Below are 57,671 nucleotides of genomic sequence, written 5' to 3'. Positions count from 1 at the left end.
GGCTTGATCGGCAGCGCCGGTGATTCCCAAGAGCTTCAGCGACCCTGCAAGGGATTCGGCGGCCTTCGCGCTCAACGGATTGGACAGCAGAACCGGCCCATCCGTACCTTGCGCAACGCCAATCACAAGTGCGTCGCTGGGGGACTTTTTCAGGTCCTTGGCGATGATGCCCAGGATGATGTCAGTAGTCTTGACCACGAGGATGTGTCCTCACTTCTCTCTGCATTGCATGGCGGGGCCGCATGTTTGGCGGCCTGCCCCGATACGCGCCCGACGTCGTCCGGCGACGGCGGCCTTGGTCTTCTGGTCCGGCATCGCAAAAGGACGAGGACCAGTTTCGATCGTAGTCTCTCTGAGCGCTGAGGACGGCAATTAATGAGAGCTGCGGCACACCAGCGGCAGGAATGACCCTTGGCCGTGCGGCGTTGTAAGAATTAATACCGCTCCGCAGCCGAATGTTGGTGCGGGATCTACCTGACTTTGTCATTGCGAAAGGAACACGCCGTGTTTGAACGGATATCCGGCTCCCTCCTGGACCCCGAATCGCTGTATGCGCGAAACATAGAGACGTTCCACAGCCCTGAGCTTCGCGGGTTGAACATGGTCATGGGATTCACGGGCTTTGCCGATGCCGGTCACGTAGTCCGGCAGATCAACGCGGAACTGTTGGACGAACTCGGCGCGGAGGTGGTGGCCATGTTCGATGCCGACCAACTCATTGACTACCGTTCCAGGCGGCCTCACATCAGCTTCGTGGAGGACCATCTTCAGGACTACCAGGCGCCAAAGCTGGGCTTGTACAAGCTCAATGACGGCCTCGGCCAGCCGTTTCTGCTTTTGGCCGGCTTCGAGCCGGACCTCCAGTGGGAGCGCTTCTCGCGGGCGGTGGTTGGAATCGTGGAAGAACTCGACGTCAACTTGGTGACCTGGATCCATTCCATTCCCATGCCCGTGCCGCACACCAGGCCTGTGGGCGTCACGGTCCACGGCAATATGCCCGAGCTCATTGAGGGAATTTCGAGTTGGAAGCCCACCGTTGACGTTCCCGCCGCCATTGGACACATTCTTGAACTCCGCCTCACCGAAGCCGAACGCAACGTTGCCGGATACGTCATCCATGTCCCGCATTACCTCTCTGAAGCGGAGTACCCGCCTGCCGCTGTAGCCGGTTTGGAATACCTGGGGGCCGCAACGTCGCTCATGCTGCCAACGGACAGGCTTCGTGAAGCCGGACGCGAAGTAGGCCGGCAGATTGCCGAGCAGATCCAGGCTTCCGAGGAAGTCCAGGCAGTAGTGACAAATCTTGAGACGCGGTACGACGAGAAATCAGAAGGTATCGTCCGCCGCTCGCTGTTGGCTGATGAGAATGATGAACTGCCCAACGCAGAAGACATCGGGGCCGCGGTCGAGGCCTATTTGGCGCGTAAAGACTCGCCTCAATAAATCTGCTTTGAGTGGGCGGCAGGCATAATTAGGGGGTGAATGCTTCCCGCTCCTGGCTCATCTGGACGATCGGCGTATTCGCCTACCTGGTGGCGGTGGCGCAGCGGACCTCCTTCGGTGTGGCAGGTCTGGAGGCCACTGACAGATTTCATGCCAGCGCCTCGGCCATCTCTTTCTTCACCGTGCTCCAATTGCTGGTCTACGCAGGTTTGCAGATCCCCGTGGGCGTCCTGGTGGACAGATTTGGTTCCCGGGCCATGATTGCCGGCGGTGCCGTGCTGATGGGTCTGGGGCAGTTGCAATTGGCTTTTGCGGACAGTGTCCCCGGAGGTGTCCTGGGCCGGGTCCTGGTGGGCGCCGGCGATGCGATGACCTTCATCTCGGTGATCCGCCTGGTCCCTTTGTGGTTCGCTCCTGCCAAGGTGCCGCTGGTCACCCAGCTGACCGGCATGTGTGGCCAACTTGGCCAACTCTTCAGTGTTGTTCCGTTCGCGCTGCTTCTTCACACGGCCGGTTGGACGCCAGCCTTCCTGACTCTGGCGGCGATGTCCGTGTTGGCCGTGGTCCTCGTCCTGGCAGTGCTCCGCGATGCCCCGCCGGGGCACCCGCCGCGGGAAACCGGCCAGGGCCTGCGAGCCACCGGCATCTCGTTGTCCCGTGCCTGGAAACAACCCGGAACCCGGCTGGGGCTATGGAGCCATTTCACCGTTCAATTCAGCGGGAATCTTTTTGCGATGACCTGGGGGTACCCCTTCCTGTTGTCTGCCCAGGGACTCGATGCCGGAACCGTCTCCGGCCTCATGGCCCTTTTCGTGGCAACCGCAATTGTTGCCGGGCCCGGCTTCGGGCGATTCGTTTCCAAACATCCCATGCGAAGATCCGCCATGGTGCTGTTGATTGCGTTGGCCACAGCCTTGGCTTGGGCTGCGGTGCTCATCCTTCCCGAGCGTGCCCCCTTGTGGCTCCTGGTGATTTTGGTGGTGGTGCTGGCCGTGGGCGGGCCCGGGTCCATGATCGGCTTCGACTTCGCCAGGACATTCAATCCCTCACACCGAATCGGCACGGCCACCGGTATTGTCAACGTCGGCGGCTTCGTCGCGGCGCTCGTCGCGATCTACCTCATCGGCTTGGTGCTGGACGTCCTGTACGCCAGTGGCTTCTCCGGAGGTGATCTCTATGGCCTCGCACCATTCCGTATTGCCCTCAGCGTGCAGTTCCTGCTGCTGGCCCTTGGAACCGTACTCATCCTTGTAACGCGGCGGAAGGTGCGCCGCCAGATGGCGAATCAGGGTATCCACGTGCAGCCGCTGCTGTCCGCCCTTGCAAGGCAGCGCCGGGAACGTATCGAGCGACGACGCGCGGCACGGGCCGGGTCTGCCGGCGAGGAATAACACCGCCCGCCGCTGGATTTGCCGCGCCGCTTTTCCACATAGGCATGATGGTCTCTGTTTCCTCCGGCCGGAGTTGAGCAGGGTGGAACCATGACTTCCAATACGACGCTCAGCATTCACCAACCCGAAGATATTCTTGGCTACATTCCCCACATGTTGGGTTATTGGCCCGAGGACAGCCTGGTGGCAATCACCATGCAAGGCAAAGTCCTTGGAGCTACGCTGCGCGTGGACCTGCCAAACCTGGGTTCATTGGAGGCGTACGCACATTTTGCAAACCATATCCGCAGTTTCCTGATTGCCGATGAGGACGCCAACGGGGTGGTGCTCGCGGTCTACAGCGACTCCGGGTGGGAAGACGGCAACGTGGTCCGGCAGGCCGTCCCGTTGCTCCAAGCCCTGCAGCTGAGTCTTGATGAGGTGGACTTATCGGTTCGCGACGCATGGCTGGTTGGCTCCGAGTACTGGCGAAGTGCCTACTGCACAGACCTTCAGTGTTGCCCGGTGCCGGGATTGCCGGTTGATCGCATCAAGAACAGCAGAGTCAGCGCAGAACTGGTGTACCGGGGGAGCTCCATTGGCCCTTCGCCCAGGAGCGGGCTTGAAAAACGGCGGCTGCCAAGTCCAAGGGCGGTTGACCCTTTGGTGCTGGCTGCTGAGTCGCGCTACGGCAAGCAGATCCTCGGTAAGTGGCGGAGTGAACGCTGCCTGGACTCCATCCTTGCGGTGTGGCACCACGTGCTGGATCGGGTAGAAGCGGGCGATCCCCTGCAGCCAGGCGCAGATGCACAAGTCATGGGCTTCCTCAGAGCAACCCTCAGGGTTCCTGCGTGGCGGGACGCCGTGGTGGTCATGGCTGCAGCAGGCCTGGACTCTGCCAAGTTCGGGGCCGCAGGGTTCGGATTCTTTCTGGACAAAGACGACGACGGCGACACGCCGTTCGATCTTCAAGAACTGGGAGTAGAGGGCCCGGGAGTTCGCGCTGCCAAGGTATTACCTGAACGAAATACCGATGGAGACGCCTTCACCTATGGCGACGTCTTGCTTGGAATGCGACCGGAAAAGCCTTCCTGGAACACCCTCAATGCACTAGAGGAGGTGCTGGCTGGGCTATGCGTCGACGGCGAAGCCGGCGTCGTGCCGGCAGCGGGACTGACCCTGCAGGGCTGGATTGCCTGGTGCAAGGGGCGCGGGTCCATTGCCCATGCGTGCCTCAGCGAGGCAGAGGCCGCCCAGCCAGGCTATCGACTCGCCGGGTTGCTCATGGATCTCCTGGGGCGCGGGACCATTTGCCCCTGGGCGCGTAATTCAAGCACTGCGTGGCGCGGGTCCCGGGACTCTGTTGTGTAGAGGGTTTGTAGCTTCATCCGGCGTGGGTTTCGCAAAACCGTGAGACAATGGATGCCGAGACCCGGTTGGGTCCGCGTTTGAATGCCTGAATTGGCCCCTTCACCGGGAACAATACAGAGTCGTCGAGAGTTCTCTATAGAGACTCTGCAGACGGCGATCGCATTTGAAATTGATCGCGGACTTGACAGGGTCATAGTGGTGTTGCCCGTATGGTGATTCCACAGACCGCCGCTAGAAAGGTTTTCTGTGACCCCGTCTTCCGTCGAGAAGGAACCCGCCGCCCAGGCCGAATTGTCCGCTGAGGAAAAGAAGGCGGCAACATCGGCAAAGCGCGCAGCGACACGTGCTGCCAACAAGGCCTCAGAGGGCGACTCTGACAAGCCGGCACCCAAGAAGCGTGGACCCAAGCCCGGTGCGAAGGCCGCCGCTGAAGCCGCGAACAAGACCTCAGGCTCCGACGCCGAGGACTCCAGCGGCGAGGATGAAGACTTTGATCCCGCAGCTGCCGAGGAAGTCGAAGTCGGAGATGACGACGTCGAGGACGGCGCCGCGGCCACCAAGGACAAGGCTGCGCCCTCCGGCTCGGGATTCGTTTACTCGGATGCCGACGACGACGACGCACCTGTCCAGCAGGTCATGTCGGCCGGTGCTACGGCCGACCCCGTCAAGGACTACCTCAAGCAGATCGGCAAGGTTGCTCTGCTGAATGCGGAGCAGGAAGTTGATCTTGCCCTTCGGATTGAGGCAGGCCTCTTTGCCGAGGAAAAGATCAACGCCGACGACGGATCCATGGATCCCAAGCTCAAGCGTGAACTTGAATTCGTCATCCATGACGGCAAGCGCGCCAAGAACCACCTGCTCGAGGCCAACCTGCGCCTCGTCGTTTCCCTGGCCAAGCGTTACACCGGCCGTGGCATGCTCTTCCTGGACCTGATTCAGGAAGGCAACCTGGGCCTTATTCGTGCTGTGGAGAAGTTCGACTACACCAAGGGCTTCAAGTTCTCCACGTACGCAACATGGTGGATCCGCCAGGCGATTACCCGCGCCATGGCAGACCAGGCCCGCACCATCCGTATCCCGGTGCACATGGTGGAAGTCATCAACAAGCTGGCCCGCGTACAGCGGCAAATGCTTCAGGACCTCGGCCGTGAACCTACTCCTGAAGAGTTGGCGCTGGAACTGGACATGACGCCTGAGAAGGTTGTTGAGGTCCAGAAGTATGGTCGCGAGCCGATTTCACTGCACACCCCCTTGGGTGAGGACGGCGACTCGGAATTCGGAGACCTCATTGAGGACTCGGAAGCCGTAGTCCCCGCCGACGCCGTCAGCTTCACGCTTTTGCAGGAGCAGCTGCACTCTGTGTTGGACACACTGTCCGAGCGCGAGGCCGGAGTTGTTGCGATGCGCTTCGGTCTGACTGATGGCCAGCCGAAGACTTTAGACGAAATCGGCAAGGTCTACGGCGTTACGCGTGAGCGCATCCGCCAGATCGAAAGCAAGACCATGTCCAAGCTGCGGCACCCGTCCCGCTCGCAGGTCCTGCGGGACTACCTGGACTAAACAAGACTGAACCTGCAGAGTCAGAAGTGAAGTGGCCCGGCCGGTCATCCGGTTGGGCCACTTTTTTCTTGAGTGCGACCCTCCGGGTTTTCTTGAGCGCGGGCCGTTAGGCGCAACCGTTAAACGCAACAAGGCCCCTCCCGGATGGGAGGAGCCTTGTGGTCTGATCAAAAAGGGTTTCCGGATAGCCGGACTGCCTAGTCGACGGGTACGGGAGCCTTCTCATTGAGGCGCTCGGTTTCATCGTGCCAGTCGGAAGTCATGGGCCGAAGCGTAGCTTCAACTGCACGCGCGTGGTGACCGCAGAAGAGCAGCTCACCGCCGGAGGACTCGAGTACAACCCGGACGTACGCTTGGGCTCCGCAACGGTCACAGCGATCAGCTGCGTTCAGCGTGCGGTCTGCAACTGCTGTTGTCATGTCGGCCTCCTTAGTAGTTCTGTACATCCATATAACCAGCATTCGACGCAGATCCATGGCAAGGATGGGTCACTTTCGCTGTCCGCGTATCACATGTGCGTAACGTAACGGGGAAGGCATCGCCCGCGCTGGAGTGGCAGACAGTCCTTCATGCCATCCCCGGCTAGGCTGGTACGGGCAGTGTTTGCCCTGAATTACCAGCCAAACACGGCTGGAAGTACCCTGAGATATACCCTGAAGGAGCACACCGCGAGTGGCACCGAGTTCTGAATACAACGCCCGGCACCTGTCTGTCCTTGAGGGCCTGGAAGCTGTTCGAAAGCGCCCGGGCATGTACATCGGCTCCACGGACTCCCGCGGTCTCATGCACTGCCTCTGGGAAATCATCGACAACGCGGTGGATGAGGCCCTGGCAGGCTTCGGCCATGACATCAAGGTCATCCTGCACGCGGACAATTCCGTGGAAATCCACGACGATGGGCGTGGTATCCCCGTGGACGTCGAACCCAAGACCGGCCTTTCCGGCGTCGAGGTTGTCTTCACCAAACTGCACGCCGGAGGTAAGTTCGGCGGTGGTTCCTACACTGCCTCGGGTGGTTTGCACGGTGTGGGTGCCTCTGTGGTGAACGCCTTGTCCAGCCGCCTGGACGTCCAAGTGGACCGGGGCAGCAAGACGTACCAGATGTCCTTCCGCCGGGGAGAGCCTGGCCGTTTCGTGGATTCCGGGGCAAAGCCAAGCCCCAACTCACCTTTTGAGCCGTTCGTTGAGAAGTCTGTGCTCGATGTTGTGGGTAAAGCCAAGCGTGGTGTCACGGGTACCCGCGTGCGTTACTGGGCGGACCGTCAGATTTTCACCCCGGACGCCAAATTCTCCTACGACGATCTTGCGTCGAGGGCGCGTCAAACGTCCTTCCTTGTGCCCGGCCTGAAGATCACCGTGCGTGACGAGCGCAAGCTCCCTGGCACGCCGGGGGAGTCCGGTGTTCATGAAGAGATCTTCCACCACGACGGCGGCATCTCCGAATTTGTTGAATTCCTCGCGGCTGATTCCGGAGTGACGGACGTTTGGCGGCTTCACGGATCCGGAAAGTTCAAGGAAACCGTCCCCGTCCTCGATGACAACGGGCACAGTCAGATTGCGGAAGTTGAACGTGACTGTGAGGTGGACATAGCCCTGCGCTGGGGCATTGGTTATGAGACCACCATGCGCAGCTTCGTCAACATCATCGCCACACCCAAGGGTGGAACACACCAGTCCGGTTTTGAAGCCGCCCTGCTGAAGACTTTCCGCAAAGCCGTGGAGACGAATGCCCGCAAGCTGAAAGCCGGGAACGACAAGATCGAGAAGGACGATATCCTCGCCGGGCTGACAGCTGTCCTGACCGTTCGCCTTGCAGAACCCCAATTCGAGGGGCAGACCAAGGAAATCCTGGGCACCTCGGCGGTCCGGGCCATTGTTGCCAAGGTGGTTGAGAAGGAAATATCGGCGAGGCTGAATTCGGCCAACCGCAACGACAAAGCCCAGTCTTCGCTCCTTCTGGAGAAGATGGTTGCCGAGATGAAGTCGCGCATCTCAGCCCGCGTGCATAAGGAAACCCAGCGCCGTAAGAACGCCCTTGAAACATCATCGATGCCCACCAAGCTTGCTGATTGCCGCACTGACGACGTGGCGCGCTCCGAACTGTTCATCGTAGAGGGCGACTCCGCTCTGGGTACTGCAAAGCTTGCGCGGTCTTCTGACTTCCAGGCACTGCTGCCCATCCGGGGAAAGATCCTGAACGTCCAGAAGGCGTCCGTTGGCGATATGTTGTCCAACGCCGAATGCGCTGCATTGATCCAGGTTGTTGGCGCCGGCTCGGGCCGAAGCTTCGACCTTGACATTGCCCGGTACGGCAAAGTCATCCTGATGACCGATGCAGACGTTGACGGCGCTCACATCCGGACCCTGCTGCTGACTCTTTTCTTCCGTTACATGAGGCCCATGGTTGAGGCTGGCCGCGTATTTGCCGCTGTCCCTCCTCTGCACCGTGTGGAGGTTATCAACCCCGGCCAAAAAGCCAATGAGATGATCTACACCTACTCCGAGGCTGAGCTCCACGTGCTTCTGTCCAATCTTGCCAAGGAAGGCAAGCGCTACAAGGAGCCCATTCAGCGGTACAAGGGATTGGGTGAGATGGATGCGCAGCAATTGGCCGAGACCACCATGGACCCACGGCACAGGACGCTCCGGAAGGTGGGCATCGAAAGTGCCCAGCGCGCCGAGGAAGTCTTCGACCTCCTGATGGGCTCCGACGTTGCACCCCGCAAGGAATTCATCATTGCAGGCGCTGCCACCCTGGACAGGGAACGCATCGACGCTTAGCTCGGGGTGGGCGGCACCTTGGCATCTTCAGGGGCCGATGGTGCGCGGGACGGAGCTGCGAACGCTGCGGCGCCCACCACCACGGCCAACGCTCCCAGACCCCAGGGCAACCCGGCGGCTACCGCAACGCCGCCCACCAGCAGCGGCCCGCCGGCGTCGCCGAGTTCCCGGCCCAGTTCAGCTGAACCCATGGTCCTGCCGAGGCGTTCGGCCGGCGTGGCATCTGCCAGGTGCGCGAAAGCGAGAGGCGTGGAAACGCCGATCCCCATGCCGATGAGCACGGCCGCGCAGTAGATCCACGCCGCCCCGGGAAGCAGGCCCGCAATCAGGGTTCCCGCCGATATCGCGAGCAGGCCTACTACCATGCCTGGCCTGTCGGGGAGTCTTCCGAGATCGCGGAGCCGGCCTACACGGGGCTGTATCAGCGCGGATGCAACTGCAAGGACTGTGACAACGGCGACGCTCCCACCGGTCCCCAATCCTTCCCCTGCTGCCAGGGCAGGGAGGAACCCTACGGCCGCCCCGAGCGCTCCTGTGGCGGCGGCCAGTACAAGAGTAGGTCCAAGGAACGATCGCTCGGTGCTCTGGCGCCACACGTCCACAATCGTGTACCGCGGGCGAGGCAGCGGCTTCAGGCGCGGCACCGAGACAAGTGCCCACGCAGCCACTGTCAGACCCAGTACTGCCAGGGCACCGAAGAGGAGGCCGAATCCACCCATGATGATTGCCAAGGCACCCAACAATGGTCCAATGGCGTAGCCGAGTCCTTTCCATGAGCCGTATCGTCCAAAGTAGTGTCCGGTCTTGCCTCCGGCGAGCCGGGCCACGCTGGCTGATGAGGCCGGTGAAAACGCGGAGGCCGCCATCCCTTGCCCTAAGCGTGCGGCGGCGAGCATGGCAGGCTGGTCTGCCCATAGCCCAATGAGGGAAGCGAGGGAGAATGCCAGCAGCCCGCCCACGATCACCGGTTTGGGCCCAATGCGATCGCTAAGGGCACCGAAGACCGGTTTGAGAAACACTTCCGCGACGTCGTAGAGGGCCAGCAGAATACCCAGGCCCAGCAAGCTCAGTCCGATGTCCGCGCTTTCGGCGCCCAACCCCGCGGCGACAGCGTGGGCGCCAAAGGCAGTGGTAAAGCCCGCGGCGTAGAGAGGCCAACGCTGGCTGGCAATAACGGAAGGAGGAAGTGCTTCTGAGGCGTTCACACCTCTGAATGTAGTGCAGGTTCCCGCGCAGCCCTCCCGGCATAGGGTAGCCGCGTGGAGGGAGTCGGTGGTGATGCGACGTTGCCCGAATAATGGCGGTTGCGCAGGCGGCCGATCAGCCCAGCAGTCCTGGAACGATCAACAGTGCCGTCGGCACGGCAAGCAGCAGGGCCGAGGCAAGGAGGACCATCACGCGTACCGGCTTGGGCAGTGGCGGCTTGGGTGAGAGCAAGCGGCTGACGCGTGACGCCGTCGTGCGCGGTGAATCGGCACCGCCGGTAGCGCTGACGGCATTGCCCTCCACGACGGCGCCCCCAACGCTGAGTCCCTGGCCGCCGGCCAGTTCCTGGCTCCCGCTGAAGGCCTGCCCGTGGGAAACCTGCCCGCGCGGAACTTGCCCGCCCAGGGCGGGCTGGGAGCTGCCGCTGGCAACAATGGCGATCGCCTTGATCAGGGTGCCTTTGCTCTCTGTGCGGAGTGCGACGTCGTCGGCCAGCATTTCGATCAATGAGTTCACGGCCGTCTGGGCAAGGCGCGTGGTGGGGAACCAGGGCAGCGCCTGCCGCCACGCCGCGAAGGCCCAGAGCAGGAGATCGTGGCGCTGGGAAAGGTGAGCGTTCTCGTGGATGAGGACCGCCCTGAGTTCGGCCGGCTCCAGTGCTGCCATGAGGCCATCGGAAAGTACCGTGACGGACCGTGCGCCACCGGGCAGGCAATAGGCCACGGGAGAGTCGTGGTTGATCACCACGGTGCCGGGACCGTCGTCTGACGGTGATGCCAAAAGGGCCAGCAGTTCGCGGTGGCGTCGCCGTTGGCGCTCAATTTTGTAATAGGTCAGCAGCAGGGTGAAGACCAGGTGCGCAGTCAGCAGCGCTGCCGCGGAGAGGGCAAAAAGATGCCAGAAGCCAAGCTCCGTGGTGGGTTCGTTGTTGAAGACCATCCCGGCCAAGCTCTTCAGCCCTGCGATCAGGTTATCCCCGATCGGTTCCAGTCCGTAGACGAGCATGGCCCCGATCATGGACAAACCACCGGCAAGGGCGATCGCCTGCCACAGGACCATGGCGGTGAAAGGTGACCGTGCCGGCCATTGTGCGCGCGACAACAGCACGGGTACCGGCCACGCCAGAATCAATGCCAGGACCGCAAGCAGGTATGAGGTCCAGAACATAGTGGCTAATTGTAGCCGAGCAGTTTGCGCAGGGTAGCGGCTTCACTTTCAGTGACCGAACCAATGAAGCGGGCAAGGACGGCCTCGCGGTCCGGAGCGGAGCCCAGGACTTCGTGCATGAGCTCAGCGGTGTGGTCAGCGCGGCTGGAAACTGCTTGGTAGCGGTGGGGCCGCGTTCCGCGTTCGCGCTCAACAAGGCCCTTCTTTTCCAGGCGTGAGAGCACCGTAAGGACCGTGGTTACTGCCAGGTCCTTGCCTTGATGACCCGCGGTGCCGTCGCCGGCCTCGGAATCCTGCGCCAAAAGATCGCGCAGTGTGTTGGCAGTTGCAGCCTCCTGGCCTGCCCAGAGCAGATCCATCACTGCCCGTTCCAGTTCCCCAAGACTTGCCATCTATACGTCCCTACCTTCCGCTTTCCGGTGCAGCGTGCCTGCAGCCGGAAGCGACGATCCAACATTCCGTAATAAATCTACCGCTTTTCAGACCTTCATTCTACGTGAGGTAGAAAGATCGGCGCGCCGCAATGGACTCCAGGCCCTTGCGCGTGGGTTACGCCACTTGAAGAATGGGCTTCGGTGCTTTCCATTTGTTCTACACTGTGTAGAAGAGAAGTTTTCTACGCGACGTAGAAGTAAGGTCATCGTACTTCGGTCCACCGCACAAAGGACAGCCATGGACGCCTTGGAAATCGCACGCTGGCAATTCGGTATCACCACCGTTTACCACTTCATGATGGTGCCGCTCACTATCGGCCTCGGCCTGGTTGTGGCCATCATCCAGACCATCTGGTACCGCACCGGCAAGCCCCAATATCTGCGGATGACCAAGTTCTGGGGAAAGCTCTTCCTCATCAACTTCATCATGGGTGTAGCCACCGGTATCGTCCAGGAATTCCAGTTCGGCATGGCATGGAGCGAGTACAGCCGCTTCGTCGGAGATGTTTTTGGCGCGCCGCTGGCCCTCGAAGCCTTGTTGGCCTTCTTCGTTGAATCCACCTTCCTGGGGTTGTGGATCTTTGGCTGGAAGCAGCTCAAACGGGGTGTTCACCTCGCCTGCTTGTGGATCGCCGTGATTGGTTCGGTCTTCTCCGCCTACTTCATCATTGTGGCGAACTCCTGGATGCAGCACCCAGTGGGCGTGGAAATGGTGGATGGCCGGCCCGTGATGACTGATGCCTGGGCTGTGTTCACCAACAACACGGCGCTGGTTGCGGTGCCCCACACCTTGTTCGGTGCGCTGGCTGTAGCCGGGGCCTTCCTCCTGGGCATCGCCTGGTACCACCTCTGGCGTCGGCGCCACGACGGCATTGACGTTGTGGGCAAGGATGGCAAGCTGATCCCGGGCGAAGCCGCAATCCCGGGCCGTGACAAGACCGATTACACCGTGTGGATGACGTCATTGCGAATCGGTGCAGTTGTGGCCATGATTTCTTTCGCAGGAACTGCCCTCACCGGTGACTTGCAGGGCAAGCTCATGTTTGAGCAGCAGCCCATGAAGATGGCAGCCGCAGAAGCTGCCTGCCACGACGGCACGGGCTTCTCGGTCCTGAGCGTGGGCAACCTCGGTGCCACCAACTGTGAAGACATCGTGGCCGTCATTGAAGTGCCCGGCATCCTCTCCTTCCTGGCCAAGGGTGATTTCACCACCGAGGTCAAGGGTGTGAACAGCCTTCTGGGCGAGTACAAGGAAAAGTACGGCACGCACCTCCCGGACAACCCGCTCTACGGTGAGCGCGCAGGACAGGAAATCCAGTACGTCCCCGTCATGGAAGTCACCTACTGGGGCTTCCGCATGATGATCGGCTTCGGCGGCATTGCCGCGTTCGCAGCCCTGCTCGCCTTGTGGGTGACCCGCAAGGGCGTAGTCCCGGAATCGAAGTGGCTCATGCGTCTGGCCGTTTTCGGAATCCTTGCACCGTTCGGTGCCAACGCCGCCGGGTGGATCTTTACCGAAATGGGCAGGCAGCCGTTCGTGGTGGCCCCCAATCCGGACATGAACGGAATCGACCAAGTGTTCATGTTCACTGCCGCCGCGGTGTCGCCGGGCGTCAGCGCAGGTGAGCTGATGACCTCGCTGGTGGTCCTTACCGCCATCTATGCCGTGCTGTTGGTGGTGGAAGTAAAGCTCTTGGTCAAGTACATCCGTGGTGGCGTTGCCTCGGCGATGCCGGAACTGGCGCATGCACAGGACACAAACGACCACCACCACAAGAACGACGACGACGCAGGACCGGGCAAGTCCGGCGACGACGTCCTGGCATTCGCCTACTAGAAGCCAAGGGGTAATGACAATGGAACTGTTGCCAACCATCTGGTTCGTGGCCATCGCAGTGTTGTGGACCGGTTATCTCTTCCTGGAGGGTTTTGACCTCGGGGTGGGCATGCTCATGAAACTATTCGCCCGCAACAACACTGACCGCCGTGTACTGCTGAACACCATCGGCCCCGTATGGGATGGCAATGAAGTGTGGCTGCTCACCGCGGCCGGTGCCACTTTCGCGGCCTTCCCCCTCTGGTACGCCTCGCTGTTCTCCAGCCTTTACCTCCCGCTTTTGGCAGTCCTGGCTGCCCTGATCTTCAGGGCCGTCGCCTTCGAATATCGCGGCAAGGTGGACTCCGGGCGCTGGCGCAACCGCTGGGACTGGGCGATCGCCGTCGGGTCCTTCGTAGCTGCCTTCGGCATCGGTGCCGCGCTGGCGCTCACCACCACGGGACTGCCCCTGAATGAGAACGGCGACCGCGTCGGCGGCCCCATGTCCTGGTTCAGCGGTTATGCACTCCTGGGCGGTTTCGGTGTGGTGGCGTTCGCGCTGGTGCACGCCCTGGCATACCTTGCGCTGAAGACCGACGGGGACGTGCGGCACCGGGCCCGCCGCTGGTTTATCCGACTGGTGCCCTTTGCGGTGCTGCCGATGTTCGGCTGGATGGTGGCCGTCCAGTTCTTGAGCGGCAAGGCCTGGACCTGGGCGTTGGTAGCGGCAGCAGTAGTCGCGGTAGTCCTCGCCTGGCGGCTGGCTCGAACAGGATCCGAAGGGCGTGCCTTCAGTGCCCTGGGAGCCTTCATTCTCTGCGCCACCGCCTCTATCTTTGGTGCCGCGTTCCCTGTGGTCATCCCCTCCACCATTGACCCCGCCTTCAACCTGACCATATCCAATGCCTCGTCCTCCGATTACACCCTGGGCCTCATGAGCATCGTCGCAGCCGTTGGGTTGCCACTCGTGATTGCCTACCAGTCATGGACGTACTGGGTGTTCCGGCGGCGTGTCAGTGCAGCCCACATCCCCGAGGCCCACGGATTCCTGCCCGCCATTGCCGCCAAGGTGATGAATCCCAAGGACAACACCCCGGCCACAACCCGACCCGGAGAATAGTCACCCCATGAAACCCGTGTTCCCTTCCGGCCCGGCAACGCGATGGGCGCTCTACGCAATCGGCCTCATGTCCGCCCTCAAGGCGTTGTCCCTGGTCCTCATGGCGCAGGCCGTGGCGGTATTGCTGGCGGGGCTCGCGTCCGGATCCGGAGACTGGAACAGCGGGTTCGTCTGGGGTGCGGCCGGAGCAGTCCTGAGGTCGCTGACAGTCTGGGGCCAAGGCATTGCCTCACGGCGGGCGGCCCTGGGCGTCAAGGAAGAGCTGCGGGCGCGGCTCCTGCGGCGCTCACTGTCCGACGCCGGTTCGCCACCGGTTACGGGAATGAACGACGGCGGCCTGGCGATCCTTGCCACGCGCGGCCTGGACGCGCTGGACGACTACTACACCCAGTACCTGCCGGCAATCGTAAATTGCGCGACGGTCCCGCTGCTGATCGGAGCACGGATCCTCTTTGCCGACTGGGTAAGTGCCGTGGTGATCGTCCTGACGGTTCCCCTGGTGCCCTTGTTCATGGTTCTGATCGGCAGGCACACTGAAGACACCGTCCGCGAGGCGCAAAGCACGCTCCGGAAACTGTCCGGCCACATCCTTGAGCTCGCCAAAGGGCTGCCCGTCTTGGTAGGCCTCGGACGTGCCACCGAGCAACGTGCAGCCCTGGAAGAGATCTCCGAGCAATACCGCACCCGGACCATGGGTACGCTTCGGACCGCGTTCCTGTCCGCGCTTGCCCTGGAACTCATCGCAACCATCTCAGTAGCCGTCGTGGCAGTGTTCATCGGGGTTCGCTTGGTGCACGGCGACATGGCCCTCGAAGCCGGACTCCTGGCCTTGATCCTGGCCCCGGACTGCTACCTTCCCCTTCGGGAGCTCGGCACGGCCCACCACGCCAGTGATGACGGCCGGGAAGCACTGGAAGCCACCAACACCGTACTGGACGCCCCCTCGCACCAGCGGTTGCAAGGCACCTCGTCCAGCCATGACGGGGCAACCGCGTCAGCCGGACTGGTGGTGAGCGGGCTGACGGTGACTTACCACGGAAGGTCCGCACCCGCCGTCGGACCCCTCAGCTTCACAGTCGGGCCGGGGCGCGTCACGGCCCTCGACGGTCACAGCGGCGCCGGGAAGAGCACGGTGCTCAGAGTCCTTGCCGGACTGATCAGGCAAGGACCGGGAGCCTCTGTCACAGGGACCATCACCGGTGCTGTCCCGGAGAAAATCGCGTGGGTTCCCCAGCACCCGGTCATGGCCAACGAAACGGTCCAGCAAGAGATTGAGCTCTACCTTCACGGATACGCGGGGGACACTGCCCAGGCCGTCACCCGCGTCCTGAGGAAGGCCTCAGCAGAACACCTGGCAGCCGGGAATCCAGCGGAACTAAGCCCCGGAGAATTGCGAAGGGTTGCACTGGCCCGTGGGCTGGCTCGTGTGGAAGCCGGCGCAACCGTCCTGCTGCTCGATGAGCCCACGGCCCACCTGGACCAATACTCGGCAAGCGTGGTCCGCCGTGCCATTGAGGAGCTCAGCCATGACGTCACCGTAATCCTGGTTGCCCACGACGCCGCCACCCGGGCGCTCGCCGACCACCTGGTACCGGTGGGAAAGCAGCAGCACCCGGCGCTGGAAGTGACGGGGGCGAGCACTTCGCTGGAGGGAAGCAACTCAGCAGGCGCCGCTGCAGTTCCGGCGAAGGATGCCACATGGCATAGTGTCCTTCCGGCTGTTCCCGCCACCGGCAGCCTGCTGCGGCTCCTGCGGGCGCTGAAGCCCGTGCGCTGGAAGTTCGCCGCCGCAGGTGTAGTGGCCGTCCTGGCCGCTCTCTTCGCTGTAGCGCTATCCGGCTTGTCCGGCTGGCTCATCATCAGGGCCAGCGAACAGCCGCCCATTCTCTACCTGCTCGGCGCAATCGTCGGCGTAAGGTTCTTCGGCATAGGAAGGGCAGTGCTGCGTTACTGCGAGCGGCTGCTGACCCATGACGCAGTCTTCGCAGCCATGACCCGCCTCCGCGGTGCACTCTGGGCATCGCTGAGCCGCAGGGCGCTTTCCCTCCGGCGCCTCCTCCAGGGCGGCAACGTGTTGGGTTCAATCGTGGACGACGTAGACACCCTCCGGGATCTGCTTCCGAGGGTTGTCCTCCCGCCTGTGACTGCCTTGGGGGTGGGAGCTGCGGCCATCCTCGCCACAGCCATCGTTGTGCCACAGGCGCTGCCGGCTGTAGTGGCAGCCACCGTGGTGGGGCTGATCGTTGCACCCACCCTCGCCATTCTGGCGGACAGAAACGCTGCCATAGCCGAACAGCAGATGCGTTCAGTGGTACTGCGGGGAGTGGCTGCGGCCCTTGATGCCCGGGAAGAACTCAGCGCCAACGGAGTGGGGGAGCCGGTGCTTGATGCACTGCGCGCCAAGGATCGCAGCGCCACCCTTTCTGCACAGCGCTCGGCATGGGCTGAAGGACTCGGCCAAGCTGTCATCGTCCTGGCATGCTCCGTGGCTGCCCTGTGGGCGGGCGCCCTCAGCGCACCCGCAGTGCTTAACGGCACTCTCGCCCCGGAACTGACCGCCGTCATGGTCCTCATGCAACTAGCTCTGGTTGAGCCCTTCGGCGGAATCGTGTCCGCTGTACGCCAAGCGCCGGCGCTCGCAGCTGTCCTGGGGCGAGTGGCGGCATCCGGCGCGCTGGATGCCCCCGGATCCACGAACCCAACAGGCGAGCAGAACCCAACAGACGAGGGGAACCCAAAAGAACACGACGGCGGCACGCGGGACTTGCCGGATCGTTCCGGTCTGGCAGGACTTGAACTCAAAGGTGCCTCAGCGGCGTGGCCGGGCGGCCCGGTGGTCTTCTCCGGCGTGAACGCGGTTGCCGTGCCCGGCCGCTGGCTCGCCGTGACCGGCCCCTCCGGCACAGGGAAGTCCACGCTCCTCTCCGTCCTGTTGGGGTTCCTGCCGCTGGCGGAAGGAACTGTCCAGCTCTCCGGCACAGCGGCATGGTGCCCGCAAGAGGCGCACCTGTTCGATTCCACCATCCGCGGCAATCTCCTGTTGAGCAGACCGGCCGCCTCAAAGCCCAGCGAGGCCGAGATGCACAGGGCCCTGGCCGACGTCGGGCTTGATGCAGTAGTGGAAGCATTGCCGGACGGGCTTGACGCCCGGATCGGGCCAGGCGGTTCTTTCCTCAGCGGCGGTGAGCGCCAGCGCCTGGCTATGGCCAGAACGCTCCTGACCGGAGCGTCAGTGCTCTTGCTCGACGAACCCACAGCGCATCTGGATTCCGGCTCGGCCCGGGAGATGATGACCATCCTGCGCAAGGGACTCAAGGACGTCACGGTTGTCCTGGTCACGCACAACCCGGAGGACATTGATCCGTCGGATTCACGGTTGGAGTTGCCAGCGGTGAAGGCCTCCTTTGAGCAGGCTTCTGTTGGGAGCGTTTCCCGGGGAACGGCACAGGGCGCGGCGGAACTGGTAGGAAGGCCTACTCCTCAGTAGCCTGTTGGCATGTCCTTCGAATTCGAAAGCCAAGCCCTGCCTGATGCCGTTGCCACTGGTCTGAACTGGCGGCCCGCCACCATGGAGGACCTCGATAACTGGGCCGGCCTGATAGCCCGCACGGCCGCCGTCGAACATCCCGTCTGGTTTGAGAAGCGAGGCGACCTGCTCCATGTCCTGGAGTCAACCAAGAATCCAGCGGAGACAAGCACACTCCTGGGCGTAGACCCGGACGGCGTCGCCCGCGCCTACGGACGCATCGCCAAAAATCCCGACGGCGACAAAGCCACCGGGATGGCTTGCGTTGACCCGGAATGGCAACAACGGGGGATTGGCTCGGCGGTCCTTGTGTGGCAGGAGGGACAAGTACGCCAGCGGTTCCAAGCCGACGCGGCGTCCGGCCACACCACGGCACCACCCCGGCTTCGGATCCAGACGGAAGAACAGCACGAGCATCAGGCGTCACTGCTGATGGGCCACGGCTACGGTGCTGTGCGCTGGTTCAACGAAATGCACCGGCCCCTTACCCTCGAACTGCCCCGGGTGCCACTGACAACAGGGCTTGAACTCAGGACCCTGGATTCATCTCTCTTCGAAGCCGTACGCAAAGCCCACAACGATGCGTTCAGGGACCATTGGGGGAGCGAACCACGGGATGAAGAATCCTGGCGCTTCACCATCGAGGAACCTACTGCCCGGCACGATCTCAGCGCGGTGGTCATTGATTCGGCCACGGGTGAGGTGGCCGGATACCAGCTGACCAGCTTCGATCCGCATTCTGCCGCGGACCGCGGTTTCAAGGAAGGCTACACGGAGCTCCTTGGCGTACGGCGTGGCTATCGGGGCCGGGGAATCGCCCAAGCCCTGCTCGCCGATGCCATGCAGCGCTACGCCTCAGCCGGAATGGAGGTGGCGTCGTTGGACGTGGACTCGGCCAACCCCACCGGCGCGCTGGAACTTTACCTCGGCATGGGCTACACGCCCGTGAACCGCAGTATGACGTGGGAGAAGATGCTCTAGTTTCCTAGCCGTCCACATCATGGAGATGGTGGACAACATCGTGGAGGAAGTACTGGGAAAACGTCAGCACGGTAAATGAGGATCCGTTGCTTCGCGTTCCGGTGCGCTGCCAGTCATCCTCGGTCACCCGGGCGAAGGACTCGGCAATTTCCTTGCCTTCCGCCTCGAGTTCGTCGGCCACCGTCCGCGGATCAGCGGCGCCGTACTCGCCGTCGATCGCAGCTTGGTCCTGGTCCCAGTTGGCAAACCGGGCGTCATCCTCCGTGAGCATCAGGTTCAGGCGCTGGTCGAACAAGCTGAAGACGTCGCGGACGTGGCATGCGTACTCAAGATTGGACCAGGTGTGGTCATTGGGACGCGTAGCTACATCCTCCCTGCGGAGCACAGCCCGCCACCGGGGAAGCATGTTCACCACAGTGCCGGGCACCGTGGAAGGAGTCACCGTTGCGGGGTCGAAGCCGCACTCGGGGCAGGGCTCTGAGAGCACCCAGGTCCAGTCTTTTTCATCAGGGATGATCGGCATGCGGCAAGTCTAAGCTGATCCGGCCCCCACCCTTGTGCAGTCCGGCAAATATGGCGTGCTGCAGCCCTGGAAATATGGTGTCGGTTTCGGATTACGCACGGACTCTGCCGGGAGTAAAGTTCGTTCCGGGGGGAGAGCCGGAAAGAGAAAACAATGCTCAAGGATCAGCAGGTTGGTGCCGTACTACCGGCACAGGACATAGCCCGGGCTCGCGCGTATTACAGCGAAAAACTCGGACTGGACCCCGAAAATCCGGACGACGGCGACAACCTTCAGTACAGGTGCGGCGATTCAACCGGATTCATGGTGTATCAAACATCCAATGCAGGCACTGCCAAGAACACTCAGATGGGCTGGACTGTCAGCGATCTGAAGGCCACGGTGGAGGAGTTGCGCGGAAAGGGAGTCAAGTTCGAAGACTACGATTTCCCGGGACTGAAGACAGAAGACGGCATCGCCACGATGCCTGACGGAAACTCTGCGGCTTGGTTCCTGGACAGCGAGGGAAACATCCTCAGCATCAACCAGACCGGCTAACCCGGGCCGCGGCTTCACCGCCAAGGCAGCACAAAGGCCGGAGGTCTGTACCCCCGGCCTTTGCCGTGCCTCGCAGGATAGCTGCCGTGGAAGGGAGAACGAGTCCGAGGCTATTCGGCCGCTTCACCCCAGGCCATGCTCGGACCGATTGCTTCCACAGGCTGGGACAACGGGACGCCGGATCCATCCCTGCGGCCGTGTTCATGAGGGAGGGCGCGTGCCACGCCCGCCGCTGAGGACGCCTTGGCCGGACCATGCCCGGCCCAAGCCAGGAGCAGGGTGTCTTCGCCCTTGAGGAACCGGTGGACGCGCACGCCGCCCGTTGCCCGCCCTTTCGCGGGATACTCCTCGAAGGCGGTCACTTTCGCAGTTCCCGGCGCTGTCCCGGGCAACGCACCGTTGGTTCCGGCAATGGTCACCACGACGGCGGCGGGATCGTCCGCGCGAACGGTACCGAAGTGGATCACTTCGTCGTCGGCGGCAAGCTTGATGCCGGCCATGCCGCCTGCCGTGCGTCCTTGAGGGCGGACGTTCGATGCGCTGAAGCGAAGCAACTGTGCCTGCCGTGTGACGAAGACCAAGTCAACGTTGTCCTCCTGCGCCGGTTCCACGGCAAGGACCAAGTCCTTGTCCTTGAGGGCGATGATCTCCCAGTCCTCACGGTTCAGGGGGTAATCCGGCTGGACACGCTTCACTACGCCTTGGACAGTGCCAATGGCGAGGACAGCGTCCAGGGGTACGAACGCCACCAAGGTTTCGCCCTTCAGCAACGTGATGAAGTCCTTGGCCGGGACGCCACCAGCGAGGTTTGGCAGACCCGAGACGGGCGGCAGTGCGGGCATGTCCATCACCTGCAGGCGAAGCATGCGGCCCTGGGATGTGACTGCACCGATCTCGCCCCTGGCGGTGGTCTTCACTACCGAGCGGAAGACATCGTGCTTGGTACGGGGGCCGGCCTCGGCCAGTGGTTCCTGGTTGGAAGTCCTGGCAATCTGGCCCGAAGCACTGAGCAGGGCCCAGCACGGGTCGTCCGGAATTTCCAGGGGAAGGGCCGCGGCCTTGCCCTTGGGCCCGGGCACGGATGCTGCCAAGGCTGCAGCAACGGTGGGGGAGACCGCTTCCGATTCCAGGAGCACTGTTCTCCGCGGGGTCCCGTACTTCTCGGCGATGACGGCCAGCTCGCCGGAGACAAGATCGCGCAGCAACTCGTCCGAGGCAAGGATGGCTTCAAGTGCCTCAATTTCGCGCCGCAGCTCGTCCTGTTCCTTCTCAAGTTCAAGACGCGAGTACTTGGTCAGCTGCCGCAACCGCAGTTCCAGGATGTAATTGGCCTGGATTTCGGTGAGGTCGTAAATGGACATGAGACGCTCACGCGCAGCCGAGGCTTCGTCGGAGGAACGAATAATCTGGATGACTTCGTCGATGTCCACAATCGCGATCAGCAGGCCCTCCACCAAGTGGAGCCTGTCCTTCTTTTTGCCCAGGCGGAAGGAGGTACGGCGGCGCACCACATTCAGGCGGTGCTCCACATATACCTGCAGCAGCTGAAGGAGGCCCAGCGTCTGCGGCTGGCCGTCCACCAGGGTGACGTTGTTGATGCCGAAGGAGTCTTCCATGGGCGAGTAGCGGTACAGCTGTTGAAGCACGGCATTGGGGTTGAAACCGTTCTTCAACTCGATGACCAGGCGGAGGCCATGGTTGCGGTCGGTGAGGTCAACGACGTCGCTGATGCCGGTCAGCTTCTTGGCGTTGACTGCATCCTTGATCTTCTCGATCACCTTTTCCGGACCCACCATGTAGGGCAGTTCGGTGACCACCAGGCCGGTGCGGCGGGCGGAGAGCTGTTCCACCTCAACCTTGGCGCGGGTCTTGAATGATCCGCGGCCTGTGGCGTAGGCGTCCCGAATTCCGTCCAAGCCCACTATCCGGCCGCCTGTGGGGAGGTCCGGGCCCGGGATGAATCTCATGATGTCATCCAGCGTGGCGCCGGGGTTGGCGATCAGATGGCGTGCAGCGGCGATGACCTCAACAAGGTTGTGTGGGGGCATGTTCGTGGCCATGCCCACCGCGATGCCCGTGGTGCCGTTCACCAGCAGGTTGGGGAAAGCTGCCGGCAGGACATCGGGCTGCGTCAGCTGGTTGTCGTAGTTGGGTACGAAGTCCACTACGTCTTCATCCAGATGGTCCGTCATGGTCAGCGCGGCGGCTGCCAAGCGTGCCTCTGTGTAACGCGGTGCTGCGGGACCGTCGTCCAGCGATCCGAAGTTGCCGTGGCCATCGATCAGCGGCAGGCGCAATGAAAAGTCCTGCGCCATGCGCACCATGGCGTCATAGATCGCGGTGTCACCGTGCGGGTGGAGCTTGCCCATGACTTCGCCTACCACGCGTGCACTCTTGACGTGACCGCGATCCGGGCGCAGGCCCATGTCGGACATCATGTACAGGATGCGCCGTTGAACGGGCTTCAGGCCGTCGCGGGCGTCCGGGAGCGCACGCGAATAAATCACCGAGTAGGCGTACTCCAGGAAGGAGCCTTCCATCTCGGACGTGACGTCAATGTCCACGATGTTTTCGGTGAAATCGCCGAGTGGCTCGGCTTTGCGTGCTGATTTTTGGCTGTGGGCCATGGGGTCGGTAAATCCTTGAGAGTTGTACTGCGGATGTTTTAGCTAGGCTAAGCCTATGGTGGATCAGCCCGGCGTCAGCATTTATCCGGAATATTGGGAGGCTGATGTCGTGCTGCGCGACGGCGGGACAGCCCACCTCCGTCCAATACGGCCCCAGGATGCCGACGCTTTGCAGGCGTTCCACGCCGGCCAGTCACAGGCCTCCATCTACATGCGGTTCTTCTCCTTCAAGCCAAAACTCTCCGGCAAGGAAGTAAGGCGCTTCACCGAAGTGGACCACATCAACCGGGTGGCGTTCGTCATCACCATCGGCGGCGAAATCATGGGGATCGGCCGCTACGACCGACTTGACGATCCCACCGAGGCCGAGGTGGCCTTCAACATTTCCGACGCCCACCAAGGACGCGGGATCGGCTCCATCCTTCTGGAGCATCTGGCCGTTGCCGCCCGGGAAAACGGCATCCGCCGCTTTACCGCCGAGGTCCTCCCTGACAACCGGAAGATGCTGATGGTCTTCGCCGACGCCGGCTATGACCTCAAACGCCAATTCGACGACGGCGTTGTCAGTGTTGAATTCAACATCGATCCCACGGAGAAATCCCGGGCTGTCATGGAGTCGCGCGAGCACCGTGCGGAAGCGCGCAGCGTGCGGGACCTTTTGTCGCCGTCGTCGGTGGCTGTCATTGGTGCCAGCCGCAAGTGGGGAACCGTGGGGTACCAACTGCTGGAGCACATCATTGAAGGTGGCTTCAAAGGACCGGTCTATGCCGTCAACCCCGAAGCTTTCGAACTCGCCGGGATGGTTTCCTTCGGAAAGTTGGCTGAGATCCCCGGCCCCGTTCAGTTGGCCATCATCGCTGTTCCCTATGAAGAAGTGACCAAGGTGGTGGACGACTGCGCCGCTGCCGGCGTCAAGGGGATCGTGGTGGCCACGGCAGGATTTGCCGACGACGGCGAGCGGGGCCTGGCGCGTCAACACGAGTTGGTACGGCGGGCCAGGGCAAACGGAATGCGCGTCATCGGTCCCGAATCCCTCGGAATCCTCAATACGCACCCTGCGGTGTCCCTGAACGCTTCCATGGCTCCCACCATGCCGCCAGGGGGCAGCCTGGGCTTGTTCAGCCAATCCGCTGCAGTGGGGGTGGCGGTTTACGCTGCCGCCAGCCGCCGTCGTCTCGGTTTGTCTTCGTTCCTCTCCGCGGGAAACCGGGCGGATGTCTCCGGTAACGACGCCATGCAGTATTGGGAAGACGACGCCGACACTTCCGCCGTAGGCCTCTACCTGGAGTCAATCGGCAACCCCCGCAAATTCTCCCGGCTGGCACGCCGCTTGTCCCGCAGCAAACCAGTGATCGTTGCCAAGTCCGATGTCACCGGCCTCAGCCTGCCGCCCGGACACGAGGTCCGCACCACCCAGGCGCCGTCCGCAGCAGTGGATGCGATGATGCGCCAGGCCGGCGTGATCCGCGTGGAGACCATCGAACAACTTATGGACATCGCCCAGATAGCGTCCTCCCAGGCGTTGCCCAAGGGACCTGGGGTGGCCGTCTACTCCAATTCGGTGGCGCTGGCTAAAGTGGTGGCCGATTCCGCCGGCCCGTTCGGGCTGGACGTCAACAGGCTGGTGACGGACCTTGACCTCGACGCCGGCATGTCACTGGCGCTGCCCGCCCTCAAATCCAGCCTCCGGGAAAGCCTCGCGGACGAGTCCGTGCATGCCGTTGTGGCGGCTCTTCTGCCGGTGCGGGGACTAACTGTTGAGGCGCTCGCGGGCGTCCTTGCCGAGTGCGCAGCCGAGGCCGGCAAACCGGTAGTAGCCGCGTTCACCGGAATTTTGGATCCCTCTGTGCAGATTGAAGGCATGGTGGGAGCTCCCGGCAAGCCCGTCCTGCCGTGCTACTCCAATGCCGGTGCCGCCGTGGCTGCCCTTGGAGCGATTGTGCGTTACGCGCAATGGCGTGACCGGGACCAAGGGCTTTTTGTGGAGCCCGAAGACTGCGACGTGGACGGCACCAGGGACATGCTCAGTTCCATGCTGGCTGGCGTTACGGGCGAAAAGATCAGGAAGCTCGACGCCGGTGCTGCCGCAGCACTGCTGTCGGGGTACGGCATTGAGGTGGTTCCAACGCTCGGATTCAGCACCGCCGATGAGGCGGTGCAGGCCGCGGAGACGGTGGGTTGGCCGGTGGTCCTGAAAACCACCGATCCCGCGCTGCGGCACCGGCTGGACCTCGGTGGGGTGCGCCTGGATATTCAGGATGCCGAATCCCTGCGGCAGAACGTAGCCCAAATGCGCCGCGCCTTGGAGCCCTACGGATCACCGTCGCTCGAGGTACAGGCAATGGCACCGGTTGGACAGGCCTGCACCTTCCGCGCCATGGAAGACCCCCTGCTGGGGCCGGTCCTGTCTTTCGGGCTGGCCGGCGATGCCGTGAACCTGCTGGACGACTGGGCGCATCGGGTTCCCCCGCTGGCAGCTGCCGATCTGCATGATGTCATCCGTTCACCCCGGGCTTCCCGGAAGCTCTTCGGCTACCAGGGGCTTCCCGCCGTTGACGTGGAAGCCCTCGAGGACATTGCGGCCCGGCTCGCCAAGCTCAAAGACGACCACCCCGGGATCGCACTGGTGGAGTTCAACCCGGTCCTGGCGGGTCCTGCCGGGGCCACCATCCTGGGCGCGGACGTATGGATCGGCAACGCCGCGCAGCGAACGGACAGTGCCCGGCGCGCGATGCGGGGTTAGCCACAGGAGCGCGCCGCACAGTTAGGTAGTCATCAAACCATCTGTGAAAATGGGGGAATGAGCACCCAGTCTCCGACGCCTCAATCCCGCCCGTCCAATGCCGGGCTACACACCGCCCACCATCACAGCTCGCAGGGACAGAGCCTGGACCAGGCGCTGCAGCAGGCAGCTTTCTACCCGCGGTTGGTGGCCGACGTCGTTGATGACGCCCTGGACGGCAGGGAGTGCCTCTCCCACCTGGTCCACTTGGAGACCCACTTTGACCGGGCCGAGGTCCGCAGGCACATCACGGTGCTGGTGCTTACCGAAGACATGCTGGTGATCACCCACGTGGATGACCAGCAGTTGGATGAAGCCGGAGAACAAATCGTTGCCCAGGTTTCCACGGAATCAGTGCCGGTGGCCCAGATCCGGTCTGTGGTCCTCAGCTACATGTATGCGCAGCCCCAGGACTACAAACCCTCTGATCCTGTCCGCGAAATGACGGTGTCCATCGCCTGGTCCGGCGGCCAACGCCTTGACATGGGACCGGCAAGTTGCGGGGATCCCCAGTGCGAAGCCGATCATGGTTACAGCGGAACCATCGCCCAGGAAGATATTGTCCTTCGGATCAGCGCCGAAGCAGACGGGCTCCAAGCGGTTCAGGATGCCAAGATTTTTGCCCGTGCACTGCGCGCGGTTAATACGGGCAACCCGTCACCGGCCCAGCATGCCGGCATCCCTGCACCGAGGCCGCGTTCGGGTGTCTTCAGCAACCGCCTCAGCCGCGGACACCAGCGTTGAGGGAAACCGCACAGAACCCGGTGAACACGTCCGCTGGAAGCAACCCGGCCGCTGACCTCCCATCGCCCCCGCTTTATGGAAGCAAGTCCATTGCCGAAGTGCTCACCAGCTCGGCAGCATCCTTGGGCGTTCCGGGCTTCACCAACAACCTGCAATTGCCCTCCGCACAGCGTGTCTGCATTGTCCTTGCCGACGGACTCGGCCGCGCCCTGTTGAAGCAAAAGTCCTCTCACACGCCCTTTCTCCGTGCGGTCATGGCTGAGGGGCAACGCAACGTCCCCACGTGGATCGACGCCGCCTTTCCCAGCACCACGGCGGCATCCTTGGCCAGCCTCGGCACTGGTTTGCCGGCGGGGCAACACGGAATGGTGGGCTACGACGTCCTCGATCCCGCCCAGGACAAGGTAGTGAACCTCCTGGGCAATTGGGATGCCCACGTTGACCCGGCACAGTGGCAGCCCCATGCGACGATCTTTGAACGGCTGGCCGGCGAGCTGGACGTGGTGACTGTCAGCCTGCCGCAGTTCGGCAACTCCCCGATGACTCAGGCTGCACTCCGGGGAAGCCGCTTTGTTGGCGGCACCACACTGCATGCCCGCACCGCCGCGGCCGCAGAGGCAATGTCCGGTGGCGGACGGTCCCTGATGTACTTTTACGCCAACGAGCTGGACAAAGCAGGCCACCGCTACGGTTGTCAGTCCGATCGCTGGGAGCACCAACTTGAGGAACTGGACTCCACGGTGAAACGACTCTCCGCTACGCTGCCTCCCGGGACCACCATCCTGGTGACCGGTGACCACGGCATGGTGGACGTCCCCGAGTCCCAGAGGATCGACTACTCAGCCGATGAATCCCTGGTGGCCGGAGTCCGGCACACCGCCGGGGAGCCACGCATGGTGCACCTTTATTTTGAACCCGACGCCACTGCCGCCCACCGTGAATCCTTGATGGAGGCTTGGCGTTCGCGGTTTGGCGAAAGGATCTGGGCCTTTACGCGGGAGCAGGCCATTGACGCCGGGTTGTTCGGTGCGGTGCGACCCGAGGTGGCTCCCCGCATTGGGGACCTCATGATCGCAGCGCGCGATACCTTGGCGCTGTATGACACCCGCAGGGCACGCCCGGCGTCGCTTGAAGTGGTGGGCCAGCATGGATCGCTGACCAAAGCAGAACGCGAAGTACCCCTGGTGTGCTTCGCCGCTGCAGGTAGATCCGGTGGCGCAGGTAAATCGGGTGGGGCTGGTAAAAAAGGCAAACGTGGCTGAGCTGGTCTTCTTCTCGGGCACCATGGACTGCGGCAAGTCCACCTTGGCACTCCAAATGGATCATAACCACCGTGCCCGCGGACGCGGAGGTGTCCGGTTCAGCTGCAACGACCGCGCAGGTGATTCAACCATCTCCAGCAGACTGGGGCTTCGAACCGATGCCGTGGAAGTTCTGGACAGCACCGATTTCTGGGACGAAGTGGTGGCGCGGCGAACCAACGGGCTCCGCGTGGACTACCTCATCTGTGATGAAGCCCAGTTCTACTCGCCCCTCCAAGTGGAGCAGTTGGCGCGCGTTGTGGATGAGATGGAGGTTGATGTCTTCGCGTTCGGCATCACCTCTGACTTCCGCACCCGCTTGTTCCCCGGCTCGCAGCGGCTTATCGAACTCGCAGACAAGGTGCAAGTACTCCAGGTGGAGGCTCTCTGCTGGTGCGGCCGGCGGGCAACCCAGAACGCCCGCACCGTCGATGGGATCATGGTGGTGGAGGGTGACCAAGTGATGGTGGGGGATGTGGCACCGCAGAACACCGGCGACGACACAGCCCATGTGGAGGACACCCTGCCCCTGGAGACGGTGCCCGTGCAGGACACCCTGCCCATGGACACCGCACCTGCACAAGTAGTGGGTTATGAGACTTTGTGCCGCCGGCACTACATGAGACGCGTCACGGCCCACGCCGCAAATCTGATGGCAGGTGAGGACCAGCCGCTGCCGTTCGACATCGATGCTTGCCTCTGGCCCGGCGCAGGAGCCGTTCGGCGTAGCTAGTCGCCGCGGGCCCCGAACACGATCTCATCCCAGCTGGGGATGCTGGACCGCTTGGGGCGCGACGGCTGGCGTTCTGCGGGCGCATCGGCGTCCTTGCCCGGCTCTGCGTCTTTCTGAACCTCTGACGGCGTCGCATCCGGATGGCCGTGGTGAGCTGTTTGCGCAGGCTCGTCTTCTGCCCGTGGCTGCGTGTTGCTGCCCCCGAGAAGTTCGTCCAAACCTGCAGGCTTGCGCCCCGTCAGCGACGTCACCGGCCGCAAGGGGCTGGCAACCACCGTTATTTCCCGGGTGTCTGTACTGACTCCGTTGTGGAGCTTGAGAGCTTCGTCATCGGCGTCCTCGTGTGACTCGAAGTGCCGCGGAGCCAGGCTCAACCGCGACAACATCGAAGGGCGGCCGTCTTTGCGAGCGGGTTCTTCAACACCTGGCGCTGCCGCCGGTTCAGGATCTGTGAGGCCGCCATCTTCTGCCGCCTCGCCAACTTCTTCACCAGGCCGGGGGTGGGCTGCAGGAACATTGCTCAGCAGTACAGCCAAGGCGTCGTCGCCGTCTTCGTCCACGCCCAAGCGTTGGCCGCGACGCGAACGGAGCATTTCCAGGAGACTGTCTGATTCTTTCGCGGACGCACGTGCTGCTGTTTCGGCGTCGGTCTCGAAATCGAATGGCCTGTCCGAGACTGCTGTTAGCCGCCGGGCCGGGACCGGGCCGTCCATCGGCTCGAGTTCACTGAGCTGCTGGGCCCAGCGGTTGGCATTCTGCAGCGATTTGCGTTGGGGACTGAAGGTCCACATGGCCGGCGGTTCTTCGCCGATGCTTCCGTGGGCGCCGGGGACCGTTTCGAAGCGTGCCACCACCGTCCAGGTTCCGTCCGGACGGCGCCATGAATCCCAATCCACCGTGGAGGAATCAATACCGTGTGCCGAGAGCCGGTAGTCAACCATCTCCCCGAGAGTGGCGGGGTTGTCGCCAAAGGCAGAACGGTAGATGTCATGGCCAGGAGCAGGGGAAGCAACTTCGATGTTGCGGGCTTGGCGTACAACGTACTCACGCTCGGCCAGTACTGGTCCCTCATACCGTTGAACGTTGGCCAGGGGAAGGCCTGACAACTCGGCAACTTCGGTGGCCGTGGCACCGCTGCGGATTCTGGCTTGGATGTCGCGGGGAGACATGGCAATGGCCGTGTTGGCGGCGCGTGCGGCCACTTGGGCAGGGGTGCGGCTCGCCGCGGCCCTCAAGGCCTCGTCGATGGGAAGCTGGAACATCGCACCACCCGGGCCGCTCAAAAGCAGATGCCCGCCGTCGTCGTGGACGCCTACGAGTCGTAGATCCTGCATAACACCCTCCACCACATGGCATAACTGACATTCGAAACTCTGCCACCCGCACGGTTCTTTTCCTACTAGCACCGAGGGCGTGCCGTGATATTCCGCTGAAAAGCGCTCGAATACAGGCGGCTTGCCGGCCAACATCCACTCAAAACAAGTCCTATGGACTTTCGGGGCAGGGGAGAGGACAATCTGGCCGAGATCGGGCACAAATCCGGGGCGTCCGGCGTTTGCACCCTTAAGCCGAGGGCAGGGAAGTTCCTGCGCTCCGGTTCCCACCCGGAACAGGTATGGAGGACGAAGAAGGACCATGGCCACGGACTATGATGCCCCTCGAAAAACCGAGGAAGATGTCAGCGAGGATTCCCTGGAAGAGCTCAAGACGCGCCAGTCCGGGAAGCAGTCCTCAGCGGTGGATGTCGATGAGACCGAGCTTGCCGACGGCTTTGAGCTGCCGGGCGCTGATCTGTCCGGTGAGGAACTCCTCATTCAAGTCATGCCACCGCAGCCTGACGAATTTACGTGCTTCAACTGTTTCCTGGTGAAGCACAAGTCCCAGATTGCTGCGGAACGAGGCGGGCACCAATATTGCACGGAGTGCGAGAGCTAGGTGCACTGCCGCGCTTGAGGGCTGTCCCTGAATAAGGCCGGCGCTAAACCTTCGAGGCGGTCAGCGCTGAAACGAGTTCGTCCGGCCGCCGGGAGGATGCCAGCCAGTAAGGGGTGCGGTCTGCGGGGTCGGTGATCTCAATCTTCACTACCGGGTCAATCCACCCGCGGAAGCACATGTAAGCCAGGCCATTCAGGCGGGGGCCCCTTTCAGCGGTTGCCTCCGCTTTTTTGAACGCCTCCACAGAGCCTACGAACTTGCGGTCGATGCTCGCCCTGCCCACTCTGACGGTGTCAGCTGTGACGGTGATGGTGGGCGTAGAGAGCACCAACATGATGGTCATGATGGCCAGCAAGACCACGGCGGCGATGATGCCGGTGGCTGGGCTGATGGGCCCAAACATCAGGACGCCCGCACCGGACAAGCCCACAACCACAATCCAGATCCATACGGACGGCCACAGTTTCTCGGAGTAAAGGACTTCCGAGGACGAAGGGTTGTTCCGGGCAGGCACGGGGGAGGACTGGTCAGGCGTAGGCATGGATCCAGCTTATCGGGCCTTGGCGCCAGGCTTCGCCCCCTGTCTCGTTGGGGCCCTGCCTGGTTAGGCCCCGGCCGCCGGCTCCCGGGCGCCGGGTCCCGGTAGAATGGACCACTGTGAGCAATGAGACCGCAGTATTCAGTACAGACGCCGCTTCCGCAGTCACGGACAGCAGTGAAACCAGCGCAGCGTTCGGCGCCCCCACTTTGGAGGTGCAGTTGAAGATGCTCGACGCCGGCTTGGAAGCTCCGTCGTATGCGCATCCTGGAGATGCGGGCGCTGATCTCCGCGCACGTGTGGATGTGCATCTTGCCCCCGGTGAGCGGAAACTGGTTCCAACAGGCGTCTCCATTGCCCTTCCGGACGGATTCGTGGCGTTGATCCACCCGCGCTCCGGCCTGGCCACCAAGCACGGATTGACAGTAGTCAACGCTCCAGGGACCGTGGACGCCGGCTACCGTGGCGAAATCGCCGTTACGCTCCTGAACACCGACCAAAACACTGCCATTGACCTCAAGCGCGGCGATAGAATTGCGCAAATGGTGATTCAGCGCGTCGAATACGCGCAGTTCGTTGCTGTTGACCAATTGTCCGACTCCGTTCGGGGAACCGGCGGCTTCGGGTCCACTGGCGGCTTCAACGGACCGCAGGCCTGAGAAAACTACCTGACCACGCGTACCGCACGCCCGACGCTTGACGCATGGGAGCGGTTTAGCGAGGTTTAAGGTGGTTGCGGTTTACTTGGGGATAGACCACTACTAAGGAGAAAACCCAATGCTTTTTGGGCGCGGCAAAAAGTCCAAGGACGAGCAGCCGGAAACCGGCCGCAATGTCGAGGAATCAGGCACCGAAGCAGCTACAGCTGAACCAGGCGGGTCCGGCGTGCCCGGTGACTTCCGGTTGGGCAAGGGCCCCTTGGACATCGACGAGATCGAGAGCCGCGAGGGCTACGTGGACCTCGGCGCACTCCTGATCGCACCGGCCGAGGGCCTCCAGTTGCGGCTTGAGGTGGAAGAAGCCACCCAACGCGTAGTTGCCGTGACCATGGACCTCAACGGTTCGAGCCTTCAGCTCCAGGCTTTTGCGGCGCCGCGGTCGGAGGGACTGTGGGATGAGATCCGCGAGCAGATCACCCAATCCGTGTCGAGCCAAGGCGGGGAAACGGAAGAAGTTTCCGGAACTTTCGGCACGGAACTGGTAGCTAAACTGCCTGCTGAAGCGGCTGACGGCAGCCGGGGGTTCCGTGCGGCCCGTTTCATGGGAGTGGATGGGCCGCGGTGGTTCCTGCGCGGTGTTCTGGGCGGACAGGCTGCCCTGGAGCGTGATGCTGCAGCGGGACTGGAAGATCTCTTCCGCAAGGTAGTAGTGGTTCGTGGGGACAGTCCAATGCCGCCGCGTGAGCTCCTGCAGTTACGGCTGCCCAAGGATGCTGCGGTTCCGGGCCAAGCCGGTGCCCCCCAAGGTGATGTTCCGCCGGCAGATCCCGCCATGCAGCAACCGGAGCGAGGGCCGGAGATCACCCAGATTGGCTGACTCAGCGGGCAGTACCGCGGTGCCCGGCCAAGGCCCCACAACGCAGGGAGTGCGTGATCTCCCTGCCAGGGGCAGGGCGGTATGCAGCGGCTTCATTGAGTCGGTCACGCACCAGCCGCCCAGTGAGCAGCCATTTTTCTCCGCAGTTGTGGTCGATTCCGTGCGACCCGGAGCTGCTTCAGCCGGAGGAGTCAGGAAGCCCTACGACAGGCTCCGCGTGATTTGGCTGGGCAGGACCCGCGTTCCGGGCATTGAAGCCGGCGTGGAACTGCGCTTGGACGGCATGGTGACACAGGTTGATGGCCTTCCGGCCATGTTTAATCCCCGCTACGAAATACTTTCCCGTCAGGAGCACCTATGACCGTGGCCAACGGTTCAGAACCGAAGGACACAGGGCGCGTTTCGCCCGACGAGAACCAGGAACCCCTGGCGGATTCTCCAAAATCCGGCGCGGAAGGGCCCACAGTGTCCGATCTCGCGGCCGGTTACGCCGAAAAAGCCGGACTCCACCGGAACAGCGCCGGCCACGTGGACATGCTGAAGTCTGCAGGCGGCGTCCAAGGAATTGCCGAGAGCATCCTTCCGGGATTGGTGTTTCTGGTGGTTTTCACGATCACCCGCGAACTAACATCTGCCCTTGTTGCAGCTCTGGCGGCGGCCGCCGTTTTCACGGTGGTTCGCTTGATCCAGCGGCGTCCCCTGACGCAAGCGTTGGCTGGCGTGGTGGGGGTCGGCATTTCTGCCTGGTTGGCAAACACCACGGGCAAGGCCGAGGACTTTTACGTCCTTGGCTTCTTTACCAACATCGCTTACATCCTGGCCATGGTGCTCTCCATCGCGCTTAAATGGCCGGTGGCCGGGCTTCTCTTCGGTTTTGTACGCAACGAAGGGCTGGAGTGGCGCAAGAATCCGGAACGGCTCCGGGCCTACTCCCTGGGCACGTGGATAGTGGTGGCCGTGCTGGCCCTGCGTCTTGTGGTGCAGGTTCCCTTGTACTTCATGGGCGAGCCGGGCCTCACAGCGTTGGCTACCACCAGGCTTCTGATGGGAGCCCCGCTGTATATCCTGGGCCTCTGGGTGGCTTGGCTGGTCACCAAGCCGGCACCTCAGCCGTCGAAGCCGTCGTCCTCAGCTGACTGATCTACTGACTCCGACGCTCCCTCACGAGGTTCCTGCCCGTCGTCGTATCCCGGTGATAACAGGGCACGCAAGCCGTCCTCGGCAGCGATCGTGGTGACGAAGAAGAGCTCGTCACCGCCGTCCAGAACATCATCCCGCGTGGGCGTAATGGGTGCCTGATCACGCAGGATGGCCACCAGTGTGGCATCTTCGGGCCACTCAATTCCGCCCACTGTGCTGCCGATGACGTGGGAGTCATGCGGAACCGTGAATTCCACGATCGAGGCCACACCCGTCTGAAGGGTCAACAGGCGCACGATGTCGCCGATCTCCACTGCTTCTTCGACCAATGCCGTCATGAGCTGAGGAGTGTTTACCGCCACGTCCACACCCCATGAGTCATTGAACATCCAATCGTTCTTGGGATTGTTGACGCGCCCCACGGTGCGGCCAACCCCGAATTCCGTCTTGGCCAGCAAGGACACCACCAGATTCACTTTGTCGTCGCCGGTGGCTGAAACCACGACGTCGGCATCCTCCAGTTTCGCGTCCTGCAGGGTGCTGAGTTCGCAGGCATCGCCCACCAGCCAGCGGGCACCCCGGAGCCCGCTGCGTCCAATCACTTCGGGCTTCAAATCAATGAGGAGAATCTCATGTTTGTGGGCCAGCAACTCACGCGCAATGGACGAGCCGACGCTGCCCGCGCCAACAATGACAACTTTCACTAAGACTCCTTGGCGGGTGCTTTGGCGAGGATCCGGCTGATCTCGGATGTTCTGTCCAGGCTCACCATCGCGTGGACGGTATCACCCTCCTGGTATGCGGTGCCGGCTTGGGGTAACAGGCCCTCACCGAACCTGGTGAGGAAAGCGATGCGGATTCCGGCAGCGGACTCGATGGAGTCCAGGCTGTGTCCTATCCACGCCTCGTGCAGATCCACCTCGGCCAGCACCAGCCGGCCTGAAGGCTCGCGGTAGTCACCGGCCAGATGCTGCTCGGGCAGAATCCGCCGGAGAACCTGGTCGGCGCTCCAGCGCACTGCTGCCACTGTGGGGATACCGAGCCGCTGATAGATTTCGGCACGGCCGGGATCGTAGATCCGGGCCACCACATGGGCCACATGGAACGTCTCACGGGCCACCCGGGTGGCCAGGATGTTTGAATTGTCGCCACTGGATACGGCGGCAAAGGCGTACGCCTCTTCCACTCCGGCCTGCTTGAGGGTGTCACGGTCAAAGCCGACACCTGTGACCTTTCGTCCGGCGAAAGTGTTGCGCAATCGGCGGAAGGCCCGCTCGTCCTGGTCGATGATGGCCACGGAGTGGCCGGCATCCTCCAAAGTGTGTGCCAGGGTTGCGCCAACACGGCCGCAACCCATGATCACGAAGTGAGCCACCGTGTCTCCTTAGATGTGTAGTCCGTCCCGCTCGGTATGACTTTACCGGTGCAGCGGAGGTATGCCGACGTCAACCGTCATGACATCCCTGGGGATTCAGAGTAGCTTTGCGGAGTGCTGACAATTCTGAATGCCGCAAAGCGGGTGTTGGTGGGCCGGCCGGTCAGGAATGACCGCCTGTCCCACACCTTGTTGCCCAAACGCATTGCTTTGCCGATCTTCGCCTCGGACGCCCTGTCCTCGGTGGCTTATGCCCCGGACGAAATCCTGCTGACGCTTGCCCTTGCCGGCGTCAGCGCCGTGGCGTTCTCTCCGTTGGTGGGCCTCGCAGTCATGGTGGTCTTGCTCACAGTGGTGGCCTCTTATCGCCAGAACGTCCACGCCTACCCGTCCGGAGGCGGCGACTACGAAATTGCCAACGTCAACCTCGGCAAATACGCAGGGCTGACCGTCGCCTCCGCCTTGCTGGTGGACTACGTTCTGACTGTTGCAGTGTCCATGTCCTCCGCGGCAGCCTACGTCACCACGGCCATTCCTTCGCTGCACGGTCAACAGGCGCTCATTGCCACTGTCGGCGTCGTCATCCTGGCGTTGGTGAATCTTCGGGGAATCAAGGAAGCGGGCTCGGTTTTTGCTGTGCCCACCTACATTTTCATGGCTTCGATCCTCGGCATGACCGCCGTGGGAATTTTCCAGTTTGCCACCGGTCAACTGGGGGAGGCACAATCGGCAAACTTCACCATCGTCCCGCAGTCCGGCTTTGATGAGGGCCTTGTTGGACTGGCCGGCGCCTTCCTCCTGCTTCGGGCGTTCTCCTCGGGCGCTGCCGCCCTCACAGGCGTCGAAGCCATCAGCAATGGTGTTCCAAACTTCCAGAAGCCCAAGAGCAAGAACGCGGCCACAACTTTGCTGCTGCTCGGGGCGATCGCGGCGGCAATGTTGGCGGGCATCCTGTTCCTGGCAAATGCCACCAAAGTGCACATCGTCCTGGATCCCGCCACCGAGTTCCTGATGGACGGCAAACCTCTGCCGGAGGGCTACATCCAGAATCCCGCCATCAGCCAGATTGCCGACACCATTTTCGGGGCGGGGTCCATTCCGTTCTACATCGTGGTGGCAGCAACGGGCGTGATCCTGGTGTTCGCCTCCAATACGGCCTTCAACGGGTTCCCTGTACTCGGCTCCATACTTGCGCAGGACGGCTACCTCCCGCGTCAACTCCGAACCCGCGGCGACAGGCTCGCGTTCAGCAACGGCGTCCTTGCCCTGGCCGCAGGCGCACTCGTCCTGATCCTCGCCTTCAACGCCGATGTCACCAAGCTGATCCAGCTCTACATTGTGGGCGTATTCATCTCCTTCACTGCCAGCCAGCTAGGGATGATCCGGCACTGGGGCCGCGAACTGAAACTTGCCAGGGACAAGGCTGTCCGGCGGAGGATTTTCAAGTCGCGCACCATCAATATGGTGGGCTTCGGCATGACCGCACTGGTCCTGGTGATCGTCCTGATCACCAAATTCGAGCAGGGCGCCTGGATCGCTTTGCTCGCCATGTTTGTGCTGTTCCTCATCATGTGGAGCATCCGGGCCCATTATGACAACGTGGCCAGGGAACTGGCGGTTGACGAGGACTCGTCGCCGCGCGCGCTGCCCACGCGTGTCCATGCGGTCCTGCTCGTTTCACACGTCCGCAAGCCGGTCCTCAGAGCACTGGCTTATGCGAGGGCTTCACGGCCCTCGCGCCTTGACGCGATAACAGTGGACATCAATACCGAGGAGACGGAGCACACCGTCCGGGACTGGGAGAAGCTGGAAATTCCTGTTCCCCTGACCGTCCTGGCCAGCCCTTACCGTGAGACCGTAACCCCCATCATGGACTACATCAAAAACATGCGCCGTGACTCACCACGGGACCTCATTGTGGTCTACATCCCCGAATATGTGGTGGGCAAATGGTGGGAACAACTGGTCCACAACCAGACAGCACTCCGAATCAAGACGCGGCTCCACTTTGAACCTGGGGTCATGGTTGCCAGCGTTCCGTGGCAGCTGAAGTCGTCCGAAGAAGCAAAGGCACTGCAGGATACCTAAATGACCTCCCACAGCAATTCCCTTCACCACGCCCGAGACAAGCACAGCCGAGACCACACCATCAAAGATCAGGGCACACCCGGTACCGAACTGGTGGTGGACGTCGGCCCGATCGCCCACGGAGGGCACTTCGTCGCCCGGCATGAAGGGCGCGTCATCTTCGTCCGGCACGCCATCCCGGGGGAGAGAGTCCGCGTCCGTCTGACCGACTCCGGTGACGCGTCGCGCTTCTGGCGTGCCGACGTCGTCGAGGTCCTTGAAAGTTCGCCGGACCGGGTTCCCCATTTCTGGAAACCGGCGGATTCACTCGGCTCCTGGAGCCGCGGAACGGCGCCCGTTGGAGGCGCGGAGCTTGGCCACATTTCCTTGCCGCGCCAGCGCGCACTGAAGGCCGAGGTGCTGGCTGAACAGCTCAAGCGGCTTGCCGGCCTTGACCTCGCCACCGAGGTGGAAGCTGTGGGGCAGAACGACGACGGCGGACTCGGCTGGCGTACGCGCGCCAGCTTCGCCGTAACTCCCAAAGGCCGGTTAGGCATGCACGCGCACCGATCAGACATGGTGCTTCCCATCAAGGAGATGCCGCTGGCACTCGCGGGCGTCAACGAGCTGAAGCTGTGGGATCTTGACCTCACGGGCATCTCACGGGTGGAAGTGGCCGTCCCCGCCAACGGTTCACGGCCCTTGATCCTGCTGGCTCCCGAGGAATCGACCAGTCCCAAGCGGTTGCACAGCATTGTGTCTCAATTGCCCCATAACGTCTCGGTGGCCAGCTACGATCCCGGCAATGGAGAAGTGCTGCAACTGCGGGGAAGGACCTGGGTGCAGGAAACTGCGGCGGGCCATGACTACCGCGTGACCGGTGAGGGGTTCTGGCAAATCCACAAGGATGCCCCGGAGACGCTGGTGGGTGCCGTGACGGGGTATCTTTCGCAGGGCGGGTACTTACAGCCCGGCGCTGCAGTTGCCGATCTCTACGCCGGTGCCGGGCTGTTTACGGCACCTCTCGCGGACGCCGTCGGAGTCACTGGTTCGGTTCTTTCCGTAGAGGGCGCCCCGGGCGCCAGTCGCGACGCCCGCAAGAACCTGCACGGACAATCCCAGGTGGAAATTGTGCAGGGGCGCGTTGAGCGGGTCCTGCACCAGCGGGCCCGCAGCTTTGACTCGCTGGTCCTGGATCCACCGCGCGCCGGTGCCGGCAAGGCTGTGGTCAAGCAATTGATGGCCACCGGACCGCGCGCAATCGCCTATGTGTCATGTGATCCGGCATCCTTTGCACGTGATCTGGGTTACTTCCATCAAGGTGGTTGGCGGTTGGAGTCGCTGCGGGCCTTTGATCTTTACCCGCACACCCATCACCTGGAAACGGTAGGACTGATAGTCCCCGCAGCATAGCCACGGCGCAGTCCGCCCTCCACGGCGCTAAAGGCAGAACTGCGTGTTTCCACAGCGACGCGTGATCAGTGACGCAACAACGGAGTATGCCACTACGATGGCAGTAGTAGCCCCGGCCCGCGGAAATCAAAGCCACGGACCGGGGTGACCAAGAGAGATGCCGCCCGGCTAAGTAAGGTGCGCCTAACTGGCTAGCGGCCAACCACGCGACAAAGATGAAACTGTTGCGAGAGGAGTCCTGCCATGAGCACTGTGGACAGCTTCGGTTCCAAAGGCGTACTGAATGTAGCCGGCACCGAGTATGAAATTTTCCGGTTGAACTCCGTAGAGGGCGCAGACAGCCTTCCGTTCAGCCTTAAGGTATTGCTTGAAAACCTCCTGCGGACTGAGGATGGCGCCAATATTACGGCTGACCATGTCCGCGCCCTGGCCGGTTGGGATCCCAACGCGGAGCCCGACACGGAAATCCAGTTCACCCCGGCCCGTGTGATCATGCAGGACTTCACCGGCGTTCCCTGCGTCGTGGACCTGGCTACCATGCGTGAAGCCGTGAAGGAGCTTGGCGGTGACCCCAAGCGGGTCAACCCGTTGGCGCCTGCCGAAATGGTGATCGACCACTCCGTCCAGATCGACGCCTTCGGAAACTCCGGCGCACTGGAGCGCAACATGGAGATCGAATACCAGCGCAACGGTGAGCGTTACCAGTTCCTTCGCTGGGGCCAGACCGCGTTCGATGACTTCAAGGTTGTTCCCCCGGGAACGGGCATCGTCCACCAGGTCAACATCGAATACCTGGCCCGCACGGTCATGACCCGCGAGGTGGACGGCGTTCTCCGCGCCTACCCGGACACCTGTGTTGGCACTGACTCGCACACCACCATGGTCAACGGCCTGGGCATCCTGGGTTGGGGCGTCGGCGGCATCGAAGCCGAGGCTGCAATGCTGGGCCAGCCGGTCTCCATGCTGATTCCCCGCGTTGTTGGCTTCAAGCTCAAGGGCAGCATCCCCGCCGGTGCCACCGCTACTGACGTGGTGTTGACCATAACTGAAATGCTGCGCAAGCACGGTGTTGTTGGCAAGTTCGTTGAGTTCTACGGCGAAGGCGTTGCCGCTGTGCCGCTGGCCAACCGCGCCACCATCGGCAACATGAGCCCGGAATTCGGTTCCACGGCCGCCATGTTCCCCATTGATGACGTCACGCTGGACTACCTCCGCCTGACCGGCCGCTCCGAAGCAAATGTGGCTCTCGTGGAGGCCTACAGCAAGGAACAGGGCCTCTGGCACGATCCCTCCCGTGAACTGCGTTTCTCCGAGTTCCTCGAGCTGGACCTTTCCACGGTTGTTCCCTCCATCTCCGGCCCCAAGCGTCCTCAGGACCGCATTGAGCTCACCGATGCCAAGGAACAGTTCCGCAAGGACATCCACAACTACGTTGCTATCGAAGACGGCAGTGTGGATGAGTCCCTGGATGAATCCTTCCCGGCTTCAGATGCCCCGTCCTTCACCCACGCTGACTCGCACACTACAGAGACGGACCGCGTTTACTCGGCCGCCAATGGTGCGAATGGCCGTCCGTCTTCGCCGGTCAAGGTCACCACGGCTGATGGCCGCGAGTTCGAGCTGGACCACGGCGCAGTGTCGATCGCTTCGATCACGTCCTGCACCAACACGTCCAACCCGTCCGTGATGTTGGCTGCGGCGCTCCTTGCACGCAACGCCGTGGACAAGGGCCTGACGTCAAAGCCGTGGGTCAAAACCTCCGTGGCTCCGGGTTCAAAGGTGGTTACTGACTACTACGAGAAGTCCGGCCTGACCCCCTACCTGGAGAAGCTTGGCTTCTACATTGTGGGTTACGGTTGCGCCACCTGCATTGGTAACTCCGGCCCGCTCGAGCCGGAAATCTCCGAGGCCATCCAGGCCAACGACCTCTCCGTTACCGCAGTTCTCTCCGGTAACCGCAACTTCGAAGGCCGCATCAACCCGGACGTGAAGATGAACTACCTGGCGTCCCCGCCGCTGGTCATCGCCTACGCCCTGGCAGGCTCCATGGACTTCGACTTCGACACCGATGCCCTGGGCACGGATTCCGAGGGCAACGAGGTCTTCCTCAAGGACATCTGGCCGAACCCCACTGAGGTGCAGGAAGTCATTGACTCCTCCATTGATGAGGCAATGTTCGCCAAGGGCTACGAGGGCGTCTTCGACGGCGACGACCGTTGGAAGGCCCTGGACACCCCGGCAGGCGACACGTTCGCCTGGGCCGAGGACTCCACCTACGTGCGGAAGCCCCCATACTTCGAGGGCATGAAGGCCCAGCCGGATCCCGTCAAGGACATCTCGGGCGCACGTGTGCTCTTGAAGCTTGGCGATTCCGTCACCACGGACCACATCTCCCCGGCCGGTTCCTTCAAGTCGGACACCCCCGCGGGCCAGTACCTCCTGGCCAACGGTGTGGAGCGCAAGGACTTCAACTCCTACGGTTCACGCCGTGGCAACCACGAAGTCATGATCCGCGGTACGTTTGCCAACATCCGTATCAAGAACCAGCTCCTGGACAACGTTGAGGGTGGCTTCACCCGCGACTTCAGCCAGGAAGGTGCGCCCCAGGCATATGTCTACGACGCAGCCCAGAACTACCAGGCGGCAGGAACGCCCCTGGTTGTCCTGGCGGGTAAGGAATACGGCTCCGGTTCCTCACGTGACTGGGCAGCCAAGGGCACTGCGCTCCTGGGCGTCAAGGCAGTCATCGCCGAAAGCTACGAGCGGATCCACCGCTCCAACCTCATCGGCATGGGCGTCCTTCCGCTGCAGTACCCCGCTGGGGAGTCCGCAGCAACCCTTGGCCTGACCGGTACGGAAACGTTTGCCGTAGAAGGCGTCACCGAGCTCAACAACGGCACCACGCCGAAGACGCTCAAGGTGACGGCCACGGCTGAAGACGGTACCGCCAAGTCCTTCGATGCCGTTCTGCGCATCGATACCCCGGGTGAAGCTGACTACTACCGCAACGGCGGCATCCTGCAGTACGTTCTGCGCCAGATCTCGGCATAACGAAACGGCTGGTTCCCAGCTGAATCAGTAGCCGGACAGCCCCGATTGGTCGCCTGACCAGCCGGGGCTGTTGGCGTCCCGGGGCCAGCCAGGCAATGGGCCTGAAGAACAATCCGGGGCTCGGGCCCACGGGCGCAACGCGCCGGCCCGGGCACGCGCTAGAGTTAACAAGCACGTCATTCACCCTAAGGAGGGCCGTTGGGACTTTTGGAAACCGTCAAGGATCCACGGGACCTGGCCACATTGTCCGGCACCGAGCTGGAACAACTGGCCGCCGAAATCAGGGCATTCCTGATCACCAACGTAGCTGCAACGGGTGGACACCTGGGCCCTAATCTGGGCGTCGTGGAACTCACTCTCGCTGTCCACCGGAACTTTGAGTCTCCGCGCGACAGCGTCATTTTCGATACCGGTCATCAGTCTTATGTACATAAGCTCCTGACCGGACGCCAGGACTTCACTACGCTCCGCCAGCAGGGCGGTCTCTCCGGCTATCCGGACCGGGCGGAGTCTGAGCACGACATCGTGGAGAGTTCCCATGCCTCCTCATCGCTGTCCTGGGCTGATGGCATCTCGCGTGCACGGCAGCTGACCGGTGAAGGCGACCGTTTCGTCGTCGCGGTTGTGGGCGATGGCGCGTTGACCGGCGGCATGGCGTGGGAGGCGATCAACAACATCGCCGCCGACAAACGGCGTCGAGTGGTGATCGTTGTCAATGACAACGGGCGTTCCTATGCCCCGACTGTTGGCGGATTTGCCGACTACCTGGCCTCTTTGCGTCCCACTATTGATTCCCTGCGCACCACCCCGGCTTATGAGCGCATGTTGGACTGGTGGAAGAAAAAACTTCAGGACGGCGGTCCGGCCGGTCAGTTCACCTACAAGAGCCTGCATGCCATGAAGAAGGGCATCAAGGACTGGTGGGCTCCCCAGGGTATGTTCGAGGACCTTGGCATGAAGTACATCGGCCCGGTGGACGGACACAACCTCCAGGCCATGGAGCATGCACTCAATACCGCCAAGGCCTACGGCGGTCCGGTGATTGTCCATGCCATGACGGAGAAGGGCCACGGTTACGCACCGGCTCTGGCCAATGAAGCGGACCAGTTCCATGCAGTTGGAATCATTGACCCCGAAACAGGCGAGCCCACTGAAATGCCCGGTGCCAGGTCATGGACCTCGGTGTTCGCTGAAGAAATTGCTGACATTGCCGATGAACGTCCGGACATTGTAGGTATCACCGGTGCCATGCTCATCCCCGTCGGACTGCATAAGTTCGCTGAGCGTCACCCTGAAAGGGTGATCGACGTCGGCATCGCGGAGCAGCATGCCCTGACGTCCGCGGCTGGAATGGCCTTCGGTGGCCTTCACCCTGTGGTGGCGGTTTACGCCACCTTCCTGAACCGTGCTTTCGACCAGCTGTTGATGGACGTTGCGCTGCACAAAGCCGGCGTCACCATCGTCCTGGACCGCGCAGGCGTGACAGGCCCGGATGGACCCAGCCACCACGGTATGTGGGACATGGCGATGGTTCAGATCGTGCCGGGTCTTCATTTGGCCGCTCCCCGGGACGCCACCAGACTCCGCGAAGAACTGCGCGAGGCCGTAGCGGTTGATGATGCCCCCACGGTGGTGCGATTCTCCAAGGGCAGCGTAGGTTCGGAAATTGAAGCAATTGAGCGGCTCCACGACGGCGTGGACATCCTCGCGCGCAGGCCTGAGGGCTCCACTGAAAACGATGTCCTGATTGTCAGCGTCGGGGCCATGTCCGAACTCGCCCTCGACGTCGCTGCCCGACTCGGCTCGCAAGGCATCAGTTCCACAGTTGTGGACCCCCGGTGGGTTCTGCCCGTCCGTAAGTCCATCATTGCCCTTGCTGCCCGTCACCGCCTGGTGATCTGCATAGAAGACGGAGTCCGGGCAGGTGGCGTTGGTTCCCGTATCCGGCAGGAAATGCGGGCAGCCGGTGTTGACACGGCGCTCAATGAAGTAGGCCTGCCGGTGGAGTTCCTGGTGCACGGCTCCCGCAGCCAGGTCCTGGAGCGGGTCGGCCTTACGGCCCAGAAGATAACCCACGACGTCGTAGCCCAGGTTTTGGGGACAAAGGTTCCGTTTGCCAGGCCCCTCCCGGGCCAGGAACACCCGACCACCGGCAGCCTCCCAACGCTGTGACGGAAGAGCGCGCGCCGGGCTCATTGCAGCCCGGTGACCTCGTGGTGTCGAGGAACAGGAAATGGGACGGCAAGGCCCACTGGGTGGTTCCCGGCCGCTATCTTGGTGAAGACATTCACGGCTGGTGGATATTTCAGGGAGCAGGGGAGTTCTGCGCCCGCCCGGGCGCAGCTTTCTACACGGCGTCGGATGCGCTGTTGCTGGTTCCGCGGACAGGTGAGTTTGTAGCCACCTTCTACGACGACAGCTATCCGGGCGACTTCAGGATCTACGTCGACTTGGCTACCGGCCATGATTGGAATCCCATCAAGCCAGGCGTCACTGAATTCCACATGATTGATATGGATCTGGATGTTATCCGTTCCACCAAGCATGGGGTTTTCGTGGACGATGAGGACGAATTTGAGCATCACCGGGTGGCCATGGGCTATCCGCAACAAACGGTGGACGCCATGCGCACAGAATGCGCAATCCTTTTTGAGGCAGTGAACACCATGAAAGCGCCTTTCGACGTCAATGGAGCCACCAGCACCAGCGCCGAGTGGTTCAGGAAAGGACGAGCATGAGCGGCATTATCCGCGCGTACAAGCGCGATGACGACGGAGTACTTCACTTCCGGGAGGCCTGGTACGACGACGAAGACCAGCAGTTCGTGGTCAACCACGGGGTTGTGGGCCACCAAAGCAAGACCGACGAAGCAGGCGTTGAGGACGAATCTTCCGTGGATGGCCTCATGGCGGCTTTTGCTTCGCAGTGCGAAGAAGACGGTTATGCAGAGATTCCGGAGTCCGAACAGTTTTGGGTGGTCGCCCAGATTGCCTTGAAATCCAAGGACGGCACCGAACGTGACCGGCATCTTGAGCGGAAGGCCAAAGCGGCCCTTACCGGCGAGTTGGCATGGCGTGGGCTGGGAGTTGTGGACCGTTCGGAGATCGGCAACGGCCATTTGAACATCTTCTGCCTCTGCCCGGATGTTAATAAGGCCGTGAACGCCATCAAGATCTGTGTCCGTGGTGAGGATCTGGACTTCACCAAGCTCACCGTTGCAGCCGCTCCCCACAGCGACCCCACGGCATTCCGCGTGAAGCACTCGCCCAAGCAGGGTGTGGGCTTTACTCTCTAAGTAAGCACCCAACGCATCGGGAGGGATTCGCCATGGCGTCCAAGAGCAACTGGCCCGGACATACGCCCCTGCCCAAAGGTCTCGCCGCTCCAGCAAGACGGGCTCTGGCGCATGAAGGGATAGAGACCCTGGAGCAGCTGGCCGAATTCGGTGAGGCCGGGCTTTCCAAACTCCACGGCATGGGTCCGGTGGCGGTAGCGCAGCTCGAAGACGCCATGGAGGAGTCGGGGATCTCTTACGGCACAGGTTAGGTGTATCGGCGAGGGAGATTGTTGCCTTGGGTGACAATCATTGCCGGGCCGCGTATAGGCTGAATTCATGACTGAATACCGACGCCTTGGCCACTCCGGACTGACCGTCTCAGCTGTTGGGCTGGGCTGCAACAATCTGGGCCGTGCCAATACTCCCACCGAATCCCAGGAAGGCACGGACGCTGTTGTCCACGCCGCGCTTGATGCCGGGGTGACGTTTTTCGACGTCGCGGACGTCTACGGCCGCGAGCCGGGCCTGAGCGAAGTCATGTTGGGCAAGGCTCTGAAGGGCCGCCGGGATGACGTTGTCATCGGCACCAAGTTCGGCATGGACATGCGAGGCGTCAACGGAAACGACTTCGACGCCCGGGGCTCGCGCAGATACATCGTCAAAGCCGTGGAGGCTTCCCTCCGCCGCTTGGACACCGAATGGATTGACCTTTACCAGTTCCACACACCGGATCCTTTGACACCTATCGAAGAGACGCTGGCGGCGTTGGATGACCTGGTGTCCAGTGGCAAAGTGCGGTACATCGGCCATTCGAACTTTGCCGGCTGGCAGATTGCCCAGGCCGAGTATGTCGCACGACAATCACCATCAGGGGCAGCCAGATTCATTTCAACGCAGAACCATTACAACCTCCTGGACCGCCGCGCTGAACTTGAAGTGCTCCCGGCCGCAGGAGCTTTCTCCTTGGGCGTCCTGCCGTACTTCCCCCTGGCCAACGGGCTGCTCACCGGAAAGTACTCCGCGGGCAAGGCCCCCCAGGGCTCCCGTTTGAGCCATACCCGCACCAACCTGGTGCACGACGCCGATTGGGAGCAGCTTGGCCGCTTCAGCCAATTTGCCAAGGAACGGGACATCAACGAGCTTCAACTGGCCTTCTCGTGGCTGGCTGCGCAGCCGGGAGTCAGCAGCGTGATCGCCGGTGCCACCCGTCCGGAGCAGATCCGCGAGAATGCCGCGGCTGTGTGCTGGGTCCCAACGCAGGAGGACCGCGCGGAACTTGATGAGATCTTCCCACGGGCACCGAAGGTTGCCCTCTTCTAACCCTCTCTCACATAACAGCCCTTAAACCGGAACGCTCTCCCACCAAGGTGAAAGAGCGTTCCGGTTTAGGCCGCGGGATGTGAAGGAGCGTTCAGGTTTCGGCCGCGGGATGTGCGAGAGCGTTCCGGTTTAGGCAGGGGCGGATGCGACGCCCGGGGCGAGGAACCGCTTGCCGTTGACCCGCTCGGAGGCGCCCACCCTGTCCAGATACGGCGTGATGCCGCCCAAGAACATGGGCCACCCTGCGCCCATGATGACGCAGAGATCAATGTCCTCAGGTCCTGCTACGACGCCTTCTTCGAGCATCAGCCCGATCTCTTCGGCCAGGGCGTCCTGCGTACGCCGGAGGACTTCCTCGCCAGTGGAGGGAGTATTGCCGAAGGACAAGAGGGCCAGCGTTTCGGCCGGGATGACCGGAGTGCCCTCAGGTCCCGGAGCCCAGAGGCTCTTCACTCCGTTGTCGATGAGTTTCTGCAGGTTTTGCGAGACAGGGAACCTCTCGCCGAACGCTGCGTGCAGGGACTCCTGAACGTGCTGGGCCACCGGTAGTCCAACCATGGCACTCAACGTGAAGGGCGACATCGGCAGGCCCATGGGACGCAGGGCGGTGTCTGCAACCTCGGCCGGGGTTCCTTCGTCGAACGCTGCGATGACTTCTCCCATGAGTCGGAGCAGGATGCGGTTGACCACGAAGGCCGCAGCATCCTTGACCAGCACGGCGGTCTTTTTCAGCCCCTTGGCCAGTTCGAACGCGGTGGCCAGGACGGCGTCGTCCGTCCTGGGCGCGCGCACGATCTCCAGGAGGGGCATGACAGCCACTGGGTTGAAGAAGTGGAATCCCACCAGCCGTTCAGGGTGGGCCAAATCTTCCGCCATGGCTGTTACGGACAGCGAGGAGGTGTTGGTGGCCAGGATGCACTCGGGAGAAACGATCGCTTCAACCTCGGCGAAGACCTGCTTCTTGATGTGCAGTTCTTCGAAAACGGCTTCGATCACGAAGTCGGCGTCTGCAAAGGCCTCTTTGGAAACCGAACCCGTAACTAGTGCTTTGGTCCTGTTGGCGGCGTCGGGTTTGATCCGCTTCTTGGCCAGCATCTTGTCCACTTCGGCGTGGACGTAAGCAACGCCCTTGTCCACACGTGCTTGATCGATGTCCGTCATGACCACGGGAACCTTCAACTGCCGGGCGAACAGCAATGCCAGTTGGCTGGCCATGAGACCTGCACCCACCACGCCGATCTTGGTGACCGGCCGGGCAAGTTTCCGGTCAGGTGCGCCGGCTGGACGCTTGGAACGCTTCTGGACGAGGTCCAGGAATGCGTACACGGTAGAGCGGAACTCGTCGGTCTGCATGAGCCCTGCGAGAGTCTCACACTCGAGCTCAGCCGACTCGCCCTGGGTCATGGTGCGGTTTGCTTCCATGACGTCCAGAACCTTGCCCGGTGCGGGGGAGGCATTGGAAGTCTTGGACTCAACGAAAGCCCTGCCTGCAGATACAGCGGCTGCCCAACGGCAGGCTACAGCTTCATCGGCCGCATCAACTGAGTTATTCCGCTCGGGTGTTACTTCACCGGAGATAACCCTGGCAGCCCAGGCGAGGGACTGTTCCACAAAGTCGGCGGGTTCGAACATGGCATCGGCCACTCCGAGTTCAAACGCCTGCGGCCCGGTGAGGGTCCGGTTGTTGCTGAGGGGATTCTCGATCATCACCTTGACGGCATTCTCGGGTCCAATGAGGCGCGGCAGGATGTAGACGCCGCCCCAGCCCGGTACCAGGCCGATGAACGCCTCAGGAAGCGCCAGGGCGCCGGCGCCCGTGGAAACGGTCCGGTACGTGGATTGAAGGGCGATCTCCAGCCCTCCACCCAAGGCAAGGCCGTTAATGAAGGCAAAGCTCGGAACGCCCAGGTTTGCAAGAGTGCTGTAGACGGCGTGGCCGAGCTGCGCCATCCAGAGTCCATGCTCGCGTTCTTTGAGAGTCTTGACGGCTGACAGGTCGGCGCCGGCCACCAGGAAGTACGGCTTACCCGTAACGCCGACGCCTGCAATTTCTCCGCGTGCGGCCCGTTCCTTGAGCTTTTCCAGGACGTCGCCGAGTTCCACCAGAGTGTTGGGGCCAAGCGTTGTGGGCTTGGAGTGGTCCAGGCCGTTGTCCAGGGTAATCAATGCGAAGGTCCCGGCGCCGCCGGGCAGCTGGACGTCCTGAACATAGGAGTGGGTCACTACTTCATCGGGGAAAAGGGCGGCGAGCTTCTGGAATTCGGCGGCGCTCATGCGGCGGCTCCTTCGGTGGCGGCCGTGGTGGCCTGGTCGGCGGTGAAAGATTGGTAGTCGGCGTGGTGTGGGTTTTCCCAGATCACCGTGGCACCCATGCCCAAGCCGATGCACATGGTGGTGATGCCATAGCGAACCGAGTGATCTTCCTCGAACTGACGTGCGAGCTGGTTCATCAAGCGGACGCCCGAGGAAGCAAGCGGATGTCCGACGGCGATTGCCCCGCCATAGCGGTTGACCCTGGAGTCGTCATCGACAATTCCGAAGTGGTCAAGGAAACTGAGGACCTGGACGGCGAAGGCCTCGTTGATTTCGAAGAGGCCAATGTCTTCAATGCCGAGCCCTGCGTTCTTTAGCGCCTTTTCGGTAGCGGGTACCGGACCGATGCCCATGACCTCGGGTTCCACGCCGGCGAAGGCGTAGGAGACCAGGCGCATCTTGACCGGGAGCCCGAGCTCCTCAGCGGCTTCGGCGGAAGCAAGGACAGCGGCGGTGGCGCCGTCGTTCAAACCTGCAGCATTGCCCGCGGTCACCCGACCATGGGCGCGGAAGGGCGTCCGTAATTCAGCAAGGTCAGCAACAGTTGTACCGGGCCGTGGCGGTTCGTCCGTGGTGTGCAGGGCCCAGCCCTGGCCGGGCTTCATGGTGGCTACTGGCACGAGGTCCTGCTGGATTTGTTCTTTGGTGTACGCAGCGGCGAGCTTTGCCTGTGACGCCGCGGCGTAGGCGTCCGTTCGGTCCTTGGTAATGGCCGGGAAGCGATCATGCAGGTTCTCCGCAGTGTTGCCCATGTTCAACGCGGCAGGGTCCACAAGGCGCTCGGACATGAACCGGGGATTGGGATCGGCGCCGGCACCCATGGGGTGGTTGCCCATGTGCTCCACACCGCCTGCAATGACCACGTCATAGGCACCGAAGCCGATTCCGCTCGCCGTCGTGGTTACTGCCGTCATGGCACCTGCGCACATGCGGTCGATAGCGAAGCCGGGTACGGTGCGGGGGAGTCCGGCCAACAGCGCCGCTGTGCGGCCGATGGTGAGGCCCTGGTCTCCGGTCTGGGTGGTGGCAGCGATGGCAACTTCGTCAATCCGGTCCGCCGGCAGTGAGGGGTTCCGCCGCATCAGTTCGCGGATGCACTTGACCACCAGGTCATCTGCGCGGGTGCCGGCATAGATGCCTTTCTCACCGGCTTTGCCGAAGGGTGTTCGCACACCATCGACGAAGACGACGTCGCGGACGTTCCTTTGAGCACTGCGTGATGGACTCATGTAATAACTCCTCGTTGAGACATGGCGCCGAATCCCGCATCGCGGGGGTCGGCTGGCATTGATGCAATGTTACTCGCGGGTAACTTAGCATGCAAGGTCCACTCCGTCTCCGGCGTCCGTGTCCCCGGGGACGCGAAAGGCCCGCCACCACGAACCACAGTTCGCAGGGACAGGCCTCAGCGGGGGAGGGAGCCTAGCCGGCATTGCCGGACTGCACCTCCGGGGAGGCTTTGGCTTCTTTCGATTTGGAATCTTTTCCGGGAAGCGGAGCGGGGTTCAAGCACGCTTCGGTGAGTATGGGCGCGGCGAAGGAGATTTGCCACTCGCGTGCACCCAGTGAGCGCAGTTCCGCAGCGACGGACTCCACGGAAACATCAGCAGGCGGCCTCCAGGCAACCCGCCGCAAGTAGTCCGGCGTGAGCAGATTCTCCACCGGCAGCTTCAACTCGTCTGCTGTTGCCTGCAGTGCAGGCCTGGCGGTGGCAAGGCGCGCAGCGGCCTCGGGGTCCCGGTCCACCCACACCCTGGGCGGCGGCGGTGCGTTGGTGGGCAAGTGCAGGGGAGGCAGATCCGTGAGGGTCCGGGCATTGGTGATGCAGCGCAGCCAGCGCGGGGCTTCCCTCTGCGCGGAGCGTCCGTGGAATCCTTTGGTGGCCAGCAGTTGGGGCACCGTGGTGGGCATGGCCTTGGCTGCGGCTACCAGTGCCGAGTCAGGGATAAGGCGGCCGGGAGCGACGTCGCGTTTGCGGGCCAGTTGGTCCCGTTCGAGCCACAGTTCACGAACGGCCGCAAGCTGGCGACGGTCGCGTATCTGGTGAAGTCCGGAGGTCTTTCGCCAGGGATCCACGCGGGGCGCCGAGAGCCCTGCGGCGAGGATGCCTGCAAATTCCTGTTCGGCGTATTCGAGTTTTCCGTCCGCTTCCAGCAACTCGATGAGTTCTTCGCGGAGCTCTGCGAGGACTTCGACGTCCAGGGCTGCGTAGCGCAGCCAGGGTTCCGGCAGGGGGCGCGTGGACCAATCGGCAGCGGAGTGCTCTTTTGCCAGGCCAAAGCCGAGTAGTTGCTCAATGACGGCTGCAAGGCCCACCCGGGGCAGTCCGGCGAGCCGGGCGGCAAGCTCGGTGTCAAAGAGTTTATCCGGCCACATGCCCAGCTCCGAGAGGCAAGGGAGGTCCTGCGAGGCCGCGTGCAGGATCCATTCGACGCCTCGGAGGGCATCATTGATGATCTCCAGATTCTCGAACGGCTCGGGGTCGATCAGCCAGGTTCCTGCACCTTCGCGGCGGATCTGAACCAGGAAGGCCCGCTGGCCGTAGCGGAACCCGGAAGCGCGTTCCGCGTCCACTCCGGCTGGCCCTGTTCCGGTGGCGATTGCGGCTGCGCACCGCTCCAGCCCGGACGGGGTATCGATGACCAGGGGTACACCCTCACGGGGAGTATCGAGATCGATGATTTCAGGGACGTGGCTGTCGAAGCCGTCTACCTTGATGTGGGTGGTGGGATCAGCAACCGGGTCGCCGGCCGTGGTATTTTCCGGATATTCAGGGGTCATGGTGGCTTAAGCTTACCGATTCCGGCCGGAGCGGGGTGTTTCCGGTCCGTCATGACTACCCGCTGACGCGTTTTCTACAGTCAATTGAGTCTCCTGTTGGGCAATCCGGTGACGCCCGGTGGCAGCGGTGGCAAGCCCGCGAAGGTGCAGACCATATCGGACCAGGCTTCGAGGTGGGCCTGGACATCCTGGCTGGCCGGTGTCCAGGACGCCCGGAGTTCGATGTCTATGGTGTCCGGCCGCTCAGCCAAAGTCCCGAAGCTTTCGGAAAGGATCCTGGTTGCTGTGCCACCGGCGGCGCGATAGGGGGCGGCGTGGTTCTCCAAGGCATCCACGAGCCAGGTCCAGGCAACTGAGCCGAGCATGGAGTCGTTCCCCATCTCTGCATCCATTTGAGCCCTGATGTAGGTGACTATTCGGAACTCCCCTTCCCACACGGCCGAGCCGTCAGGGTCATAGAGGAGTATGAAGCGGCCGGTGGCGAGTTCGTCGTCCTCTTCGCTGGCAGGATTGCTGCTTTGACTGGCGGCGAAGGCTTTGGCTGCAGGTCCATGGACGGGAACCTGACGGGTTGCCGCTGTGGGGCTGAATACTTCGGCTCCCAAGGCAACTGCGTACGGAGCCAGTCGGGCAGGGGCGGGGATCTCGTCCAGCCGCAGTTCGCTGCGGCATTGTGCTTTCCGTAGTGATCCCAAGGCGAAGAGAAACTCCGAGGGAACCTGTGCGAGGGCGTTCACCATCGCAGATTATGCGTCCGGGACGGCGAATCTGTGCAGGCTCGCCGCCCCGGGTTGCACGTGTTATGCGTTAGGCCAGTTCGCGCTTGATGGCCGCTGCGAAAGCATCGATGTCTTCCTCCGTGGTGTCAAAGGAACACATCCAGCGAACTTCGCGGCGGGCGGCGTCCCAGTCGTAGAAAGCGAAGGACTCCCGCAGCTTCTCTGCCACTCCTTCGGGAAGGATTGCGAAAACGCCGTTTGACTGCGTTGCCTGGGTTGGCTCCACGCCGTCGATTCCCTCAACAGCCGTCCGCAGGCGGGCGGCCATGGCGTTGGCGTGGGCGGCCGAACGCAACCACAAGCCATCCTCCAGCAGGGCTATGAACTGGGCGGAGATGAAGCGCATCTTTGAGGCGAGCTGCATGTTCATTTTGCGCAGGAATTTCAGGCCATCAGCGGCCTCCGGGTTAAGTGCAACCACCACTTCGCCGAAAAGAAGTCCGTTCTTGGTGCCGCCGAAGGACAGGATGTCCACACCGGCGTCGCGGGTGAAGGCCCGGAGGGGGACGTCCAGGTGGGCGGCGGCGTTCGCCAACCGGGCGCCGTCCATGTGAAGCTTCATGCCCTTGGAGTGGGCGTGATCGGCAATGGCGCGCACTTCTTCGGGCGAATAGCAGGTGCCGAGTTCAGTGGTTTGGGTGATGGAGACTACCAGCGGCTGCGCGCGGTGTTCATCGCCCCAGCCCCAGGCCTCGCGGTCGATCAGCTCGGGGGTGAGCTTTCCGTTCCCGGTGGGCACCTGCAGGAGTTTGATCCCGCCCACCCGCTCCGGCGCACCGTTCTCATCCATGTTGATGTGTGCTGTGGAGGCACAGATTACCGCTCCCCAGCGGGGAAGGAGGGACTGCAGGGCAAGGACGTTGGCGCCGGTGCCGTTGAAGACCGGGAACGTCTCGATGCCCGGGCCGAACTGCTGCTCCAGCACCTCCTGCAGGCGTGCTGTGTACACATCCTCTCCGTAGGAGACCTGGTGCCCGCCATTGGCGCTTGCCAGTGCTGCGAGGATCTCCGGGTGTACGCCGGAGTAGTTGTCCGATGCGAACCCGCGAACCGCAGGGTTATGCAGTTGACCTGCGCCCGGTGTCTCCGTGGCGCTGTGGATTGCCTCTGTTGTGCTCGTCACTTGTTCATTCACGCTTTCAAGTCTATTTGGGCCGGCAGAAACTATGTGGACAGCAGGATGCGCCGGCCATTGAGGGTGGCGGCCGTTTGTTCAAAGAGCCCGACGGCGGCAGTCGCCAGTTCTTCAACATCAGTGAAGCCCGGGAACCGCCGTTCGGGATGGGCCTCCCGCATGGCGGCGTCGACGAGGGCTTTCACCACGAAAATCACCGCCGCGCTGTGCTGCTCCGTGGGACCCTCTTTGCTGGCCGATTGCGCGCGGCTGAAACCGTCGGCTACCGCCAGGGTCCAGGCTTCCGCGGCTGCTTTTGCTGCAGCATAGCTGGCGGCCGCAGCCGTAGGGGCCGTTGCGGTGGTTGAGGACACCATGGCAAGACGGCCATGCGGGGACGCTTCGAGTTGGCTGTAGAAGACCCGGGAGACGTTTCGGAGTGTGGTCACGGCGCTGCGTTCCATCGCCTCCCAATCCTCGTCCGTTTGGTCTTCGATGCCCTTTGCCCCGCGCCAACCGCCCACCAAGTGGATCACGCCGTCGATGTTTTCAATGCCGAGTCCGCGGACGGTGGCAGCAAGGTCCCGTACGGACTCAAGGCTGGCGAGATCGCACACCAAAGGAGTGGCGCCGTGGCCGGCTTCGGCGGCGGCGGCCTTGATCCGGACGTCGTCCGAGCCCACGGTGAGCACCCTGTGACCGGCGGCCCCCAACGCGCGCGTCACGGCGATTCCGGAAGCGCTGCTTCCGCCGGTCACGAGGATAGTCAGTGTGGTCATCAGGCCGCAGTCGCTCCCGTGATGCCGGTGGTGGACTCAATGATGGGACGCATTTTCTTCTCCAGTGCTTCGTAGAACATGGACAGGGGGAATTCGTCGTCCAGCACCTGGTCCGTGAGGCCGCGGGGCGGACCGTCCAAGGGTAGCGCTTCGGGTCCCTTGGCCCATACCGATGCCGGGTGGGGAGTCACCGTGCTTGAAATCAACTCGTATGCTGCCAGCCAGTGGGCAGCCTTGGGGCGGTCGATGGAGCGCCAGTACAGCTCTTCGATTTTGGCGCCAAGTTCCACTACGACTGCGGCAGCTTCGTCCCAGTCGATGGAGAGTTTGCTGTCCGTCCAGTGGAGGACGTGGTGCTGGTGCATCCACGCAAACAGGAGCTGGCCGCCCAGGCCGTCGTAGTTGCGCACACGGTTGCCGGTGATGGCGAAGCGGAAAATTCGGTCGAAGATCACTGCATACTGAACCAGCTTTGCGTGCTTGCGGGCATCGGGATCTGCTGCTTCGTCCTTTTCAATGCGCACCGATTCGCGGAAGGCAGTCAGGTCGCAGCGCAGCTCTTCGAGGGAGTAGAGGAAGAACGGCATGCGCTGCTTGATCATGAACGGATCGAAGGGAAGGTCTCCGCGCATGTGGGTGCGGTCGTGGATCAGGTCCCACATAACAAACGTGCGCTGGGTCAGGTCCTGGTCCTCGATCAGCTGTGCTGCGTCCTCGGGAAGTTCCAAGGATGTGGTTGCAGCGGCGGCCTTGAGTACGCGGCGGAAACGAGCGGCTTCACGGTCTGCAAAGATGGCACCCCAGGTGAACGTGGGGGTCTCGCGGACTGCCACAGTCTCAGGGAAGAGCACAGCGGAGTTGGTGTCGTAGCCCGGAGTGAAGTCCACAAAGCGGATGGGGACAAAGAGCTTGTTGGAATATTCGCCAGCTTCCAGGCCGCCAATGAACTCGGGCCAGATAACCTCGATCAGGACTGCTTCTACCAGCCTGTTGGTGCTGCCGTTCTGGGTGTACATGGGGAAAACCACCAAGTGCTGCAGGCCGTCAACGCGCTGTTCCTGGGGCTGGAACGCCTGAAGCGAGTCCAGGAAGTCCGGCACTCCGAAGCCGCCTTGAACCCAGCGGCCAAAGTCTTCCACCAGGAGTTCCAAGTAGAGGGCATCGTGAGGGAAATTCGGTGCAAGGGCGCTGATGGCGTCAGTCACGGTGGCTACAAGGCCTGCCGCCTCGGCGTGAACTGCGGAATCGGCAATGGAACCGTCCTGTTCCTGGTATGCCTGGAGGGCGGTGGCGGCAGCCTTCAAGGACATCCACTCAGCGTTGTCGGCAGTGACGCGCTGGGCGATTTCTGTGGTGGTGGTGGTCATGGAGCTTGGCCCTTTCGAAGTGGTGATTGCTTCTGGGCCGAGCGTAGCAAGCGAAAAGCATCGCTAATTCAAGAATGACCTGAGCGTAAGAAACTCTTGGGCAACTGATGGTTGTTGCCGGGTTGAGGTGAAGTCTCCGCGTAGGGAACGCCACCTACATCGTTTCCAGGCCTGTGCTGGAGATCCCGGACGGGCGGTAAAGCACCGGCCCGTCCGGGAAGCGCCTAGCTCTCTTCCGGCGTCACCAGACGCAGCGAAACGGAGTTGATGCAGAACCGCTGGTCCGTGGGCGTTCCATAGCCCTCGCCCTCAAAAACGTGCCCCAAATGGGAATCGCAGTTGGCGCAACGCACTTCCACGCGATCCATTCCCATGGTGCGGTCATGAAGATACTTCACGGTGCCCTCAGCCAGCGGTGCCCAGAACGATGGCCAGCCACAATGGGAATCAAACTTCTCCCGGCTGGTGAACAACTGGCTGCCACAGGCCCTGCACTGGTAGACACCTTCGGTATGGGTATCCCAGTACTCGCCCGTGTAAGGCCGTTCCGTCCCCGCCTGCCGAAGCACCCGGTACTCCTCGGGCGTCAACTCCTCGCGCCACTGGGAATCGCTCTTTTCCAAGGGAACGGCCGTCCCCTCAGGCGCAGAAGTCGTCTTGCTGGTGTTCTCAGGAGTGTTCATGTTTACTGCAACGCTTACGAGTCGCCGATAAATCCCGAGCCCGCATACAGATGCAGCACCGGAAGACCCAACTGATCCTGAGCCTTATTGGCCCAGTCAGTATGGAACGTGTCCGAAATGGCATGGGGCCGCGTAATGACCACAGCCTGGGCAGCATCCACCGCCCGGACCTTCGAGACCAAACCGGCCACGGCACCGCCGTCCACGACTTCCCCCGTCACGCCTCCACCCAAACCCGCCAACGCCGCAAGCGACGCAGCCAAGGTCTCGGAGGCCTCAGCCCGCTCAACCTCAGGATCCGGGTGTTGCGCAGTAAGCTCCCGGAAGGCCTTGGCAATATCAAGCAATGACAGATTCTCAAGGAAATCCACCAGGAGGTGTCGTTCAGTGTTGGACGGAACCAGAACAAACAGGGGAGCATCACCGCCGTCGAGCAATTTGGCGATGTTCACGCGGTCGTCGGGGCCGAGGGGCTCTTCAGTCAGGATGACGATGGGATCACTCATGGCTACAGCGTAGTCCCGGCGAACCGCTGACCGCAGATTTTTGGAATCTGATTCGCGCGCCGGCATTCCCCGGACGGCAACGCCGCGCGGCCCACACCTGCACACGGCAGCGCCGGAGAGCAGCAACAATGGAACCATGGCATCGACAACCCCGCCAGCGAGCGACGCTGCAGACAAGAAACTCTCCCTCCGCACCAAATGGGCAATCGCCGGCTTCCTTGCGGGCGGCACCCTTGCCGGTCTGGTGGGAGCAGGATCCTCGGCGCTCGCCGTGTACTTCGCCCGCCGGGTCATCACCCCTGCCGCCCGTCACGAGGACCAGGAAGTCCTCGCCGTGATCCGCGGTGACAAAGGTCCCCAGGTTATTTTGGCGGCCACACCGGACAGCACCATTGACGGTGTGTTCAGCCTGTTCTTCTCCGGCGGCAAGGGACACGCCAGGATCGGGCGGATTGTCTCCTACTCGCCCGCCGAGCAGACCGTGCTGCGCGAAGTCGAGGAGGTCTACAGCGGGAACCTCTCAGAGGCCCGCCGCGCATGGTGGAGCGGGGCAACGTACCCGGACCCCGCCGCGATCGGGTTGGCCGCCGAGGATGTGGACATAGAGATCGACGGCGGGAAGGCACCCGCCTGGTTAATCCGGGCCGAAGCATCTGCGGCGTCGCCGATCTGCGCCATCATGGTCCATGGACGCGGCGCTACACGCCTGGAAGGGCTACGCGCCGTCCGGACCGCACGGGAGCTGGGGATGGACAGCCTGCTGATCTCGTACCGCAATGACGGACTGGCCCCGTCCGCCCCGGATGGGCGCTATGGCCTGGGATCCACGGAATGGCGCGATGTTGAGGCCGCGATCGAATATGCCGTGGAGCGTGGTGCGCAGGAGATCGTACTGTTCGGCTGGTCCATGGGCGGGGCCATCAGCCTCCAAACAGCGGACCTGTCCAAACACCGCCACCTCATCCGCGCTTTGGTTCTGGATGCCCCTGTCATCAACTGGGTCAACGTCATGGCTCATCATGCTGAGATGAACAGAATTCCCTACAACGTGGGGCGCTACGGTCAGATGATGCTGAGCCATCCGCTGGGACGCAGGCTGACCGGACTATCCGCGCCGGTGGACTTGAAAGCCATGGACTGGGAGACGCGAGCCGTGGAACTGCGGACACCCACTTTGCTGATCCACAGCGTGGACGATGACTATGTGCCCTTCGGGCCTTCCGCAAGCCTCGCGGAAAAGAACCCGGAGATGGTCACATTTGAACCCTTCGACGGCGCCCGTCACACCAAGGAGTGGAACGTCGACCCCGAAAGGTGGGAGCGCCTGGTCCGGTCTTGGCTGCAGCGGCAATTGGCTCCGCGGAACAATCCCGGGCAGGCGGGAGCGGCATAAGGGCCAGCTTAATGCTTTTCGCTGGTCCCGATGGGAGCGGTGATGGCCTTGGTGAGACGGATGAGGTCGGCCGGGGCCAGTTCAATGTCCAGCCCGCGGCGGCCTCCCGAGACCAGGATGGCGCTGAAATTCAGGGCGGACTCGTCAACCACCGTTGGAGAGGTCTGGCGCTGCCCCAACGGTGATATTCCTCCCAGGACGTATCCCGTGCGTCGTTCTGCAGTCTTGGGGTCGGCCATGACTGCCTTCTTGGATCCGAGCGCCGCGGCAACCGACTTCAGG

General features: G+C 62.5%; 49 protein-coding genes (2 of these 49 cut by a window edge). 28 read left to right on the top strand and 21 right to left on the bottom strand.

Going from position 1 to position 57,671, the window contains the following annotated elements; all coding sequences use genetic code 11:
- On the bottom strand, positions 1–198 hold the beginning of the coding sequence (locus BACI9J_RS13180; protein ID WP_159734779.1) for a leucyl aminopeptidase. It extends 1,326 nt beyond the left edge of the window; only the first 198 of its 1,524 coding nucleotides appear in the window; its start codon is at positions 196–198; the stop codon falls past the left edge of the window.
- A gap of 306 nt (positions 199–504) precedes the next feature.
- On the opposite strand from BACI9J_RS13180, the gene BACI9J_RS13175 reads away from it, so the two are divergent.
- The 4 genes from BACI9J_RS13175 (at position 505) to BACI9J_RS13160 (ending at position 5,744) form a co-directional block, all read left to right on the top strand.
- Positions 505–1,443, top strand: coding sequence for a proteasome assembly chaperone family protein (locus BACI9J_RS13175; protein WP_159734778.1), 939 nt, complete (start codon positions 505–507; stop codon positions 1,441–1,443).
- Positions 1,444–1,478: 35 nt separating this feature from the next.
- A complete protein-coding gene (locus BACI9J_RS13170; RefSeq protein WP_159734777.1) occupies positions 1,479–2,834 on the top strand; it encodes an MFS transporter in 1,356 nt (451 codons plus the stop codon).
- 90 nt (positions 2,835–2,924) lie between these two features.
- A complete protein-coding gene (locus BACI9J_RS13165) occupies positions 2,925–4,184 on the top strand; it encodes a DUF4192 domain-containing protein (protein WP_159734776.1) in 1,260 nt (419 codons plus the stop codon).
- Positions 4,185–4,430: 246 nt separating this feature from the next.
- Complete coding sequence (locus tag BACI9J_RS13160) at positions 4,431–5,744, top strand: RNA polymerase sigma factor (RefSeq protein ID WP_141281934.1); 1,314 nt, start codon at positions 4,431–4,433, stop codon at positions 5,742–5,744.
- 197 nt (positions 5,745–5,941) lie between these two features.
- On the opposite strand, the gene BACI9J_RS13155 is transcribed toward BACI9J_RS13160, so the two are convergent.
- On the bottom strand, positions 5,942–6,163 hold the full coding sequence (locus tag BACI9J_RS13155) for a DUF7455 domain-containing protein (RefSeq protein ID WP_018778705.1): 222 nt from the start codon (positions 6,161–6,163) through the stop codon (positions 5,942–5,944).
- 253 nt (positions 6,164–6,416) lie between these two features.
- On the opposite strand from BACI9J_RS13155, the gene BACI9J_RS13150 reads away from it, so the two are divergent.
- Complete coding sequence (locus tag BACI9J_RS13150) at positions 6,417–8,525, top strand: DNA gyrase/topoisomerase IV subunit B (protein ID WP_159734775.1); 2,109 nt, start codon at positions 6,417–6,419, stop codon at positions 8,523–8,525.
- Here the strand turns inward: BACI9J_RS13150 and BACI9J_RS13145 are convergent.
- The 3 genes from BACI9J_RS13145 to BACI9J_RS13135 all read right to left on the bottom strand — a co-directional run bounded on the left by BACI9J_RS13145 (position 8,522) and on the right by BACI9J_RS13135 (position 11,290).
- The gene (locus tag BACI9J_RS13145) at positions 8,522–9,730 is read right to left on the bottom strand and encodes an MFS transporter (protein ID WP_159734774.1); all 1,209 of its coding nucleotides are present in this window, start codon (positions 9,728–9,730) and stop codon (positions 8,522–8,524) included. The genes BACI9J_RS13150 and BACI9J_RS13145 overlap by 4 nt on opposite strands.
- Before the next feature lie 115 nt (positions 9,731–9,845).
- On the bottom strand, positions 9,846–10,898 hold the full coding sequence (locus BACI9J_RS13140; protein WP_159734773.1) for a M56 family metallopeptidase: 1,053 nt from the start codon (positions 10,896–10,898) through the stop codon (positions 9,846–9,848).
- 5 nt (positions 10,899–10,903) lie between these two features.
- Positions 10,904–11,290 carry a BlaI/MecI/CopY family transcriptional regulator gene (locus tag BACI9J_RS13135; RefSeq protein WP_011774471.1) on the bottom strand — a complete coding sequence of 129 codons (387 nt, stop codon included), beginning with the start codon at positions 11,288–11,290 and terminating at the stop codon, positions 10,904–10,906.
- A 280-nt stretch (positions 11,291–11,570) separates the two neighbouring features.
- Between BACI9J_RS13135 and BACI9J_RS13130 the strand changes: the two genes are divergently transcribed.
- Genes BACI9J_RS13130 through BACI9J_RS13115 form a run of 4 tightly spaced genes read left to right on the top strand, consistent with a single transcriptional unit; the run spans position 11,571 to position 18,775 of the window.
- Positions 11,571–13,169, top strand: coding sequence for a cytochrome ubiquinol oxidase subunit I (locus BACI9J_RS13130; protein WP_159734772.1), 1,599 nt, complete (start codon positions 11,571–11,573; stop codon positions 13,167–13,169).
- 19 nt (positions 13,170–13,188) lie between these two features.
- A complete protein-coding gene (gene cydB / locus BACI9J_RS13125) occupies positions 13,189–14,268 on the top strand; it encodes a cytochrome d ubiquinol oxidase subunit II (protein WP_159736470.1) in 1,080 nt (359 codons plus the stop codon).
- 7 nt (positions 14,269–14,275) lie between these two features.
- Positions 14,276–17,755, top strand: coding sequence for a thiol reductant ABC exporter subunit CydD (gene cydD, locus BACI9J_RS13120; RefSeq protein WP_159734771.1), 3,480 nt, complete (start codon positions 14,276–14,278; stop codon positions 17,753–17,755).
- A gap of 9 nt (positions 17,756–17,764) precedes the next feature.
- Positions 17,765–18,775 (top strand): GNAT family N-acetyltransferase, encoded by a 1,011-nt coding sequence (locus BACI9J_RS13115; protein WP_159734770.1) that lies wholly within the window; start codon positions 17,765–17,767, stop codon positions 18,773–18,775.
- Between the two features lie 4 nt (positions 18,776–18,779).
- Here the strand turns inward: BACI9J_RS13115 and BACI9J_RS13110 are convergent, their stop codons facing one another.
- The gene (locus BACI9J_RS13110) at positions 18,780–19,298 is read right to left on the bottom strand and encodes a DinB family protein (protein ID WP_159734769.1); all 519 of its coding nucleotides are present in this window, start codon (positions 19,296–19,298) and stop codon (positions 18,780–18,782) included.
- A 153-nt stretch (positions 19,299–19,451) separates the two neighbouring features.
- Between BACI9J_RS13110 and BACI9J_RS13105 the strand changes: the two genes are divergently transcribed.
- The gene (locus BACI9J_RS13105) at positions 19,452–19,835 is read left to right on the top strand and encodes a VOC family protein (RefSeq protein ID WP_159734768.1); all 384 of its coding nucleotides are present in this window, start codon (positions 19,452–19,454) and stop codon (positions 19,833–19,835) included.
- 110 nt (positions 19,836–19,945) lie between these two features.
- Here BACI9J_RS13105 and BACI9J_RS13100 read toward each other — a convergent pair whose 3' ends face one another.
- Entirely contained in the window at positions 19,946–22,462 is a 2,517-nt protein-coding gene (locus BACI9J_RS13100) for a DNA gyrase/topoisomerase IV subunit A (RefSeq protein ID WP_159734767.1), read from the bottom strand.
- 55 nt (positions 22,463–22,517) lie between these two features.
- Here BACI9J_RS13100 and BACI9J_RS13095 point away from each other — a divergent pair, with 55 nt between their 5' ends.
- From BACI9J_RS13095 to BACI9J_RS13080, 4 genes are read left to right on the top strand one after another with little or no spacing between them, the layout of a single operon-like run.
- Positions 22,518–25,205 carry a bifunctional acetate--CoA ligase family protein/GNAT family N-acetyltransferase gene (locus tag BACI9J_RS13095; protein WP_159734766.1) on the top strand — a complete coding sequence of 896 codons (2,688 nt, stop codon included), beginning with the start codon at positions 22,518–22,520 and terminating at the stop codon, positions 25,203–25,205.
- 57 nt (positions 25,206–25,262) lie between these two features.
- A complete protein-coding gene (locus tag BACI9J_RS13090) occupies positions 25,263–25,988 on the top strand; it encodes a DUF5998 family protein (RefSeq protein ID WP_159734765.1) in 726 nt (241 codons plus the stop codon).
- Positions 25,985–27,250: an alkaline phosphatase family protein gene (locus BACI9J_RS13085; RefSeq protein ID WP_159734764.1), complete on the top strand. Its 1,266-nt coding sequence runs from the start codon at positions 25,985–25,987 to the stop codon at positions 27,248–27,250. The genes BACI9J_RS13090 and BACI9J_RS13085 overlap by 4 nt, the downstream gene beginning before the upstream one ends.
- Complete coding sequence (locus BACI9J_RS13080; RefSeq protein WP_159734763.1) at positions 27,243–28,022, top strand: thymidine kinase; 780 nt, start codon at positions 27,243–27,245, stop codon at positions 28,020–28,022. The genes BACI9J_RS13085 and BACI9J_RS13080 overlap by 8 nt, the downstream gene beginning before the upstream one ends.
- On the opposite strand, the gene sepH is transcribed toward BACI9J_RS13080, so the two are convergent.
- A complete protein-coding gene (gene sepH / locus BACI9J_RS13075) occupies positions 28,019–29,356 on the bottom strand; it encodes a septation protein SepH (RefSeq protein WP_201296581.1) in 1,338 nt (445 codons plus the stop codon). The two genes, BACI9J_RS13080 and sepH, sit on opposite strands and share 4 nt — an antisense overlap.
- 301 nt (positions 29,357–29,657) lie before the next feature.
- Here sepH and BACI9J_RS13070 point away from each other — a divergent pair, with 301 nt between their 5' ends.
- A complete protein-coding gene (locus tag BACI9J_RS13070) occupies positions 29,658–29,957 on the top strand; it encodes a DUF4193 domain-containing protein (RefSeq protein ID WP_159734762.1) in 300 nt (99 codons plus the stop codon).
- A gap of 43 nt (positions 29,958–30,000) precedes the next feature.
- Here the strand turns inward: BACI9J_RS13070 and BACI9J_RS13065 are convergent, their stop codons facing one another.
- Positions 30,001–30,498, bottom strand: a complete 498-nt coding sequence (locus BACI9J_RS13065) for a DUF3093 domain-containing protein (protein WP_201296580.1) — start codon at positions 30,496–30,498, stop codon at positions 30,001–30,003.
- 116 nt (positions 30,499–30,614) lie between these two features.
- Between BACI9J_RS13065 and dut the strand changes: the two genes are divergently transcribed.
- The 4 genes from dut to BACI9J_RS13045 all read left to right on the top strand — a co-directional run bounded on the left by dut (position 30,615) and on the right by BACI9J_RS13045 (position 33,171).
- Positions 30,615–31,154: a dUTP diphosphatase gene (dut, locus tag BACI9J_RS13060; RefSeq protein ID WP_159734761.1), complete on the top strand. Its 540-nt coding sequence runs from the start codon at positions 30,615–30,617 to the stop codon at positions 31,152–31,154.
- A 118-nt stretch (positions 31,155–31,272) separates the two neighbouring features.
- A complete protein-coding gene (locus BACI9J_RS13055; protein WP_159734760.1) occupies positions 31,273–32,031 on the top strand; it encodes a DUF3710 domain-containing protein in 759 nt (252 codons plus the stop codon).
- A 49-nt stretch (positions 32,032–32,080) separates the two neighbouring features.
- Positions 32,081–32,392 carry a hypothetical protein gene (locus tag BACI9J_RS13050; RefSeq protein ID WP_159734759.1) on the top strand — a complete coding sequence of 104 codons (312 nt, stop codon included), beginning with the start codon at positions 32,081–32,083 and terminating at the stop codon, positions 32,390–32,392.
- On the top strand, positions 32,389–33,171 hold the full coding sequence (locus tag BACI9J_RS13045; protein ID WP_159734758.1) for a DUF3159 domain-containing protein: 783 nt from the start codon (positions 32,389–32,391) through the stop codon (positions 33,169–33,171). Before BACI9J_RS13050 ends, BACI9J_RS13045 begins: the two co-directional genes overlap by 4 nt.
- Here BACI9J_RS13045 and BACI9J_RS13040 read toward each other — a convergent pair.
- Both BACI9J_RS13040 and BACI9J_RS13035 read right to left on the bottom strand, forming a co-directional pair.
- Positions 33,138–33,875 (bottom strand): potassium channel family protein, encoded by a 738-nt coding sequence (locus tag BACI9J_RS13040; protein ID WP_159734757.1) that lies wholly within the window; start codon positions 33,873–33,875, stop codon positions 33,138–33,140. The genes BACI9J_RS13045 and BACI9J_RS13040 overlap by 34 nt on opposite strands.
- Positions 33,875–34,546 (bottom strand): potassium channel family protein, encoded by a 672-nt coding sequence (locus BACI9J_RS13035; RefSeq protein ID WP_159734756.1) that lies wholly within the window; start codon positions 34,544–34,546, stop codon positions 33,875–33,877. The genes BACI9J_RS13040 and BACI9J_RS13035 overlap by 1 nt, the downstream gene beginning before the upstream one ends.
- A gap of 114 nt (positions 34,547–34,660) precedes the next feature.
- Between BACI9J_RS13035 and BACI9J_RS13030 the strand changes: the two genes are divergently transcribed.
- From BACI9J_RS13030 to BACI9J_RS12995, 8 genes are all read left to right on the top strand, one after another.
- Complete coding sequence (locus BACI9J_RS13030; protein ID WP_159734755.1) at positions 34,661–36,634, top strand: APC family permease; 1,974 nt, start codon at positions 34,661–34,663, stop codon at positions 36,632–36,634.
- On the top strand, positions 36,635–38,026 hold the full coding sequence (locus BACI9J_RS13025; RefSeq protein WP_159734754.1) for a class I SAM-dependent RNA methyltransferase: 1,392 nt from the start codon (positions 36,635–36,637) through the stop codon (positions 38,024–38,026).
- Between the two features lie 243 nt (positions 38,027–38,269).
- Entirely contained in the window at positions 38,270–41,077 is a 2,808-nt protein-coding gene (gene acnA, locus BACI9J_RS13020; RefSeq protein WP_159734753.1) for an aconitate hydratase AcnA, read from the top strand.
- A 198-nt stretch (positions 41,078–41,275) separates the two neighbouring features.
- Positions 41,276–43,249, top strand: coding sequence for a 1-deoxy-D-xylulose-5-phosphate synthase (gene dxs, locus BACI9J_RS13015; RefSeq protein WP_159734752.1), 1,974 nt, complete (start codon positions 41,276–41,278; stop codon positions 43,247–43,249).
- Positions 43,246–43,815, top strand: coding sequence for a DUF402 domain-containing protein (locus BACI9J_RS13010; protein ID WP_159734751.1), 570 nt, complete (start codon positions 43,246–43,248; stop codon positions 43,813–43,815). The genes dxs and BACI9J_RS13010 overlap by 4 nt, the downstream gene beginning before the upstream one ends.
- Positions 43,812–44,372 carry a hypothetical protein gene (locus BACI9J_RS13005; RefSeq protein ID WP_159734750.1) on the top strand — a complete coding sequence of 187 codons (561 nt, stop codon included), beginning with the start codon at positions 43,812–43,814 and terminating at the stop codon, positions 44,370–44,372. The genes BACI9J_RS13010 and BACI9J_RS13005 overlap by 4 nt, the downstream gene beginning before the upstream one ends.
- A gap of 32 nt (positions 44,373–44,404) precedes the next feature.
- Positions 44,405–44,623, top strand: coding sequence for a hypothetical protein (locus BACI9J_RS13000; protein ID WP_062068055.1), 219 nt, complete (start codon positions 44,405–44,407; stop codon positions 44,621–44,623).
- Between the two features lie 67 nt (positions 44,624–44,690).
- A complete protein-coding gene (locus tag BACI9J_RS12995) occupies positions 44,691–45,674 on the top strand; it encodes an aldo/keto reductase (RefSeq protein ID WP_159734749.1) in 984 nt (327 codons plus the stop codon).
- Between the two features lie 129 nt (positions 45,675–45,803).
- Here BACI9J_RS12995 and BACI9J_RS12990 read toward each other — a convergent pair whose 3' ends face one another.
- The 9 genes from BACI9J_RS12990 to BACI9J_RS12950 all read right to left on the bottom strand — a co-directional run bounded on the left by BACI9J_RS12990 (position 45,804) and on the right by BACI9J_RS12950 (position 55,996).
- Positions 45,804–47,948: a 3-hydroxyacyl-CoA dehydrogenase NAD-binding domain-containing protein gene (locus tag BACI9J_RS12990; protein ID WP_159734748.1), complete on the bottom strand. Its 2,145-nt coding sequence runs from the start codon at positions 47,946–47,948 to the stop codon at positions 45,804–45,806.
- Positions 47,945–49,216 carry a thiolase family protein gene (locus tag BACI9J_RS12985; RefSeq protein WP_159734747.1) on the bottom strand — a complete coding sequence of 424 codons (1,272 nt, stop codon included), beginning with the start codon at positions 49,214–49,216 and terminating at the stop codon, positions 47,945–47,947. The genes BACI9J_RS12990 and BACI9J_RS12985 overlap by 4 nt, the downstream gene beginning before the upstream one ends.
- A 193-nt stretch (positions 49,217–49,409) precedes the next feature.
- Positions 49,410–50,768, bottom strand: a complete 1,359-nt coding sequence (locus BACI9J_RS12980) for an HRDC domain-containing protein (RefSeq protein ID WP_159734746.1) — start codon at positions 50,766–50,768, stop codon at positions 49,410–49,412.
- 80 nt (positions 50,769–50,848) lie between these two features.
- Entirely contained in the window at positions 50,849–51,508 is a 660-nt protein-coding gene (locus tag BACI9J_RS12975; RefSeq protein ID WP_159734745.1) for a DUF3000 domain-containing protein, read from the bottom strand.
- A 67-nt stretch (positions 51,509–51,575) separates the two neighbouring features.
- Positions 51,576–52,682, bottom strand: a complete 1,107-nt coding sequence (locus BACI9J_RS12970; RefSeq protein WP_236558686.1) for a threonine aldolase family protein — start codon at positions 52,680–52,682, stop codon at positions 51,576–51,578.
- A gap of 29 nt (positions 52,683–52,711) precedes the next feature.
- Entirely contained in the window at positions 52,712–53,440 is a 729-nt protein-coding gene (locus BACI9J_RS12965; RefSeq protein WP_159734744.1) for an SDR family NAD(P)-dependent oxidoreductase, read from the bottom strand.
- Positions 53,440–54,807, bottom strand: a complete 1,368-nt coding sequence (locus tag BACI9J_RS12960) for a DUF6421 family protein (RefSeq protein WP_159734743.1) — start codon at positions 54,805–54,807, stop codon at positions 53,440–53,442. The genes BACI9J_RS12965 and BACI9J_RS12960 overlap by 1 nt, the downstream gene beginning before the upstream one ends.
- A 224-nt stretch (positions 54,808–55,031) precedes the next feature.
- Positions 55,032–55,490, bottom strand: a complete 459-nt coding sequence (msrB, locus tag BACI9J_RS12955) for a peptide-methionine (R)-S-oxide reductase MsrB (protein WP_159734742.1) — start codon at positions 55,488–55,490, stop codon at positions 55,032–55,034.
- A 14-nt stretch (positions 55,491–55,504) separates the two neighbouring features.
- Positions 55,505–55,996 (bottom strand): hypothetical protein, encoded by a 492-nt coding sequence (locus tag BACI9J_RS12950; protein WP_159734741.1) that lies wholly within the window; start codon positions 55,994–55,996, stop codon positions 55,505–55,507.
- Positions 55,997–56,132: 136 nt separating this feature from the next.
- On the opposite strand from BACI9J_RS12950, the gene BACI9J_RS12945 reads away from it, so the two are divergent.
- Complete coding sequence (locus BACI9J_RS12945) at positions 56,133–57,389, top strand: alpha/beta hydrolase family protein (RefSeq protein WP_159734740.1); 1,257 nt, start codon at positions 56,133–56,135, stop codon at positions 57,387–57,389.
- Positions 57,390–57,397: 8 nt separating this feature from the next.
- Here the strand turns inward: BACI9J_RS12945 and ybaK are convergent, their stop codons facing one another.
- Positions 57,398–57,671 carry the 3' portion of a Cys-tRNA(Pro) deacylase gene (gene ybaK / locus BACI9J_RS12940; protein ID WP_159734739.1) on the bottom strand. It continues 227 nt past the right edge of the window, so 274 of the gene's 501 nt are visible here — the last part of the coding sequence; its start codon lies off the right edge, out of view; it ends in the stop codon at positions 57,398–57,400.

Origin of the sequence: Arthrobacter sp. 9V, assembly GCF_902506065.1 — a bacterium.
Classification (GTDB): domain Bacteria; phylum Actinomycetota; class Actinomycetes; order Actinomycetales; family Micrococcaceae; genus Arthrobacter.
The sequence above is the reverse complement of the archived record's forward strand: the minus strand, read 5'-3'. Positions and strand labels throughout refer to the sequence as shown.

Coding starts and splice junctions, on each gene's coding strand:
- BACI9J_RS13165 (WP_159734776.1), top strand. CDS start 2,925: ATGACTTCCAATACGACGCTCAGCATTCACCAACCCGAAGATATTCTT.
- BACI9J_RS13155 (WP_018778705.1), bottom strand. CDS start 6,163: ATGACAACAGCAGTTGCAGACCGCACGCTGAACGCAGCTGATCGCTGT.
- BACI9J_RS13140 (WP_159734773.1), bottom strand. CDS start 10,898: ATGTTCTGGACCTCATACCTGCTTGCGGTCCTGGCATTGATTCTGGCG.
- BACI9J_RS13135 (WP_011774471.1), bottom strand. CDS start 11,290: ATGGCAAGTCTTGGGGAACTGGAACGGGCAGTGATGGATCTGCTCTGG.
- BACI9J_RS13130 (WP_159734772.1), top strand. CDS start 11,571: ATGGACGCCTTGGAAATCGCACGCTGGCAATTCGGTATCACCACCGTT.
- cydB (WP_159736470.1), top strand. CDS start 13,189: ATGGAACTGTTGCCAACCATCTGGTTCGTGGCCATCGCAGTGTTGTGG.
- cydD (WP_159734771.1), top strand. CDS start 14,276: ATGAAACCCGTGTTCCCTTCCGGCCCGGCAACGCGATGGGCGCTCTAC.
- BACI9J_RS13115 (WP_159734770.1), top strand. CDS start 17,765: ATGTCCTTCGAATTCGAAAGCCAAGCCCTGCCTGATGCCGTTGCCACT.
- BACI9J_RS13110 (WP_159734769.1), bottom strand. CDS start 19,298: ATGCCGATCATCCCTGATGAAAAAGACTGGACCTGGGTGCTCTCAGAG.
- BACI9J_RS13105 (WP_159734768.1), top strand. CDS start 19,452: ATGCTCAAGGATCAGCAGGTTGGTGCCGTACTACCGGCACAGGACATA.
- BACI9J_RS13100 (WP_159734767.1), bottom strand. CDS start 22,462: ATGGCCCACAGCCAAAAATCAGCACGCAAAGCCGAGCCACTCGGCGAT.
- BACI9J_RS13095 (WP_159734766.1), top strand. CDS start 22,518: ATGGTGGATCAGCCCGGCGTCAGCATTTATCCGGAATATTGGGAGGCT.
- BACI9J_RS13090 (WP_159734765.1), top strand. CDS start 25,263: ATGAGCACCCAGTCTCCGACGCCTCAATCCCGCCCGTCCAATGCCGGG.
- sepH (WP_201296581.1), bottom strand. CDS start 29,356: ATGCAGGATCTACGACTCGTAGGCGTCCACGACGACGGCGGGCATCTG.
- BACI9J_RS13070 (WP_159734762.1), top strand. CDS start 29,658: ATGGCCACGGACTATGATGCCCCTCGAAAAACCGAGGAAGATGTCAGC.
- BACI9J_RS13065 (WP_201296580.1), bottom strand. CDS start 30,498: ATGCCTACGCCTGACCAGTCCTCCCCCGTGCCTGCCCGGAACAACCCT.
- BACI9J_RS13055 (WP_159734760.1), top strand. CDS start 31,273: ATGCTTTTTGGGCGCGGCAAAAAGTCCAAGGACGAGCAGCCGGAAACC.
- BACI9J_RS13045 (WP_159734758.1), top strand. CDS start 32,389: ATGACCGTGGCCAACGGTTCAGAACCGAAGGACACAGGGCGCGTTTCG.
- BACI9J_RS13025 (WP_159734754.1), top strand. CDS start 36,635: ATGACCTCCCACAGCAATTCCCTTCACCACGCCCGAGACAAGCACAGC.
- acnA (WP_159734753.1), top strand. CDS start 38,270: ATGAGCACTGTGGACAGCTTCGGTTCCAAAGGCGTACTGAATGTAGCC.
- BACI9J_RS13005 (WP_159734750.1), top strand. CDS start 43,812: ATGAGCGGCATTATCCGCGCGTACAAGCGCGATGACGACGGAGTACTT.
- BACI9J_RS13000 (WP_062068055.1), top strand. CDS start 44,405: ATGGCGTCCAAGAGCAACTGGCCCGGACATACGCCCCTGCCCAAAGGT.
- BACI9J_RS12995 (WP_159734749.1), top strand. CDS start 44,691: ATGACTGAATACCGACGCCTTGGCCACTCCGGACTGACCGTCTCAGCT.
- BACI9J_RS12990 (WP_159734748.1), bottom strand. CDS start 47,948: ATGAGCGCCGCCGAATTCCAGAAGCTCGCCGCCCTTTTCCCCGATGAA.
- BACI9J_RS12985 (WP_159734747.1), bottom strand. CDS start 49,216: ATGAGTCCATCACGCAGTGCTCAAAGGAACGTCCGCGACGTCGTCTTC.
- BACI9J_RS12980 (WP_159734746.1), bottom strand. CDS start 50,768: ATGACCCCTGAATATCCGGAAAATACCACGGCCGGCGACCCGGTTGCT.
- BACI9J_RS12975 (WP_159734745.1), bottom strand. CDS start 51,508: ATGGTGAACGCCCTCGCACAGGTTCCCTCGGAGTTTCTCTTCGCCTTG.
- BACI9J_RS12965 (WP_159734744.1), bottom strand. CDS start 53,440: ATGACCACACTGACTATCCTCGTGACCGGCGGAAGCAGCGCTTCCGGA.
- BACI9J_RS12960 (WP_159734743.1), bottom strand. CDS start 54,807: ATGACCACCACCACCACAGAAATCGCCCAGCGCGTCACTGCCGACAAC.
- msrB (WP_159734742.1), bottom strand. CDS start 55,490: ATGAACACTCCTGAGAACACCAGCAAGACGACTTCTGCGCCTGAGGGG.
- BACI9J_RS12950 (WP_159734741.1), bottom strand. CDS start 55,996: ATGAGTGATCCCATCGTCATCCTGACTGAAGAGCCCCTCGGCCCCGAC.
- BACI9J_RS12945 (WP_159734740.1), top strand. CDS start 56,133: ATGGCATCGACAACCCCGCCAGCGAGCGACGCTGCAGACAAGAAACTC.